This window comes from Klebsiella sp. GG_Kp175, assembly GCF_040062325.1.
Classification (GTDB): Bacteria; Pseudomonadota; Gammaproteobacteria; order Enterobacterales; family Enterobacteriaceae; genus Klebsiella; species Klebsiella quasipneumoniae.
Window position 1 is genome coordinate 1 of record NZ_JBEAFX010000019.1, and the last position, 57,274, is coordinate 57,274.

The window sequence follows — 57,274 nt, forward strand, 5'->3', positions numbered from 1 at the left end:
AACCGCCGACCCCCTCCTTGTAAGGGAGGTGCTCTCCCAGCTGAGCTAATCACCCGATACTACGCTGGATACTGCTAATTGGTGGGTCGTGCAGGATGACTCGGCTTTGCCTCGCCCTATGGGCCGTTGCTGTCGCAACGTTATCCTTCACGTTTTACTATCGCGTTCCACCAGAACGATTGGTGGGTCGTGCAGGATTCGAACCTGCGACCAATTGATTAAAAGTCAACTGCTCTACCAACTGAGCTAACGACCCACTCTGGCGTCGCTTTGGGCTTGTTTGATATCCCTTGGCAACGGCGGCATATATTACTGATTTCAGAATTCAGCGCAACTAAAATTTCGATAAAGATCACTTAACTGCTGGCGATTCAGGCGACAAGACCAGAAATGATGCGATTTCTGGTCATGCCGTAATCAACCAAGGGCATTAAGTCGTTTTTGCGCTTGTTTCGCACCGTCGGTGCCGGGGAATTTGTTGATCACCTGCTGGTAAACCGCTTTCGCTTTCGCGGTATCACCTTTGTCCTGCATGATCACGCCGACCTTAAACATGGCGTCTGGCGCTTTTGGCGATTTCGGGTAGTTCTTCACCACCGAGGCGAAGTAAAACGCCGCATCGTCTTTTTTCCCCTTATTGTAGTTCAACTGTCCGAGCCAATAGTTGGCGTTCGGCTGATAAGTCGAATCCGGGTACTTTTTAACGAAGTTCTGGAACGCCGCCATGGCGTCATCCTGGCGTGAAGCATCCTTCACCAGGGCAATGGCCGCATTGTAATCGGTGTTCGCATCGCCGGTCATCGCCGGAGCGCCTGAAGAGGCCGCTGGCGCTGCGCTGGTAGCAGCCGCGCTCTGATCGCCGGAAGACGACGTCTGGGCGCCAGCCGCTGCTGCGCCACCCCCGCTCGTCAGCCCGTCAATCTGCAGCAGAATCTGCTTTTGACGCTCAACGATCTGATTCAGCTGATACTGGTTCTCCTGGATCTGACCACGGAGAGAATCAATGTCAGTCTGGTTATCAGAGAGTTGTTGCTGGAGTTGGGTTAAAAGCTGGCTGTGAGCATTGGAAATACGCTCAAGTTGAGTGACACGGTCTTCGACCGAGCCTGAGCCGACACTACTGATTGGCGCCTGAGCAAAAGCGGCCCAGGGGGCCGCTATGCCAACCAGTAACGACAGACTCAATAAATGATGTCTGAAGTTACTGCTCATGCAATTCTCTTAGTAAACCAGTACGGCGCGACGGTTTTTGGCATATGCCGCTTCGTCATGACCCAGTACTGCTGGTTTTTCTTTACCGTAAGAAACGATGGAGATCTGATCGGCAGAAACACCTTTGCCCTGCAGATACATCTTAACGGCGTTAGCACGACGCTCACCCAGCGCGATGTTGTATTCCGGCGTACCGCGCTCATCCGCGTGACCTTCTACAGTCACTTTGTAGGACGGGTTGCTGCGCAGGAAGTTAGCGTGCGCGTCCAGCATGGCAGCGAAGTCAGAACGGATATCGTACTTGTCCAGATCGAAGTAAACGATGTTGTTCTGCTGCAGCTGCTGCATCTGCAGACGAGCTTGCTCTTCAGAAGACATGTTGCCGCCGTTACCGTTAGCGTCCATACCAGTGCCGGCACCCAGCATGCCTTCACCGCTCTGGTCGTTGCTGGCGTTCTTGTTAGAAGAACATGCCGCGATTGCCATAACCGGCAGAGCGATCATCAGCCCTTTCAGCACTTTGTTCAGTTGCATTTCTTTGATTCCTTTAATAATCAATTATTTATTATCACAGATACGGCGACCAGGCAGGTGATTTTACCTGTCCATCAGTTGCCGGAAGACGCGCTTTGAAACGCCCATCTGTAGAAACCAGATTCAGCACGGATCCCATCCCCTGAGAAGAGCTGTAGATTACCATAGTGCCGTTAGGTGCCAGACTTGGCGTTTCGTCTAAAAACGTTGATGACAGAACCTGTACACCACCCGCTTCCAGATCTTGTTTGGCAATGTGCTGCTGGCCGCCGGCCGAGCTGACCATTACCATCGTTTTACCATCCGCGCTCACGTCAGCGTCCTGGTTCTGCGAACCTTCCCAGGTGATACGCTGCGGCGTGCCGCCATTAATATTGACTTTATACACCTGCGGACGACCTGCCTGATCAGAGGTGAAGGCCAGGTTCTGGCTGTCCGGGAACCAGCTTGGTTCGGTGTTGTTGCTGCGACCGTTGGTCACCTGACGAATCTGACCCGAGCCCAGATCCATCACGTACAGGTTCAGGCTACCGGTTTTCGACAGCGCGAAAGCCAGTTTAGAGCCATCCGGCGAGAACGCCGGCGCGCCGTTGTGCTGCGGGAAGGAGGCAATCTGACGCACTGCGCCGTTCGCCAGGGTCTGCACCACCAGCGCAGAACGACCGCTTTCGAAGGTTACGTAAGCCAGTTTTGAACCGTCCGGAGACCAGGCCGGGGACATCAGCGGCTGGGAGGAGCGGTGAACCACGAACTGGTTGTAGCCATCATAATCGGAGACACGCAGCTCATACGGGAACTGACCGCCGTTGGTCTGCACCACGTAGGCGATACGGGTACGGAAGGCGCCTTTAATACCAGTCAGCTTTTCAAATACCGCATCGCTGGCAGTGTGCGCTGCATAGCGCAGGTACTGCTTAGTGACTTTGAAAGAGCCTTGCGCCAGCGTTGTGCCCGGCGCACCGCCGGTATCCACCAGCTGATACGCGACCTGATAAGAACCATCCGGGTTTGACGTCACCTGACCGACGACCACGGCGTCAATACCCAGCGCAGACCAGGCTGCAGGCTGCACTTCCTGGGGACTGGTCGGCTGCTGCGGCAGACGCGAGCGATCCAGCGGGTTGAATTTACCGCTGTTGCGCAGGTCAGCTGCCACGATACCGCCAACATCTTCCGGCGCAGCGCCCTGGCCGGCCCACTGGAACGGTACCACGCCGATGGGGCGCGCCGAGTCCACCCCCTGGGTGATCTCGATACGTACTTCTGCGTGCAGCACCGCCGCCCACAGCATTAAAAAACCAAATGCTACTCGTAATGCCTGCTTCATCATATCTCCCTTATCCGGGCGGAAAGCCCACGATAATTTAGCAGAATGTTAACAAACTCAAATACACAAAACTACCAAAACCCATGACCGCCCTATTTTCTTTCCCCCCGCTAACGCGGGGAGAAAAAGCGCTTAAGGTTTGAAGTCCAGTGGCGCATTTTTGAACGTTTCATAAACAGCCTGCGACGGCGGTTTAGGGAATTTGCTCATCCGACTGGTAGCCGCCAGCATTTGCTGGCAGAAAGCCGTATCGCCGCCTTCCGATTTCACACTCAACAACGTTCCATCCTGAGCCAGGTTTACGCGCAACGTACATACTTTACCCTTGTACGTATCCCAGTCATAGAGATGTCCTTTAATCGCGGCCTGCACCTGCGAAATATAGCTGGCAATCTCCGCCTGAGATGCACCGCCCTGCCCCGGTTTACTTCCTTTAGCAGGTGAAGAGCCACCTGTGCTACCGCTGGTGCTACCTTTCGGCGCATTCTTACCAGAGCTCAGATCGCCGAGCAGGTCGTCAACGCCGTCCGCTTCTTTCGCTGCAGCCGCTTTCTTCGCTGCCGCGGCTTTTGCTGCTGCCGCTTTGGCCGCTTTATCAGCCGCCGCCTTCTCAGCAGCTGCCGCTTTGGCTGCCGCTGCTTTTTCAGCTGCGGCGGCTTTCTCGGCGGCGGCCTTCTCCGCGGCCGCTTTTTGCGCGGCCGCTTTCTCAGCTGCTTTTTCGGCGGCTTTTTCTGCAGCCGCTTTTTCAGCCGCTGCCTGTTTAGCCGCTTCCTGCTGGGCCTTCTTCTCCGCTTCCTGTTGCGCTTTCTTCGCCGCTGCCGCTTCTGCTTTCTTCTGCGCCTCTGCCGCGGCTTTCGCCGCTTCGGCTTCCGCCTGTTTCTTCGCCTCGGCAGCGGCTTTCGCTGCAGCGGCTTCGGCCTGCTTCTTCGCGTCAGCAGCCGCCTTGGCCGCCGCCTGTTCTGCCGCTTTCGCCTGGGCATCCGCCTTCGCTTTCGCCTCGGCGGCCGCTTTGGCAGCGGCTTCCTGCGCTTCTTTTGCCTGTGCGTCCGCTTTGGCTTTTGCCGCCGCGGCGGCCTTGGCAGCCGCTTCTTCAGCCTGCTTCTGCTGCTCCTTCGCTTCTTTCGCCGCTTCCTGCGCCTGCAGCCGCTCCTGTTCGAGCTGTTTCAGCCGTTCCTGTTCCGCCGCCTGTTTCTCACGTAACTCTTCCGCCTGCTGCTGCGCCTGTTTTTCACGCTGTTCAGCGGCGCGACGTGCGCTGGCCTGCTGCTGTTGCTGACGGTTATAGTTATTTACCACCGCCCCCGGATCGACCATGACGGCATCAATCGACGATCCCCCGCCGCCGCCGGCAGAGGCATCCAGATGCTCGTCAAACGAACTCCAGATCAGCAGCGCGATCAGTATGATGTGCAGCGCGACTGAAATGATGATCGCTCGTTTAAGCTTGTCGTTTTGTTCGGTTGCCTTTGACACTATCGGTTCCCAAAAACTGTTCGCCTGTACCCGCGATGCGCACCGACGGCGAGCGATACTCGCCGCCGAACGCCGCGCGGACGCACCTACCTGAAGCGATTAAATAGGTTTGGTCATCAAGCCGACCGATTTAACCCCTGCACTATGCAACAGGTTCAGCGCTTTAATAATTTCATCGTAAGGGACGTCTTTCGCACCGCCGATCAGGAATACCGTTTTCTCATTGGCTTCAAGACGACGCTTCGCTTCGGCAATCACCTGCTCCGGCGGCAGCTGGGACAGCGTCTCCTGCCCCACTTTCACGCTGTACTGCCCTACCCCGGAGACTTCCACAATCACCGGCGGATCGTCATTGCTTTTCACCGCTTGCGATTCCGTGGCGTCCGGCAGATCGACTTCCACGCTCTGCGTAATGATCGGCGCCGTTGCCATAAAGATCAGCAACAGCACCAGCAGGACATCCAGCAGCGGAACGATGTTGATCTCGGACTTCAGTTCGCGACGTCCGCGTCCACGTGCTCTGGCCATGGCTTACCCCTTATTGCTTTCGCTGGTGGTAAAAGCCTGACGGTGCAGAATGGCGGTGAACTCTTCCATAAAGTTGTCGTAATTCAGTTCAAGCTTGTTCACGCGCTGGTTCAGGCGGTTATACGCCATGACCGCCGGGATAGCAGCGAACAGACCGATCGCAGTGGCGATCAGCGCTTCGGCGATACCCGGCGCCACCATCTGCAGGGTGGCCTGCTTCACCGCGCCAAGAGCGATAAAGGCGTGCATGATCCCCCAAACGGTACCGAACAGACCGATATACGGGCTGATGGAGCCTACGGTGCCGAGGAACGGAATATGGGTCTCCAGCGTTTCCAGCTCGCGGTTCATCGAAATACGCATCGCGCGCGATGCCCCTTCGACGATCGCCTCCGGCGCATGGCTGTTGGCCCGATGCAAGCGCGCAAACTCTTTGAAGCCGCTGTAGAAGATCTGCTCCGAACCGGTCAGATTATCGCGACGCCCCTGGCTTTCCTGATACAAACGGGACAGTTCAATCCCGGACCAGAATTTGTCCTCGAACGCTTCAGCTTCGCGCGCGGCCGAGTTAAGGATACGCGTTCTCTGAATAATGATAGCCCAGGAAGCGATAGAAAAACCAATCAAAATCAACATGATAAGTTTAACCAGAAGGCTCGCCTTCAGGAACAAATCAAGGATATTCATGTCAGTCACTGCTTAAACTCCGCGACAATAGACTTGGGAAGCGCACGTGGCTTCATTAAGAGTGGATCAACGCACACAATGAGAACCTCAGCTTCGTTTAACACTGTATTCTCGGCGTTGACGATTCGCTGCGTGAAAACCAAAGAGGTGCCGCGCATCGAGGTAATTTCCGTCTGGACTTCGAGCATGTCGTCGAGCCTGGCGGGGGCAAAATACTCCAGCGTCATTTTGCGAACCACGAAGGCAACGCGTTCAGCCAACAGAACCTGTTGACTAAAGTGATGGTGGCGCAGCATCTCTGTGCGTGCTCTTTCATAAAAAGCGACGTAACTGGCGTGGTAAACCACACCACCGGCGTCGGTATCTTCGTAGTAGACCCGAACCGGCCATCGAAACAGCGTTGTATTCACTTTACATCCCGGTAATGCAAAAAAAGGTTAGAGCTTTCAAACTTCGCTACTATACGCGCGGGAAAGGTGGTTTGGAATGGGGGAAAGTAAACGGGGCGTAAATTTTTATGGGCTTATGCAAGCCCATAGCATTAACAGAGATCTCTTATTCAAAAGAAGAAAAAGAAGAGACCTAAAGCGAGCACGATATCAGCGATAAGCGGACAAAAAATCCCCTGCCAGTGAACGGCACGCGGGCGGAAGCCCACGCCGTGAATAACGCCGCTGCAAACTGCCCACATCAGCAAGAAACCATGCCAGATTTCCAGCTCGCTGGTCTTCGCGGCAAAGCGCGACGGATCCCAGAAGATGCAGCCTGCCAGCAGCAGCGCCATCAATAAGGAAAGCGCCCGGAGCGGGCGCTTGTCCATTATCGCGTACAGAGTAGCGATAAATTTCATCAGATTTCTTCTTTCTTCCCGGCTTTGGTGGCTTCCACGTGCTCAAGCGCCAGCGCGGTAATCACCCCAAAGGCACAGGCAAGAAGCGTTCCCAAAATCCATGCGAAGTACCACATATATAGCTCCTTACCTTAGTACAGCGAGTGGGTGTTCTTTTCGATGTCTTCGCGCGTGATGCGGCCAAACATTTTCCAGTAACACCAGCTGGTGTAGCCCAGAATGATCGGCACGAAGACAATCGCCACGTAGGTCATCAGATTCAGCGTCCGCTGGCTGGAGGTCGCGTCCCACATCGTCAGGCTGGCGTTCAGCATGGTGCTGGACGGCATGATGAACGGGAACATCGCGATACCGGCAGTCAGAATGATGCAGGCCAGGGTCAGCGAGGAGAACAGGAATGCCCAGGCGCCTTTATCCGCTTTGGTCGAAACGACGGTCAGCAGCGGCAGCACCACGCCCAGGGCAGGGATCGCCCACAGCGCTGGCATATTGTTAAAGTTCACCATCCACGCACCAGCTTCACGCACCACTTCTTTGGTCAGCGGATTAGACGGGCCGGTATGGTCAATCACCGATTTCACCACATAGCCGTCGATACCGTAGTAGACCCACACGCCCGCCAGCGCGAAGCAGACCAGCGTCACCAGCGCCGCCACCGTGGAGACGGTGCGGGTGCGCAGGTGCAGTTCGCCTACGGTACGCATCTGCAGGTAGGTCGCGCCCTGGGTCAGGATCATCGCCACGCTGACGATACCGGCCAGCAGACCAAACGGGTTCAGCAGCTGGAAGAAATTACCGGTATAGAAGAGACGCAGGTATTCGTCGACATGGAACGGCACGCCCTGCAGCAGGTTGCCGAAGGCCACGCCAATCACCAGCGGCGGCACGAAGCTGCCGATGAAGATGCCCCAGTCCCACATGTTGCGCCAGCGGGTGTCCTCGATCTTGGAACGGTAGTCGAAACCGACCGGACGGAAGAACAACGAGGCCAGCACCAGAATCATCGCCACATAGAAACCGGAGAACGCCGCGGCGTAGACCATCGGCCAGGCAGCGAACAGCGCGCCGCCGGCGGTGATCAGCCACACCTGGTTACCGTCCCAGTGCGGGGCGATGGCGTTGATCATAATCCGACGCTCGGTGTCGTTACGGCCGAGGAAGCGGGTGAGCATGCCCACCCCCATGTCGAACCCGTCGGCGACGGCGAAGCCAATCAGCAGGATGCCAATCAGCAGCCACCAGATAAAACGCAATACTTCATAATCGATCATTTGACGACTCCTGTCTTAGCGTGCCGACTGAATAGCCGCAGAGGACTGTTCAAAGTGATAGCGGCCGGTTTTCAGGCTGCTAGGTCCTTTGCGGGCAAACTTGAACATCAGGAACAGTTCAGCCACCAGGAACAGCGTGTACAGGCCGCAGATCAGCAACATAGAGAAGATCAGATCGCCCGCGGTCAGCGACGAGTTGGCCACCGCCGTCGGCAGGACTTCACCAATCGCCCACGGCTGACGGCCGTATTCGGCAACAAACCAGCCCGACTCCACGGCAATCCATGGCAGCGGCAAGCCATAGAACGCGGCGCGCAGCAGCCATTTTTTCTCGCCGATACGGTTACGGATCACGCTCCAGAAGGAGGCGCCGATAATCAACAGCATCAGGATGCCGCACGCCACCATGATACGGAAGGCGAAGTACAGCGGTGCGACGCTTGGAATAGAGTCTTTGGTCGCTTTGGCGATCTGCTCTTCCGTGGCGTCAGCGACGTTCGAGGTATAGCGTTTCAGCAGCAGACCATAGCCAAGATCTTTCTTCACGTTATTGAACTGGTCGCGAACGGCCTGGTCGGTGGAACCGGCGCGCAGTTGCTCCAGCAGCGCATAGGCCTTCATGCCGTTACGGATACGCTCTTCGTGCTGAACCATCAGATCCTTCAGACCGATAACCGGCTTATCCACCGAGCGGGTGGCAATGATGCCCAGCGCGTAAGGGATCTGGATGGCGAAGTGGTTGGTTTGCGCATTCTGATCGGGAATACCAAACAGGGTAAAGGCCGCCGGCGCAGGCTGGGTTTCCCACTCTGCTTCGATAGCCGCCAGTTTGGTTTTCTGCACGTCGCCCATTTCGTAACCAGATTCGTCACCCAGCACAATAACGGAGAGGATCGCTGCCATACCGAAGCTGGCTGCGATGGCAAAGGAGCGCTTAGCAAAGGCAAAGTCACGGCCTTTCAGCATGTACCAGGAGCTGATAGCCAGGATGAACATCGCACCGGTGACATAGCCAGACGCCACGGTGTGAACGAATTTCACCTGAGCAACCGGGTTGAGCACCAGTTCGGAGAAGCTAACCATCTCCATACGCATGGTTTCAAAGTTGAAGTCCGATGCGATAGGGTTCTGCATCCAGCCGTTTGCGACGAGGATCCACAGCGCGGAGAGGTTGGAGCCCAGTGCGACCAGCCAGGTGACGGCCATGTGCTGAACTTTACCCAGACGATCCCAACCGAAGAAGAACAGACCTACAAAGGTGGATTCGAGGAAGAAGGCCATCAGACCTTCAATGGCCAGCGGCGCACCGAAGATATCCCCCACGTAGTGTGAGTAATACGACCAGTTAGTCCCGAACTGGAACTCCATGGTCAGACCGGTCGCCACACCCAGCGCGAAGTTGATACCAAACAACTTGCCCCAGAATTTGGTCATATCTTTATAAATCTGTTTGCCGGAAAGGACGTAGACCGTTTCCATAATGGCCAGCAGGAACGCCATACCGAGCGTCAGTGGCACAAACAGGAAGTGGTACATCGCGGTCAAGGCAAACTGTAAGCGCGACAGTTCGACTATATCTAACATCATGACTCCTTGCTCATCGCATGAAGACTCCGAAAATGAACCGAGAAGCTCTGGCTCATACGCATGCCCCAATACAAATTTTTATTTGTCGCCCGCCCGGAGCGGGTTTCAATCGAAAGTGAAACCACGCCAGGACAAGGTTACAAATACGTTAACGAAAAACCCAATTGATTCCCCAATATATTACGCCGCAATAACCTTACAATAAATATGTTTTTATTGTTCCAGTTTTACATTTTTCGACGGTGATCAATATATAGCGAAGATGGCCAGTTTAGGCCAATTTGACTTGAGACAATTTAACGTTTTTTGAAGGATTTTTCCAAGCATTAAGTATTGATATAAATCAATTTTTACTCTACGTGTTAATTATGTAGCCCAATAAAGAATATTGGTAAACTTAATGTTAATACTGTGTTTAAAGTATACTTTGATTGGTTACTAAAAAGGGAGAGATGAGAATCATAGGTAATATTATTTAACGCCGCAGGAAAAAAAAGAAAAAAAGAGCCGATCCGATTAATGCTAGACCGCTCACAGTATTTTTTCCTGTTTTCTTATCCCCTCCCCACTCTTTTTTTTAGTGTCTGTTTTGCTTCCCTCCGGTACGGCCAGGGCATATTTTCCTTTCCGACAACCGCACGTCGAGAATATTTATGAAATAATTCTTAAAATCAATATGATAGATAAGGTTTTCGCCAAACGCGGGGTTTGCTGGCTCAGCGGCTTTCGGGAGAAGCGGATAACGGCCAAAAAAAAGGCCACCTGACGGTGGCCAACCATGTCGAAATCGGACAGATTTCTGCTTGCGGACAAGCAGAGAGGGTTTACTTGATGATCGCTTTCAGCGCTTCGCCGATATCGGCCAGGCTGCGAACGGTTTTCACACCGGCTGCTTCCAGGGCTGCGAATTTCTCATCAGCAGTACCTTTACCGCCAGCGATGATGGCGCCCGCATGGCCCATACGCTTGCCTTTCGGCGCGGTCACGCCCGCGATGTAGCCGACAACCGGCTTGGTCACGTGCTCTTTGATGTAGGCAGCCGCTTCTTCTTCCGCGCTGCCGCCGATCTCACCGATCATGACGATAGCTTCGGTCTGCGGGTCTTCCTGGAACAGCTTCAGGATATCGATGAAGTTAGAGCCCGGGATCGGGTCGCCGCCGATACCGACGCAGGTAGACTGGCCGAAGCCGTAGTCGGTGGTCTGCTTAACCGCTTCATAGGTCAGGGTACCGGAACGGGAAACGATGCCCACTTTACCCGGCTTGTGAATGTGACCCGGCATGATGCCGATTTTGCATTCGCCCGGGGTGATAACGCCTGGGCAGTTCGGGCCGATCATGCGCACGCCCGCTTCGTCCAGTTTCACTTTCACGGTCAGCATATCCAGGGTCGGGATACCTTCGGTGATGGTGATGATAAGCTTAATGCCCGCGTCAATCGCTTCCAGAATGGAATCTTTGCAGAACGGCGCCGGAACGTAGATCACGGTCGCGGTAGCGCCGGTCGCTTCAACGGCTTCGCGCACGGTGTTGAACACCGGCAGGCCCAGGTGCGTGGTGCCGCCTTTGCCTGGCGTCACGCCGCCAACCATTTGCGTACCGTAAGCGATCGCTTGTTCAGAGTGGAAGGTCCCCTGGCTACCGGTGAAGCCCTGGCAGATAACCTTGGTATCTTTATTAATTAAAACTGACATTATTTCCCCTCCACTGCGGCAACAACCTGCTGTGCTGCGTCCGTCAGACTTTTCGCTGCAATAATATTCAGGCCGCTGTCAGCCAGTTTTTTCGCGCCCAGTTCGGCGTTGTTACCTTCCAGACGAACCACCACCGGAACGTTAACCCCAACTTCCGCTACCGCACCGATGATACCGTCAGCGATCAGGTCGCAGCGTACGATACCGCCGAAGATGTTCACCAGAACCGCTTTCACGTTGTCATCAGAGAGGATGATTTTGAACGCTTCGGTGACGCGCTCTTTGGTGGCGCCGCCGCCCACGTCGAGGAAGTTAGCCGGTTCGCCGCCGTGCAGTTTAACGATGTCCATGGTACCCATCGCCAGGCCCGCGCCGTTAACCATGCAACCAATGTTGCCGTCCAGCGCGACGTAGTTCAGTTCCCACTGCGCAGCCTGCGCTTCACGCGGATCTTCCTGAGACTGGTCGCGCATTTCGCGCAGATCCGGCTGGCGGAACAGCGCGTTGCCGTCAGCGCCCAGTTTGCCGTCCAGGCAGATCAGATCGCCCTGCTTGGTGATCACCAGCGGGTTAATTTCGATCAGCGCCAGGTCGCGCTCCAGGAAAATGGTCGCCAGACCCATGAAAATCTTAGTGAACTGCTGAACCTGCTTACCTTCCAGGCCCAGTTTGAACGCCAGTTCACGGCCCTGGTAAGGCATCGGGCCCGCCAGCGGATCGATGGCGATCTTGTGGATCAGGTGCGGAGTCTCTTCCGCCACTTTTTCGATTTCCACGCCGCCTTCAGTAGAGGCCATGAACACCACGCGACGGGAACTACGGTCAACGACCGCGCCCAGGTACAGCTCTTTGTCAATATCGGTCGCCGCTTCAACCAGGATCTGGTTAACCGGCTGGCCGTTCGCATCTGTTTGATAGGTCACCAGATGTTTGCCCAGCCAGTGCTCGGCAAATGCGCGGATCTCTTCTTTGCTCTTCACCACTTTCACACCGCCCGCTTTGCCGCGGCCACCAGCGTGAACCTGACATTTCACTACCCACGGACCCGCGCCGATTTTTGAAGCGGCTTCTTCTGCTTCACGCGGAGTAGTACAGGCATAACCCACCGGCGCCGGTAAGCCATAGCGGGCAAAAAGTTGTTTTGCCTGATATTCATGTAAGTTCATGTGTTCAGTCCATCCTTCAGGGTGTAATTATCTTTAAACCTGTAGGCCTGATAACGGCGCTAACGCGTGTTATCCGGCCTACGGTAGGTAATACGCTTGCTGACTACACGTCCAGCAGCAGACGGGTCGGATCTTCCAGCAGCTCTTTAATCGCCACCAGGAAGCCTACCGACTCACGTCCGTCGATCAGACGGTGGTCGTAGGAGAGCGCCAGGTACATCATCGGCAGGATCTCTACCTTGCCATTCACCGCCATCGGGCGGTCTTTAATGGCATGCATACCCAGGATGGCGCTCTGCGGTGGGTTGATGATCGGCGTGGACATCAGGGAGCCGAACACGCCGCCGTTGGTAATGGTGAAGTTACCGCCGGTCAGGTCATCTACGGTCAGCTTGCCGTCGCGGCCTTTCACTGCCAGCTCTTTAATATTCTTTTCGATATCCGCCATGCCCAGCAGGTCGACGTCACGCAGAACCGGGGTGACCAGGCCGCGCGGGGTGGATACGGCCATGCTGACGTCGAAGTAGTTGTGGTACACCACGTCGTCGCCATCGATGGAAGCGTTCACTTCCGGATAGCGTTTCAGCGCTTCCACTACCGCTTTCACGTAGAAGGACATAAAGCCCAGACGGATGCCGTGACGTTTTTCGAACGCCTCACCGTACTGCTTACGCAGATCCATGATTGGCTTCATGTTGACTTCGTTGAACGTGGTCAGCATGGCGGTGGAGTTTTTCGCTTCCAGCAGACGCTCGGCCACGCGTTTACGCAGGCGGGTCATCGGGACGCGTTTTTCAGAACGATTGCCCAGCTGCGGCGCCGGCGCGACTGCCGCGGCGGAGGCTGGCGCTTTGGCTTCTGCCGGCGCCGGGGCTTTCGCCAGATGTTTCTCAACGTCTTCGCGGGTCAGACGGCCGCCGACGCCAGTGCCTTTGATGGCCGCTGCGTCGAGGTTGTGTTCAGCCAGCAGACGACGGATCGCCGGGCTCAGCGCGTCGTTGTTCTGCTCTTCCAGAGAAGCCTGCTGACGCTGCGCCGGCGTGGACGCCTTCGCATCGGCTTTTTCGCTGCTTTCTTTACCTGCGCTGTTACCTTCGCGCAGGCGGCCAAGGATCTGGCGAGACAGGACGGTAGCGCCCTCGTCTTCCAGCACTGCATCCAGAATGCCGTCCGCTGATGCCGGTACTTCCAGTACCACTTTGTCAGTTTCGATTTCGACCAGGACTTCGTCACGGACGACCGCGTCGCCCGGTTTTTTGTGCCAGGTGGCGACGGTTGCGTCAGCTACGGACTCAGGCAGGTCGGGAACCAGAATATCTACGCTACTCATTGTGTATCCTTTAATTAATCGACGTTCAGCGCGTCATTGACCAGATCTTGTTGCTGTTTCTGGTGAACGGACATATACCCTACCGCCGGAGAGGCGGAGGCCGGGCGGCCTGCATAACGCAGAGAGGCCCCAAACGGAATCACTTCACGGAAGTGATGCTGGCTGCAGTACCATGCGCCCTGGTTGAGCGGCTCTTCCTGGCACCAGACAAAATCATGCACGTGCGCATACGCTTTCAGCGCTTCCTGCACCGCCTGATGCGGGAACGGATAGAGCTGCTCGATACGAACGATAGCGACATCTTTTTGCTCGTTTTTGCGGCGCTGTTCCAGCAGGTCGTAGTAAACCTTACCAGAGCACAGCACAACGCGCTTCACAGCCTGCGGATCAAGTTGATCGATTTCACCGATGGCCGGCAGGAAAGTGCCGTTCGCCAGCTCATCCATGCTGGAGACTGCCAGCGGATGACGCAGCAGCGACTTCGGCGACATCACCACCAGCGGACGACGCATACCGCGCAGCGCCTGACGACGCAGCATGTGGTACACCTGCGCCGGTGTGGACGGTACGCAGACCTGCATGTTCTGCTCAGCGCACAGCTGCAGATAACGCTCCAGACGCGCGGAGGAGTGCTCCGGACCCTGGCCTTCATAGCCGTGCGGCAGGAGCATCACCAGGCCGCACATCCGGCCCCACTTCTGCTCACCGGAGGAGATGAACTGGTCGATCACCACCTGAGCGCCGTTGGCGAAGTCGCCAAACTGCGCTTCCCAGATGGTCAGGGTGCGCGGCTCAGCGGTGGCGTAACCATATTCAAACGCCAGTACGGCTTCTTCAGACAGCACCGAGTCCCAAACGCGGAACTGGCCCTGACCGTTATGGACATGCTGCAGCGGGGTGTAAGTTGAACCATTGGTCTGGTTATGGATCACCGCATGACGATGGAAGAAGGTGCCGCGACCGGAGTCTTCCCCGGACAGACGCACCGGAATACCTTCGTCAACCAGCGTGGCGTAGGCCAGGTTTTCGGCGCCGCCCCAGTCGAACAGCTTCTCACCTGCCGCCATCGCCTGGCGGTCGGCGTAAATTTTCGCTACGCGGGACTGCATTTCGATACCTTCCGGCACCGTGCTGATGCGTTTCGCCAGCTCCTGCAGACGCTTCGGCTCCACTTTATCCGGATAGCTCTCGTCCCACTCATGATTGAGGTACGGCGACCAGGTAAAGGAGTGCATGTTCATCGGACGCCATTCCTGCACCACGCATTCGCCGGCATCCAGCGCATCGCGGTAGAGGTTAACCTGCTCGGTCGCGTCTTCCAGAGTCGCCACCTTCTCCTGCTCCAGCTTGTCAGCATAGATTTTGCGCGGGGTCGGGTGCTTTTTGATCTTCTGATACATCAGCGGCTGAGTTGCGCTCGGCTCATCGGCTTCGTTATGGCCGTGACGGCGGTAGCACACCAGATCGATGAAAACATCGCGTTTGAAGGTATTGCGGAAATCCAGCGCCAGACGAGTGACGAACGCGACCGCTTCCGGATCGTCGGCATTGACGTGGAAAATCGGCGCCTGCACCATTTTACCGATGTCGGTGCAGTACGGGGTCGAACGCGCATCCAGCGGGTTAGAGGTCGTGAAGCCCACCTGGTTGTTGATAACGATGCGCACGGTACCGCCCACTTCGTAACCGCGGGCTTTCGACATGTTCAGGGTTTCCTGAACCACGCCCTGACCGGTGACGGCGGCGTCGCCGTGGATAGTGATCGGCAGAACCTTGTTGCTGCTCGGCTCGTCCAGACGATCCAGACGGGCGCGTACGGAACCGATAACCACCGGGCTGACGATCTCGAGGTGCGACGGGTTAAACGCCAGCGCCAGGTGCACCAGACCGCCTTCGGTTTCCATATCGGATGAGAAGCCCATGTGGTACTTCACATCGCCGGTACCGAGATGTTCTTTATGTTTGCCGGCGAACTCGTCGAACAGATCCTGCGGTTTTTTACCCAGCACGTTGACCAGCACGTTGAGACGACCGCGGTGCGCCATGCCCAGCACCACTTCGCGGGTGCCGCTCTTGCCCGCATGGCGGATCATCTCTTTGAGCATCGGGATCAGGGCATCGCCACCCTCCAGCGAGAAGCGCTTCGCCCCCGGGAATTTGGCGCCGAGGTAGCGCTCCAGGCCTTCCGCGGCGGTCAGTTCGCTGAGGAAGCGTTTTTTCTCTTCCGCGGTAAAGCTCGCTTTGCCAGCTACCGATTCAATGCGCTGCTGGATCCAGCGTTTTTCTTCGGTAGAGGTGATATGCATGTATTCCGCGCCGATGGAGCCGCAGTAGGTTTGCTTGAGGGCGGCAATCAACTCGCCCAGCTTCATCGTGTCTTTACCGATGGCAAATGAACCTACGTTATAGCTTTCCTGGAAATCGGCCTCGGTCAGATCGTGGTAGGCCGGATCGAGATCCGCCACTCTCTCTTGCTTCCACAGCCCCAGCGGATCGAGATTCGCATGCTGGTGGCCACGGAAACGGTATGCGTTGATGAGCTGCAGGACTTTAACCTGCTTCACATTGGTGTCTGGGTCGGAAATCGAAGAAGTGTAACGTGAGGCATCCTTCGCCAGTCGACGGAAATAATCACGCGTTTTGGAATGAAATTGATCCGGTTTAACTCCGGTGCCAGGTAACTGCTGGAACATTGAACGCCAGTTGGCGTCAACAGAGTCAGGATCGGTTAAGAAGTCTTCATAGAGCTGTTCTATCCAGCTCTGGTTCGAACCAGAGAGGTAAGAAGAGTCCAGCCAGGCTTTCATTGCGCCGTTCTGCATCGTGATCCCTTAAGCATTCATATGCTTATTTCGCCGTAGAAACTACCACGCACACCGAGTGCACGTGCCGGGGTTCACTTGTTGCGGACGAGTTGTGGTTTCTATCCGCTAAGGAACCTTTAAAAACTGCCATTAATCTTCGGCGTTCAGGCTGCGGTTGCGTTAGCTGCCTTCACTTACCCCGGTCACATAGTTCGCTATGCTCCCGGGGATGCGTTCAGTTGCCGCCTTACCTCGCACTGAACGCCTTGATTACTGGTACATCTTGTGGCGGTTTTTAAAGATTTCCTGCTATCCCTTCATACTTCAAGTTACATGTACGTTGTCCTGTAACTCGAATTATTTAGGGTATTCATTTCCCGGTAGCACAAACGCTACCGGGGTTACTGCTTTTGGTAGCCCGGATAAGCGGTAGCGCCATCCGGGACACACCGGGTTTCTTACGCGCTGCGCTGCAGCAGCATCGACTTAATATGGCCGATGGCGCGCGTCGGGTTCAGCCCCTTCGGACACACACTGACGCAGTTCATAATGCTGTGACAGCGGAATACGCTGAAAGCATCGCTCAGGCCGTCCAGACGCTCGCTGGTTTCGGTATCGCGACTGTCGATCAGGAAGCGATACGCGGCCAACAGGCCAGCCGGGCCGATGAACTTATCCGGGTTCCACCAGAACGACGGGCACGAGGTCGAACAACATGCGCAGAGAATACACTCGTACAGCCCATCGAGTTTCTCACGCTGCTCAGGCATCTGCAGATGCTCGCGAGCCGGAGGATTTTGCCCATTATTCAACAAGTAAGGCTTAATCTTCTCATATTGTGCATAGAATTGCCCCATGTCCACCACCAAATCACGGATAACCGGTAATCCTGGCAGCGGACGGATAACAATCTTCTTGCCCGGCTGATTCAGCGCGGAGATCGGCGTGATGCACGCCAGACCGTTTTTCCCGTTCATATTCAGGCCATCGGAACCACAAACCCCTTCACGGCAGGAGCGGCGGAACGACAGCGACGGATCTTTTTCTTTCAGCTGGATCAGCGCATCCAGCAGCATCATGTCACGACCTTCTTCCGCTTCGAGGGTGTAATCCTGCATGTGCGGAGCGTCATCAACATCCGGGTTATAGCGATAAATTGAAAACTCGAGTTTCATTTTCCTGTCTCCGCATTAGTAAGTACGAATCTTCGGCGGGAATGCCGGACGCAGTTTCGGTTCCATGTTGACGCTACGACGCGTCATGGATTCCGACTCTGGCAGATACAGGGAATGGCACAGCCAGTTTTCATCATCACGATCCGGGAAGTCGAAGCGGCTGTGGGCGCCACGGCTCTCGGTACGGAAGTTAGCGGATACGGCGGTCGCGTACGCGGTTTCCATCAGGTTATCCAGCTCCAGGCACTCAACGCGCTGGGTGTTGAACTCGCTGGAGGTATCGTCGAGACGGGCGTTTTTCAGGCGCTCGCGGATCACTTTCAGCTGTTCCAGACCTTTGTGCATCGCATCGCCTTCGCGGAACACCGAGAAGTTATGCTGCATACATTCCTGCAGCGCTTTGCGGATCGCCACCGGATCTTCACCGGAACGGGTGTTGTTCCAGCGGTTGAGGCGGTCCAGCGAGCCTTCGATATCGGATTCGCTGGCGTCGCGCAGCGTGCCCTGCTCGGCGATGGATTCCTGCAGATGCAGGCCCGCCGCGCGGCCGAAGACCACCAGGTCGAGCAGCGAGTTGCCGCCAAGACGGTTAGCGCCGTGGACCGATACGCAGGCGATTTCGCCTACCGCGAACAGGCCCGGGATCACCACGTCTTCGCCCTTCTCATTGACGGTCAGCGCCTGGCCGGTCACTTTGGTCGGAATACCGCCCATCATGTAGTGGCAGGTTGGGATAACCGGGATCGGCTCTTTCACCGGATCGACGTGAGCAAAGGTACGGGACAGCTCGAGGATACCCGGCAGACGAGATTCCAGAACCTCTTTACCCAGGTGGTCCAGCTTCAATTTCGCGTGCGGGCCCCACGGGCCATCGCAGCCGCGACCTTCGCGGATTTCGATCATGATGGAACGCGCCACCACGTCACGACCCGCCAGGTCTTTGGCGTTCGGGGCATAACGCTCCATAAAGCGTTCGCCGTGTTTATTGAGCAGATAACCGCCTTCGCCGCGGCAACCTTCGGTGACCAGAACCCCTGCCCCGGCGATGCCGGTCGGGTGGAACTGCCACATTTCCATATCCTGCACCGGCACGCCGGCACGAATGGCCATCCCGACGCCGTCACCGGTGTTGATGTGGGCGTTGGTGGTGGACTGATAGATACGGCCTGCGCCGCCGGTCGCCAGCACGGTGGCGCGGGCTTTAAAGTAGACCACTTCGCCGGTCTCGATGCACAGGGCAGTACAACCCACCACCGCGCCGTCCTGGTTTTTCACCAGATCGAGGGCATACCATTCGGAGAAAATAGTGGTGTGGTTTTTGAGGTTCTGCTGGTACAGGGTGTGCAGCAGGGCGTGGCCGGTACGGTCAGCCGCCGCCGCGGTGCGCGCCGCCTGCTCGCCGCCGAAGTTCTTCGACTGGCCGCCGAACGGGCGCTGATAAATACGGCCGTCGTCAAGACGGGAGAACGGCAGGCCCATGTGCTCCAGCTCGAGAATCGCTTCCGGGCCGGTCTTACACATATATTCGATGGCGTCCTGGTCACCGATATAGTCCGACCCTTTTACGGTGTCGTACATATGCCATTCCCAGTTATCTTCATGGGAGTTACCGAGCGCGACGGTGATACCCCCCTGCGCTGACACGGTATGGGAACGGGTCGGGAAGACTTTAGAGAGCAGCGCACAGGTCTGTCCGCTCTGGGAAATTTGCAGCGCCGCGCGCATACCTGCGCCGCCGGCACCGATGACAACAGCATCAAACTCTCTGACTGGCAATTTCATTACACACCCCACACCACAACAAATCCATAAAGAACGTAAGCCACCAGCGCCACAACGATAGCCAGCTGCAGAACCAGGCGCAGAGCCAGTGGTTTAACGTAGTCCGTTAACACCTGCCACATCCCGATCCAGGCATGGATAAGAATGGAAACGAGAGCCAGCAGAGTGAAGACTTTAGTGAAGCCGGAGGCAAAGAATCCGGTCCACACTTCCCATGAGATCTCACCGGTGGTAGCGAAGAAGCCAACCATGTAGATGATGTAGAGGGTCAGAACGATGGCGGTAGCACGGACCAGAATAAAGTCATGTACGCCGTTGCGTCCCAGTGCTGAGGCGTTGCTTACCATACGAGGACTCCTGCGAGAAGTGAAAGCACGACAGTAATAACAAAAGAAATCTTGGCGGAACGTTTCCCTGCTTCGAGGGTTTCGTCCAGGTAACCAAAGTCCATCATCAGATGGCGGATACCGACAACGACGTGATAGGCCAGCGCGGTGAGAATGCCCCACATGATGAACTTCACAAAGAAGCTATCCATGATCGAGGCCGCCGTCAGAAAACCTTCAGGGGAGGAGAGGCTGGTGCCCAGCAGCCAAAGCAGAATTCCGACCGCCACGAAGGTGATGACACCGGAAACGCGATGGAGAATGGACGCTATCGCCGTGATTGGGAACCGTATCGTTTGTAGATCCAGATTGACAGGTCTTTGTTTTTTCACATTTCTTACCATGAATAACGCCCACATGCTGTTCTTATTGTTTCCTTCCTCCGGTCTGCTTGCGGGTCAGACAGCGTCCTTTCTATAACCAGAAGTCATGTTAAAACGTCTTTTCAGGCATTAAAACATCACTAAACAACGCTGGGTGGCTCGGGATTGCAGGGTGTTCCGGAGACCTGGCCGCAGTATAGGCCGTTCACAAAATCATTACAATTAACCTACATATAGTTTGTTGGGTTTTCTCCGGAACAGTGATCAAGGTCACGATAACAACATTTTTTTAATTTTTAATCACCTGATTTGACAAATATTAAACATTCTTGTTACAACCATTACCAGTTAAATGCAATAATGCTCAAAAGTTATGGGGTCACTCTTTCACCTGAGAATAAGTTATGTAACAGTGTGTCAGTATTGACCGATGTAATCAGGACAGTTATTAGTGGTATACAGGTTTTAATATTCGGACTGCTAAAACGCTGATTTGCTGTTGTTTCACCGCAGCCCTGAAGAACGTGCCATCAAGCGCCGTTGCTCTGTACCCTGCCCTTTTCGCTGACGCAGAGCTGTGTGCAACATAACAAACTGGTAACGTATACGGGCGCGGGCCGAAAGCAAATCCACCACCCGGCAGTCTTAAGCAATAAAGGCGCTAAGGAGACCATAAATGTCTGATGCTAAAGCAAAAATCACCCTGGGTGGTGACACTGCTATTGAACTGGATGTGCTAAAAGGCACGCTCGGTCAGGATGTTATTGATATTCGTAGTCTTGGTTCAAAAGGCGTATTTACCTTTGACCCAGGTTTCACATCTACCGCTTCCTGTGAATCTAAAATTACGTTTATCGATGGTGACGAGGGGATCCTGCTGCACCGCGGCTTCCCGATCGACCAGTTAGCGACCGAATCAAACTATCTTGAAGTTTGTTACATTCTGCTGAACGGTGAAAAACCAACCCAGGCCGAATATGACGAATTCAAAACCACCGTGACCCGTCACACCATGATCCATGAGCAGATCACCCGTCTGTTCCATGCGTTCCGTCGCGATTCTCACCCGATGGCCGTTATGTGCGGGATCACCGGCGCCCTGGCGGCGTTCTATCACGACTCCCTCGACGTGAATAACCCGCGTCACCGTGAAATCGCCGCCTATCGCCTGCTGTCCAAAATGCCGACCATGGCAGCTATGTGTTACAAGTATTCTATCGGCCAGCCGTTTGTTTATCCGCGCAACGACCTCTCCTACGCCGGCAACTTCCTGCGCATGATGTTCGCCACGCCGTGCGAAGAGTACGAAGTCAATCCGGTGCTCGAGCGCGCCATGGACCGTATTCTGATCCTGCACGCCGATCACGAGCAGAACGCCTCGACCTCGACGGTACGTACCGCGGGCTCTTCCGGCGCTAACCCGTTCGCCTGTATCGCAGCCGGCATCGCCTCTCTGTGGGGACCGGCGCACGGCGGCGCCAACGAAGCGGCGCTGAAAATGCTGGAAGAGATCAGCTCCGTTGAACACATTCCGGAATTTGTTCGTCGTGCGAAAGACAAGAATGACTCTTTCCGCCTGATGGGCTTCGGCCATCGTGTTTACAAAAACTACGACCCGCGCGCCACCGTGATGCGTGAAACCTGCCATGAAGTGCTGAAAGAGCTGGGCACCAAAGACGACCTGCTGCAGGTGGCCATGGAGCTGGAGCATATCGCGCTGAACGACCCGTACTTCATCGAGAAGAAGCTCTACCCGAACGTCGACTTCTACTCCGGTATCATCCTGAAAGCGATGGGTATTCCGTCCTCCATGTTTACCGTTATCTTCGCCATGGCGCGTACCGTGGGCTGGATTGCGCACTGGAACGAAATGCACAGCGACGGCATGAAGATCGCCCGTCCGCGTCAGCTGTACACCGGCTACGCCAAACGCGACTTCCAGTCCGACATCAAGCGTTAATCTCGCTGTCCGGATGATAAAAACGCGCCTGCTGGCGCGTTTTTTATGCCTGACGATGAAGCCTGGCGCTGACACTGCCTGCTGCCGGCTTAATGCTGGCAGTGCGGGCACCAGTAAAACGGCCGCGATGAGAGCATGGTCTTCTCAATCACGCCCCCGCAGCGCTCGCACTTTTCCCCATCGCGATGGAAGACCTTAAAGCGGAACAGCGCACCGTGGTGCTTGTTGTTATCGGGCTGGCCGCGAGTGCGATAAGAAAGCCGCGGGATATCGAGTAGCGCGTGCGCCAGCGCATCCAGCTGTGTTTCATTAAGCTCCGAGGCCTTATGCCCCCCGGTCAGCCCCACCTGCCAGAGGATTTCCACCCGCAGATAGTTACCCAGACCGGCAAGAAAAGCCTGATCCAGCAGCAGGCCGGAAAACTGACGATTGCGGAATTTGGCCGACAGCAGTCGCGCTTTCACCTGCTCCGCGGTTAACGTCATATCCAGCACGTCCGGACCGACGCGCAGCAAGAACGGATGGTTGGCCTCCTGCTCCGCCGTGAGCATCTCAATGTCCGACGCGCTGTAGAGCAAAATCGCCTTGCTGGCCGTCTGTAGCCTGACGCGCAGCACCCGGTTAGAGGCAGGCTGTTCGCCGGTCTCAACCACGCGCCAGACGCCGTACAGCTGATTATGGCTGTACAGGGTCAGGCCGCCGGAGAAGCGGGTCAGCAGGGCTTTGCCCCGGGTATCGATATGGGTAACCCGCTGACCAATCAGTTCGGTTTGATAGGGTTGCAACCGGGGAAAAGCGAACCAGACGTCGGTTAAGGGTTCGTCTTTGATTGCTGCCTCCAGTGTATCCGCCGCGCGGCGGATCTCCGGACCTTCCGGCATACTGTCATCCTTCTGTTAGTGGGTGGCGCCGCCGCCCAGTTTACTATCCACCGGCTGGTGCAGGGCTACGGCTATGGCCGTCTCCAGCGCTTCCCGCACGGTGGCGGTCGCCATACTCGGCTCGCCGGGATGGGCCGCCGCCTGCGCCGGTAGCCATGGAATATGGATAAACCCGCCCCTTACCTCATTCTGTCCCTGCAGCTTGTGCAGCAGACCGTACATGACGTGATTGCAGACGAAGGTGCCGGCGGTTTGCGACACCGAGGCCGGGATCCCGCGATCGCGCAGCGCGCTGACGATCGCTTTGATCGGCAAGGTGCTGAACCACGCGGCCGGCCCGCCGTCGACGATCGGCGTGTCGATGGGTTGCTGGCCTTTGTTATCGGGGATACGCGCATCATCGACGTTAATCGCCACACGTTCGACGCTGATATCGACCCGGCCGCCGGCCTGTCCCACCGCGATAACCAGCTTCGGCTGCAGGTCTTCAATCGCCGCGTCCAGCGCCGACAGCGCCTCGCCAAACACGCAGGGAAGCTGCCTGGCGATCACCGGCTGACCAGCAATCATTGTACCGTCAAGCTGCTGCACCACTTCCCAGGAAGGGTTCACCGTCTCGCCGTCAAAGGGTTCAAAACCGGTGAGTAATACGCCCGCCATCGTCTTCTCCTTCGCGGTCCTTCAGATTGTCATATCTCAGCCTCTGGCTGAGCGCTGACCATAATATGGCGCCCGGCGAACGCCGCCCGCAAACGGCGGGCAAATTCGAGGGCATGCGGACCATCGCCATGCAGACATACCGTCTGCGCCACCACGTTCGCCCATTCGCCGCTGACGCTACGCACCCGGTGGTGTTGCACCATTTCGAGGGTTTGCGCCAGGGCCTGCTCTTCGCTGTCAATCAGCGCGCCAGGCTCGGTGCGCGGCACCAGGCTGCCGTCGGCCAGATAACCGCGATCGGCAAACACCTCCTGACGCGTCGTCAAGCCATAGCGTTGCCCAGCGCGGATCAGTTCGCTGCCCGCCAGACCCACCAGCACCAGCTGCGGGTTAACATCGCGGACCGCGCGGGCGATCGCGTCGGCCAGCGGCGGCGATTTGGCCGCCTGGTTGTAGAGCATGCCGTGCGGCTTTACGTGCTGCAACTCGCCGCCCTGAGCCTGAACGATCGCCGCCAGAGCGCCAATCTGATACAGCGTCTGGGCATAGACCGTTTCCGGCGGCAGATCCATCGCCGTGCGGCCAAAATTTTCCCGGTCGGGATATCCCGGATGGGCGCCCACCGCCACGCCGTACTTCAGCGCCTCGCGCACGCTCTGCACCATCAGCCCGGCGTCGCCGGCGTGAAAACCACAGGCGATATTCGCCGACGACACCAGCTGGAGCAGCGCGCTATCGTTCGCCCCGCCTTCCCCGAGATCGGCATTGAGATCAATCATCATCGTGGAGTCTCCACGCCAGTTGTTCAAGATAACGCTGACGATCGGCCCGCGCCTTCAGCGCCTCCTCCAGCGAGCAGGCCACGAAATGGATCGGCTGCCCCAGTGGGATCTGCGCCAGCTGGTACATATCGGCATCGATGATGCAGGCGATCCGCGGATAGCCGCCGGTGGTTTGCGCGTCGTTCATCAGCACAATGGGCTGGCCGTTGTGCGGCACCTGCACCACGCCCGGCAGCAGGCCGTGCGACAGCATTTCGCGATCGGTGGTGCGTTTCAGCGGCTGCCCCTGCAGGCGGTACCCCATGCGGTTACTCTGCGGACTGAGCTTCCAGGGGGCGCGCCAGAATGACGCCTGCGAGGCCGCGTCAAATTCGTGGTACTCCGGCCCGGGCAGCGCACGAATTCGGTTGCCCAGCGGCAACTGCTTGACGCCGCGCGGGGTGGTGAAGCGGCGGGCGGCTTTCCCGAGCTTCAGCTTGTCGCCGTCCTGCAGGCGGCGTCCTTCCAGACCGCCAATCCCCGCCTTGAGATCCGTGCAGCGCGAGCCAAGGACCTCGGGAACCGCAATCCCGCCCGCCACCGCCAGATAGCTGCGAATGCCATGCTGCGGCGTTTTCAGCACCAGGCGCTGCCCGGGCCGGTAGGCGGTGCGCCAGCCCACCCAGACCGCTTTACCGTCCAGCGTCGCTTCGCAGGCGGCGCCGGTCAGCGCAAACCAGCCGCTGCGGGCAAATTCGATCTCCACCTGGCCGAGGGTAATCTCCAGCCCGGCGGCATTCGCCTCGTTGCCAACCAGCAGATTGGCAATCACCAGCGAGGGATAATCCAGAGCGCCGCAGCGGCTGATGCCAGACTGGCGCAGGCCTTCTCGTCCACCGTCCTGTACCGAGGTGTACAGGCCGGCGCGGATCAGAGTCAACATACCCCCTCCTTTTGCGGCACAAAGCGAATTTTATCGCCCACGCGCAGCAGCGCAGGCTCCTTCCGCGACGGGTCGAACAGCGTTAGCGAGGTCCGCCCCAGCAGCTGCCAGCCGCCGGGCGTCGCCAGCGGATAGATCCCGGTTTGCGCGCCGCCGATACCCACCGACCCGGCCGGGACGTGCACGCGCGGTTCGGCGCGACGCGGCGTCGCCAGCGCCGCTGGCAACCCGCCCAGGTAGGGAAATCCCGGCTGAAAACCAATAAACCAGACCAGATACTCCACCGAGGCGTGCAGCTCCACGACCTGCTTTTCACTGAGGCCGCTGTGCTGCGCCACCACCCCGAGATCCGGTCCGGCCTCGCCGCCGTAGACGACCGGAATGGTCAGCGAGCGCGACTCCGGCTCGATCGCGAGGCTCTCCTCCCACCAGCGCTGCAGACGGTCTATCGCCTCCCACGCCACCTCCTGCGGGCGGCGGAGCACCACAGTGATATTGTTCATGCCGGGAATGGCGTCAATCACTTCCTCATGGTTCGCCAGACGCTGGGCTAAGCCCCAGATCCGCTGCTGGCTCTCAAGGGTGACCGGCGGCTCCAGCTCCAGCACGACGGCCGTTTCTCCTAACAGATAACAACGCGCTCGCTGCACTTTTCTCTCTCCCGTCAGGCAGGGTTGGGAATATCAATAAAGGTGACGTCCAGGTCAGTGGTTTCCGTCAGCCATTCGCTGAGGGCGCGAATACCGCCCCGCTCGGTGGCGTGGTGGCCGGCGGCATAAAAATGCAGGCCCTGCTCGCGGGCGGAATGGATGGTTTGTTCCGACACCTCGCCGGTGATAAACGCGTCCACGCCAAAGCGCGCCGCGGCGTCGATAAAGCTCTGGCCGCCGCCGGTACACCAGGCGACGCGGCTGACGGTGTCCGGCCCGGTATCGCCGCACCACAGCGGCTTACGCCCCAGCCGCGCTTCAATCCATGAGGCCAGTTCAAGGCCGGAAACCGGCATCGACAGTTCGCCCCAGGGCACCAGCGGTTCGATTTCCCCCAGCACGTTAATCCCCAGCAGATGCGCCAGTTGCGCGTTATTGCCCAGCTCGGGATGGGCATCCAGCGGCAGGTGCCAGCCGTAGAGATTGATATCATTGGCCAGCAGGGTTTTCAGGCGCCGGCGCTTCATACCGCGGATCACTGGCGATTCGTTTTTCCAGAAATAGCCGTGATGGACAATCACCGCATCCGCCTGAAGACGAACGGCCTCATCCAGCAGCGCCTGGCTGGCCGTCACTCCGGTGACGATCTTGTGCACCGTGTCGCGCCCTTCCACCTGCAGACCGTTAGGGGCGAAGTCACTGATGGCTGCACTATTGAGCTTGTCGTTTATCAGTTGTTCCAGTTCGCTATTTTTCATCGCCACTCCAGCAGATAATCAGGGTATACAAAGGCATAACATAACCAGATCCATTCGGGTCGTCGATAGTCCGCCTCCGACACTGACGATGACTTTTTACCGAATAGCGCAATTTGTCTATTCACCCCGCCGCGCATTCGTGTATATTTATGCACTAATAAAGCATATTAAATAATCAGAAAGCCCCTCAAGCCATGAATATGACTAATTAAACGCTATTCATGCAGAACGATCGACTTTCGCTTTAGGCCAGGAAACACACTTCTCATGAAGACAACATCATCGCAACCGCGGGCGATTTACTACGTCGTGGCGCTGCAAATCTGGGAATATTTTAGCTTCTACGGCATGCGCGCCCTGCTGATCCTCTATCTCACCAATCAGCTCAAATATGACGATAACCACGCTTACGCCCTGTTCAGCGCCTACTGTTCGCTGGTCTATGTAACGCCGATCCTCGGCGGCTATCTGGCCGATAAGCTGTTAGGCAACCGGATGGCAGTCATGCTCGGCGCGCTGCTGATGGCCATTGGCCATCTGGTGCTCGGGGCCAGCGAAACCGCCCCGGCCTTCCTCTACCTGTCGCTGGCGATCATCGTCTGCGGCTACGGGTTGTTTAAATCCAACGTCAGCTGTCTGCTGGGCGAACTGTACGAACCCGCCGATCCGCGTCGCGATGGCGGCTTCTCGCTGATGTATGCCGCGGGCAATATCGGCTCGATCATCGCGCCCATCGCCTGCGGCTACGTTCAGGAGGAGTATAGCTGGGCGATGGGCTTTGCCCTGGCGGCCATCGGCATGGTGGCGGGACTGGTGATCTTCCTCTGCGGCAACCGTCATTTCCAGCATACCGCCGGCGTGAACCGCCAGGCGCTGTGCGCCCGCCGCTTCCTGCTGCCGAACTGGGGCTGGCTGCTGGTGCTGCTGGTCATCGCGCCGCTGCTGATTGCCGTGCTGTTCTGGCAGGAGTGGTCGGTGTATGCCCTGATCGTGGCCACGGCCATTGGCCTCGCGGTGCTGGCGCGGATCTACCTGCGTGCCGAGACCGATAAACAGCGCAAGGATCTGCGCCTGATCGTCGTCCTGACCGCCTTCAGCCTGCTGTTCTGGGCCTTCGCCCAACAGGGCGGCAGCTCCATCAGCCTGTATATTGACCGCTTCGTTAACCGCCATATCATGAGCTACGAAGTCCCTACCGCTATGTTCCAGTCGATCAACGCCTTTGCGGTGATGCTCTGCGGCATGGTGCTGGCGTGGCTGGTGAAAGAGAGCGTCGGCGGTAACCGCACCGTGCGCATCTGGGGGAAATTTGCCCTCGGTCTGGGCCTGATGAGCGCCGGGTTCTGCATTTTGACCCTCAGCGCCCGCTGGTCGGCGGCCTATGGCCAGTCGTCCATGCCGCTGATGGTGCTGGGGCTGGCGGTGATGGGTTTTGCCGAACTGTTTATCGACCCGGTCGCGATGTCGCAAATCACCCGCATTGAGATCCCGGGAGTGACCGGGGTGCTGACCGGCATCTATATGCTGCTCTCCGGGGCCATCGCCAACTATCTGGCCGGCGTTATCGCCGACCAGACCTCGCAGGCGTCATTCGACGTCGCCGGGGCGGTGAACTATTCCATTGACGCCTACATCAACGTCTTCAGCCAGATCACCTGGGGCGCGCTGGCCTGCGTCGGCGTAGTGCTGGTTATCTGGCTGTATCACTCGCTGAAGGTCAGGATCCGCCGTCTGGCGGTGGAATAATCCCCTTTCTGGCGGCCTCCCAGGCCGCCAGCGTCTCCTGTCGCGCCTGCTTGTGATCGACTATCGGGCGCGGATAATCCAGCGTCACCCCCTGTTTATCCGCCCACACCCACGGCTGATGCAGCGCCTTCTCCGGCACCTTTGCCAGCTCCGGCAGCCAGCGACGCATAAACACCCCCTGCTTATCAAACTTCTCGCCTTGGGTGGTGGGATTAAATATGCGGAAATAGGGCGCGGCGTCGGTGCCCGTCGAAGCCGCCCATTGCCAGCCGCCGTTGTTCGCCGCCAGGTCGCCGTCAATCAGCTGGCTCATGAAATAGCGCTCCCCTGCCCGCCAGTCGAGGCGCAGATCTTTGGTCAGGAAGCTGGCGACAATCATGCGCAACCGGTTATGCATCCAGCCGGTGGCGTTAAGCTGGCGCATGGCGGCATCGACAATCGGAAAGCCGGTCTCCCCGCGCTGCCAGGCCTGCAGGGCGCCATCCTCTTCGCGCCAGGCGACCTTATCGGTCCAGGCGACAAACGGCCGACCTTTACAGAGTTTCGGATAGTAGACCATCAGATGGCGGTAAAACTCGCGCCAGATCAGCTCATTAAGCCAGGTGGCGCCTGCCCCGCCATCCAGTGCGGCGGGGTGTTCCGTCAGCAGCCGATGCAGGCACTGGCGCGGCGACAGCACCCCGATGGCCAGGCAGGGCGACAGGCGACTGGTCCCTTCCACGGCCGGGAAGTCGCGCTGCCCCTCATAATCCGCCGCCGGTTGCTGACAAAACGCGCGCAGCCGCGCCAGCGCCGTTTTTTCATCCGCGGCAAACAGCAGCCCATCGAACGGCGTTTGCGGATAGTTAAGCTCCGGCACCGGCGGCGCCAGGCGAGCGGGCGCCTGGCGCGGCTTTGGCGCGGCCACGCACGCCGGCAATCCTTCCCGCAGCCGGCGAATAAACGCGTTCTTAAACGGGGTGAAGACTTTATACATTTCGCCGCCGCCGGTCAGTACGCTGCCGGGCGGCAACAGGACGCTGTCGTCAAATCCCTGGCAAATCACTTCGCTCAAGGAGCTCTCAACGGCGGCATCGCGCTGGCGTTCATTGAATTCGTACTGATAGTTGTAGAACAGGTGACTGACCTGGTGCTGCTGGCAGAAATGGGCCAGCCGCTCGACGCTGGCGCTAAAATCGTCCGCCTCTTCTACCCACAGCGGTATGCCCCGCTCCGCCAGCGCGGCGTGCAGACTGCGCAAATGGCTGGCGATAAAAGCGGCCTGCCGCGGGGCCAGGTGATGTTCGCGCCACTGCCCCGGGGTGGCAATATACAGCGCCAGCACCTGCGCCTGCGGATCGCGGCAGGCGGCGGCCAGCGCCAGGTTATCGTGAATGCGTAAATCCGTGCGTAACCAGACCAGATGGGTGGCCATATCACTCCTCACACTCCGTCAGCAAAACTCATCTTATGATCTAAGCCGGCAAAAATAGCGCGCCCCGGCAAAATAAGCACCTGCCAATTCCGCTGCGGCGCCTGAAAACGAGTGTAGACAAGCGGCGAAAAAAAACCGCCGGGGGCAACCGGCGGTTAGTGGTTTTCCTCGCAGCAGGGCGAATTAGTAGAAGTCGTGCGCGGCTTTTTCCGCCTGCGCCATCCACACCGGCTGCTCGCTGGTTTTCGACCATACACGGTGCAGCCAGCTGTAATAGCGGGCGCGATCCTTCCAGAACAGCATCACCGGCAGCGCCGCGACGCCAGCCACGACGGCGAAAGCACGACGCAGCAAAATAATATGAGCAGGATAAGCTTTGTACAACGCCATCATTTCTCTCCCCTTTGTCAGGCCGGCAAGCAGCGCCGGAAAATTAATCATGTTTGTCTGAGCAAAATAATACCGCTCTGGTTGTAATTTTACTACTCATCCGACCACTAAAAAGCACGTATTTATACTTAATTTACATTCGCCACGTAAATTAGTTACAAAAAAGTTAAATTAATACTAACCATTAGTTAATTTGTGCCTTTGTCATTTTTATACTTTTTTTACACCGCGCCCGCGGATTTTTGCGAAATCTTTGCGCCGTAATTTCTATTCTCCTGGTAAATCAAAAACACACCCGGAGGTGGATTGTGACTGCAGGCGTACTCACTGGCGTTGGGCTGGTGTTCCTGTTACTGGCTTATCTGGTTTATGCCTTGATACATGCGGAGGCATTCTGATGGCTGCCCAGGGATTTTTATTATTAGCCAGCTATCTGCTGGTTTTGCTGGTGCTGGCGCGCCCGCTGGGGATGTGTCTGGCAAGAATGGTGAATGACATCCCGCTTCCCGGCCTGGCCGGGGTCGAGCGCGTCCTGTGGCGCGTGGCCGGGATCCGCGCCGAAGAGATGGGCTGGCTGCAGTATTTGCTGGCGCTCCTGCTGTTCAACGCCCTCGGCGGCCTGGCGCTGTTTGCCCTGCTGATGCTGCAGGGCGTGCTGCCGTTTAACCCGCAGCACCTGCCGGGGCTGACGTGGGATCTGGCGCTCAACACCGCGGTCAGCTTTGTCAGCAATACGAACTGGCAGGCCTACGCCGGCGAAAGCACCATGAGCTATCTCAGCCAGATGGTGGGGCTGACGGTGCAGAATTTCCTCTCCGCCGCTACCGGCATCGCCGTGGTCTTCGCCCTGACCCGCGCCTTCGCCCGGCAGAAAATGTCCACCCTCGGCAATGCCTGGGTCGACCTGACGCGCATTACCCTGTGGCTGCTGCTGCCGCTCTCTCTGCTGGTGGCCCTGTTCTTTATTCAGCAGGGCGTGCCGCAGAACCTGCAGGCCTACCAGCCCTTTACCACCCTCGAAGGGGCGCACCAGCTGCTGCCGATGGGGCCCGTCGCCTCACAGGAAGCGATTAAGCTGCTGGGCACCAACGGCGGCGGTTTCTTTAACGCCAACTCCGCCCATCCGTTTGAAAACCCGACGGCGCTGACCAATCTCGTGCAGATGCTGGCCATCTTCCTGATCCCGGCGGCGCTGTGCTTCGCCTTCGGCGAGGTGGTGAGCGATCGCCGCCAGGGGCGCGCCATCCTGTGGGCGATGACGCTGATCTTTATCCTCTGCGTCGCCGTGGTGATGTGGGCGGAAACCCGCGGCAACCCGCACCTGATGACGCTGGGCGCCGACAGCAGCCTGAATATGGAAGGTAAAGAGAGCCGCTTCGGTATTCTCGCCAGCAGTCTGTTCGCGGTGATCACCACCGCCGCCTCCTGCGGCGCGGTCAACGCCATGCATGACTCCTTCACCGCGCTGGGCGGGATGGTGCCGATGTGGCTGATGCAGATTGGCGAAGTGGTGTTCGGCGGCGTCGGCTCGGGTCTCTATGGCATGCTGCTGTTCGTTATGCTGGCGGTGTTTATCGCCGGCCTGATGGTCGGCCGCACCCCGGAGTACCTCGGAAAGAAAATCGATGTCCGGGAAATGAAAATGATCGCCCTGGCCATTCTGGTCACCCCGACGCTGGTGCTGCTCGGCACGGCGCTGGCGATGATGACCGAGGCCGGCCGCGCCGGGATGTTCAACCCCGGACCGCACGGCTTTAGCGAAGTGCTGTACGCCGTCACTTCGGCGGCCAATAACAACGGCAGCGCCTTCGCCGGCCTGGGCGCGGCGACGCCATTCTGGAACCTGCTGCTGGCGTTCTGCATGCTGGCTGGACGCTTCGCCGTCATCATTCCGGTGATGGCTATCGCCGGCTCGCTGGTGGCGAAGAAAATTCAACCGGCCAGCCCCGGCACCCTGGCCACCCACGACGCCCTGTTTATCGGTCTGCTGATCGGCACCGTGCTGCTGGTTGGCGCCCTGACCTTTATTCCTGCGCTGGCGCTTGGCCCGCTGGCCGAACACTTTTCCTTACTTTGAGCGATGCGGAGCACCCTGTTATGAGTCGCAAACAATTAGCCCTGCTGGAGCCGACGCTGGTGCGCCAGGCGCTGCTGGATGCCGTTAAAAAACTCAGCCCGATGGTGCAGTGGCGCAATCCGGTGATGTTTATCGTCTGGGTGGGCAGCCTGTTAACCACCCTGCTGGCCATCGCCATGGCTGGCGGCGCCCTGACCGGCAGCGCCACTTTTACCGCCGCCATCAGTATCTGGCTATGGTTTACCGTGCTGTTCGCCAACTTTGCCGAAGCGATGGCGGAAGGCCGCAGCAAAGCCCAGGCCAATAGCCTGAAAGGGGTGAAAAAAACGGCCTTCGCCCGTAAACTGCGCGCCCCGCAGCATGACGCGACGGTCGACCACGTGCCGGCGGAAGACCTGCGCAAAGGCGACGTAGTGCTGGTGGAAGCCGGGGATATTATCCCCTGCGATGGTGAAGTCATCGAAGGCGGCGCCTCGGTGGATGAAAGCGCCATTACCGGCGAGTCTGCTCCGGTGATCCGCGAATCCGGCGGTGATTTCGCCTCGGTGACCGGCGGGACGCGCATCCTCTCCGACTGGCTGGTGATCCGTTGCAGCGTTAACCCGGGAGAAACCTTCCTCGACCGGATGATCGCCATGGTGGAAGGCGCCCAGCGCCGTAAAACGCCGAACGAAATCGCCCTGACGATCCTGCTGATCGCCCTGACGCTGGTGTTCCTGCTGGCCACCGCCACCATCTGGCCATTCTCGGCGTGGAGCGGCAATGCGGTCAGCGTCACCGTACTGGTGGCGTTGCTGGTGTGCCTGATCCCGACCACCATCGGCGGTCTGCTGTCGGCCATCGGCGTCGCCGGGATGAGCCGTATGCTGGGCGCCAACGTGATCGCCACCAGCGGCCGCGCGGTGGAAGCGGCAGGCGACGTTGATGTGCTGTTGCTGGATAAAACCGGGACCATTACGCTCGGCAACCGCCAGGCCTCCGCTTTCCTGCCGGCGCGCGGTGTGGAAGAGCGAACCCTCGCCGATGCCGCCCAGCTCTCCTCGCTGGCGGACGAAACCCCTGAGGGACGCAGCATCGTGGTGCTGGCGAAACAGCGCTTTAACCTGCGCGAACGCGATCTGCAGTCGCTGCACGCCACCTTTGTCCCCTTTACCGCGCAAACGCGGATGAGCGGCATCAATATCGATCAGCGCATGATCCGCAAAGGGTCGGTGGACGCCATTCGCCGCCACGTAGAGGCCAACGGTGGCCACTTCCCTGCCGATGTCGAGAAGCAGGTGGAAGAGGTCGCCCGCCAGGGGGCCACGCCGCTGGTGGTCGCCGAAGGGGAAAAGGTGCTGGGGATTATTTCACTCAAAGATATCGTCAAAGGCGGCATCAAAGAACGTTTCGCCCAGCTGCGCAAAATGGGCATTAAAACGGTGATGATCACCGGCGATAACCGCCTGACCGCCGCGGCGATCGCCGCCGAGGCCGGCGTCGACGATTTCCTCGCCGAAGCGACGCCGGAAGCCAAGCTGGCGCTGATCCGCCAGTATCAGTCGGAAGGTCGGCTGGTGGCGATGACCGGCGACGGCACCAACGACGCGCCCGCGCTGGCGCAGGCCGACGTGGCGGTAGCCATGAACTCAGGCACCCAGGCGGCGAAAGAGGCGGGCAACATGGTCGACCTGGATTCCAACCCCACCAAGCTGATTGAGGTGGTCCATATCGGCAAACAGATGCTGATGACGCGCGGCTCGCTGACCACCTTCAGTATTGCCAACGACGTGGCGAAATATTTCGCCATTATTCCGGCGGCGTTTGCCGCGGTCTATCCCCAGCTGGCCATGCTGAACGTGATGGGCCTGCATTCGCCATCGTCGGCGATCCTCAGCGCCGTTATCTTCAACGCGCTGATCATCGTCTTCCTGATCCCGCTGGCCCTGAAAGGGGTGAGCTATCGCCCGCTCTCCGCCTCGGCGATGCTGCGCCGCAATCTGTGGATCTACGGCCTCGGCGGTCTGCTGGTGCCTTTTATCGGTATTAAAGCCATCGACCTGCTGCTGACCCTGAGCGGTCTGGTGTGAGGAACAAACTATGTCATTGATTCGTCCAGCACTTGTGCTATTTATTCTGTTAACCCTGCTCACCGGCGGCGTTTATCCTCTGCTGACCACCAGCCTGGGGCAGTGGTGGTTTAACTCACAGGCCAACGGCTCGCTGATCCGCATGAACGGCGAGGTGCGCGGCTCGGCGCTGATTGGCCAGAACTTTACCGCCGCAGGCTATTTCCAGGGTCGCCCGTCAGCCACCGCGGAGACAGCGGATAACCCGATGGCCTCTGGCGGCAGCAACCTCGCCGCCAGCAACCCGGCGCTGGATAAGGCGGTGAGCGAGCGGGTGCAGGCCCTGCGCGCCGCAAACCCGGATGCCGACCCGCGTGTGCCGGTCGAACTGGTCACCACCTCGGCGAGCGGTCTCGATAACAACCTGACCCCGGCCGCCGCGCTGTGGCAGGCGCCGCGGGTGGCCAAAGCGCGCCAGCTGAGCGTCGACCAGGTGACCGCGCTGGTTAACCAGGCCACACAAAAGCCGCTGCTGAGCTTCCTTGGCCAGCCGGTGGTCAATATACTGCAACTCAATATGGCGCTGGATGCCCTGAAGGATAAGTAAATGAGTGACGAGCCGCTGCGTCCGGACCCTGACCGCCTGCTGCAGCACACCGCCGCCCCGCATCGCGGCAAACTAAAAGTGTTCTTCGGCGCCTGCGCCGGGGTGGGGAAAACCTGGGCGATGCTGGCGGAAGCGCAGCGGCTCCGGGCGCAGGGGTTGGATATTCTGATTGGCGTGGCGGAGACCCACGGCCGGAAAGAGACCGCCGCGATGCTGCAGGGCCTGAGCACCCTGCCGCCGCGGCGGCTCGCCCACCGCGGGCGCTACGTGTATGAGTTCGATCTCGACGCCGCCCTCGCCCGCCGTCCGGCGCTGATTCTGGTGGATGAGCTGGCGCACAGTAATGCCCCCGGCTCCCGCCATCCAAAGCGCTGGCAGGATGTGGACGAACTGCTGGAGGCAGGGATTGACGTCTTCACCACCGTTAACGTCCAGCATCTGGAAAGTCTGAATGACGTCGTCAGCGGGATCACCGGCGTGCAGGTGCGAGAGACCGTCCCCGATCCCTTCTTTGACGCCGCGGACGACGTGGTGCTGGTGGATCTGCCCCCTGACGATCTGCGCCAGCGGCTCAATGAGGGCAAAGTCTATATCGGTGGCCAGGCCGAGCGCGCTATCGAGAACTTTTTCCGCAAAGGGAACCTGATTGCGCTGCGTGAACTGGCCCTGCGCCGCACCGCCGATCGCGTCGATGAGCAGATGCGCGCCTGGCGCGACCGCCAGGGCCAGGAGAAAGTCTGGCACACCCGCGACGCGATCCTGCTCTGTATCGGGCACAACACCGGCAGCGAAAAGCTGGTGCGTACCGCCGCACGGCTCGCCGCCCGTCTGGGCAGCGTCTGGCATGCGGTGTATGTCGAGACCCCTTCCCTGCACCGCCTGCCGGAAGCCCGGCGACGGGCCATCCTCGCCGCGCTGCGTCTGGCCCAGGAGCTGGGCGCCGAAACCGCCACCCTCTCCGACCCGTCAGAAGAGAAAGCGGTTCTCCATTACGCCCGCGAACACAACCTTGGGAAAATTGTCATCGGCCGCCAGAGCAAGCGCCGCTGGTGGGATCGTAGCGGTTTTGCCGACCGTCTGGCTCGCCACGCGCCGGACCTCGATCTGGTGGTCATCGCCCTGGATGAAAAACCCTTCCCCTTTCCGGTGCGCGCCAGCGACAGTCGTCCGGCGCTGGAGAAATGGCGCCTGCAGCTGCAGGGCTGCGCGGTGGCGGTGGCGCTGTGCGCCATCATTACCCTGGTGGCCATGCAGTGGCTGATGGCCTTCGAAGCCGCTAACCTGGTGATGCTCTATCTGCTGGGGGTGGTGATCATCGCTCTGCTCTACGGCCGCTGGCCGTCGGTCCTGGCGACGGTGATTAACGTTATCAGCTTCGATCTCTTTTTTGTCGCCCCGCGCGGCACGCTGGCGGTGTCCGATGTCCAGTATCTGCTCACCTTCGGCGTGATGCTCACCGTGGGCCTGCTTATCGGTAACCTCACCGCCGGCGTGCGCTACCAGGCGCGGGTGGCGCGCTACCGCGAGCGGCGTACCCGCCATCTGTATGAGATGTCCAAAGCGCTGGCGGTGGGTCGTAGCCAGCAGGATATCGCCACCACCAGCGAGCGGTTTATCGCCTCCACCTTTCAGGCCCGCAGCCAGCTGCTGCTCCCGGACGCCCAGGGGAAACTGCTGCCCTTAACCCACCAGCCCGGGTTGACGCCGTGGGATGATGCCATCGCCCGCTGGAGCTTTGATAAGGGTCAACCCGCCGGCGCCGGCACCGATACCCTGCCCGGCGTGCCGTATCAGATCCTGCCCCTGAAGAGCGCCGCCCGCACCTGGGGCCTGCTGGTGGTGGAGCCGGCGAATCTGCGCCAGCTGATGATCCCGGAGCAGCAGCGGCTGCTGGAGACCTTCACCCTGTTGGTGGCCAGCGCCCTGGAGCGTCTCACCTTGACCGCCAGCGAAGAGCAGGCCCGACTAACCAGCGAGCGCGAAAGCCTGCGTAACTCGCTGCTCGCCGCCCTCTCGCACGATCTGCGTACCCCGCTGACCGTGCTGTTTGGCCAGGCGGAAATCCTGACCCTCGATCTGGCCAGCGAGGGCTCGAAGCATGCCCCGCAGGCCAACGAAATCCGCCAGCATGTGCTCAACACCACCCGGCTGGTGAACAACCTGCTGGATATGGCGCGGATCCAGTCCGGCGGTTTTAATCTGCACAAGGAGTGGCTGACGCTGGAGGAGGTGGTCGGCAGCGCGCTGCGCATGCTCGAACCGAGCCTCGGCGGCCAGCACGTTCAACTGGATTTACCCGATCCGCTGCAGCTGGTGCATGTTGACGGGCCGCTGTTCGAGCGGGTGCTGATTAATCTGCTGGAGAATGCCCATAAGTATGCCGGCGCCCGGGCGGACATCGGTATTCGCGCCGAAGCGGACGCCCGGCAGCTGTCGCTGGAAGTATGGGATAATGGTCCAGGGATCCCGGCGGGCCAGGAACAGGCTATCTTTGATAAATTCGCCCGCGGCAACAAAGAATCGGCGATCCCCGGCGTCGGGCTGGGCCTTGCCATCTGTCAGGCCATCGTCGACGTCCACGGCGGGACCATCTCCGCCAGCAACCGGCCAGAGGGCGGCGCCTCATTCCGTGTTACACTGCCGGGAGAAACGCCCCCTGAACTGGAAGAGCTATCTGAGGAATTGTGATTAACGTTCTGATTATCGAAGACGAACACGCTATCCGTCGCTTTCTGCGCACCGCGCTGGAAGCCGACGGCATGCGCGTATTTGAAGCGGAAACCCTGCAGCGCGGGCTGATCGAAGCCGCCACCCGTAAGCCCGACCTCGCGATCCTCGATCTCGGCCTGCCGGATGGTGACGGCATTGATTTTATTCGCGACCTGCGCCAGTGGAGTCAGATGCCGATTATCGTCCTGTCAGCGCGTAGCGAAGAGCATGACAAAATTGCCGCCCTGGATGCCGGCGCCGATGACTACTTAAGTAAACCCTTTGGCATCGGCGAGCTGCAGGCCCGCCTGCGCGTCGCGCTGCGTCGCCACGGCGCGGCGCAGGCCGACGAGCCGGTGGTGCGCTTCGCCGACCTGGAGGTCAATATCCCCGCCCGCCGCATCCTGCGCGGCAGCGAAGAGATCCACCTGACGCCCATCGAGTTTCGCCTGCTGGCGGCGCTATTGAATAATCCCGGCAAAGTGCTTACCCAGCGCCAGCTGCTGAATCAAGTGTGGGGCCCTAACGCCGTGGAGCACAGCCATTATCTGCGGATCTATATGGGTCACCTGCGGCAAAAGCTGGAGGCCGATCCGGCGCGCCCTCAGCATCTGCTGACCGAAACCGGGATTGGCTATCGCTTTATGCCCTGAGCCCCGCCTCTGCAGTACCAGAGGCTGGTGATTTTCAGCCCTTCAGAGAGCAGCAGGAAGCCTGCCAGGATCGCTAAATGCCTGACGCCGGCGGCCTGAATCAGCCACAGACCCAAAGAAAGCGAAGGCTGCATAAACACCAGCCTGAGCGGCGCCTGCCCCCAGGCCAGCCACAGCCCATAGCGGCTCTGACGGAAAAAGAGGATCATCGACAACGGGATGCTGATAATCAGCAGCACATTTAGCGGATAGAGCCAGACCGCCGCAGAGCCCCAGGTGTGCAGCAGCTGGAGATAAGCCAGCAGGTCGTCGTAAAAAGGGAGTCGGCGGTGGGCAATATTCCACCATAAGAATTGCAGGACGAAAAAGAGATCCATCCACGCCCAGAACAAAAACAGGGACTTCCGTTGTATTTTCATCGCTATCCTTGCGAAAAAAATCAGGCCCGCAAGGGGCCTGATGATCGTGCGCCGTTAAGCGTTCTTCAGCACTTCACTGACAATCTCTACCGCTTCTTTTTCAATCAGCTTGCGATGTTCTTCGCCGAGGAAGCTTTCGCAGTAGATCTTGTAGGCGTCTTCGGTGCCTGACGGGCGTGCCGCAAACCAGCCGTTGTCGGTCATCACTTTCAGGCCGCCAATCGCCGCCCCGTTGCCCGGCGCCGCGGTCAGACGAGCGGTGATCGGATCCCCTGCCAGGGTGTCAGCGCTGACCATTTCCGGTGACAGCTTAGACAGCGCCGCTTTCTGCGCGGAGGTCGCGGAAGCCTGCAGACGGTTGTAGCTCGGCGCGCCGAAGCGTTCCGCCAGCTCGTTATAGTGCTCCTGCGGGTTTTTCCCGGTCACTGCGGTGATTTCCGCCGCCAGCAGGCACATGATGATGCCGTCTTTATCGGTGGACCACGGCGTGCCGTCGAAGCGCAGGAAGGAGGCCCCGGCGCTCTCTTCGCCGCCGAAGCCGAAGCTGCCGTCGAACAGGCCGTCAACGAACCACTTAAAGCCCACCGGCACTTCCACCAGCTTGCGGCCCAGATCGTTCACCACGCGGTCAATCATCGCCGAGGAGACCAGGGTTTTACCGACCGCCACCTCTTTACCCCACTGCGGACGATGCTGGAACAGGTAGTTAATCGCCACCGCCAGGTAGTGGTTCGGATTCATCAGCCCGGCAGGGGTGACAATCCCGTGACGGTCGTAATCCGGGTCATTGGCAAATGCCAGATCGAACTTATCGCGCAGCGCCAGCAGGCCCGCCATCGCACATTCCGAGGAGCAGTCCATGCGGATGGCGCCGTCTTTATCGAGGTGCATAAAGCGGAAGGTCTGGTCCACCTGGTCGTTCACAATGGTCAGATTGAGCTTGTAGTGCTCGCCAATGCGCTTCCAGTATTCGATACCGGAACCGCCCAGCGGATCGACGCCCAGCGTCAGGCCCGCTTTCTGGATCGCCGCCATGTCGACGATGTCCGCCAGGCCTTCAATGAACGGCTGCACCAGATCCTGCTCTTTGACGTGGCCGGAAGCCAGCGCCGCGTCCAGAGAAATGCGTTTCACACCCTGCAGGCCAGCGGCCAGCAGTTCGTTGGCACGGTTTTCCACCACTTTGGTGACGTTGGTATCAGCCGGACCGCCGTTTGGCGGGTTGTACTTGATACCGCCATCTTCCGGCGGGTTGTGTGACGGGGTGATCACAATGCCGTCCGCCAGCGGACCGCCTTTTTTGTTATGCACCAGAATCGCGTTGGAGACCGCCGGCGTCGGGGTGAAGCCGTTGTTTTCCTGAACGATAACGTCAACGCCGTTGGCGGTTAACACTTCCAGCACCGAAATAAACGCCGGCTCGGACAGGGCGTGGGTATCTTTACCGACATAGCACGGACCGGTGATCCCGTTCTTCGCACGATCTTCCGCAATAGCCTGGGCGATGGCCAGGATATGCGGTTCGTTGAAGTTGTGACGCGCCGCGCTGCCGCGATGGCCGGAGGTGCCGAATTTGACCGCATGCTCCGCATTACCGACTTCAGGCTTCAGCACGTAGTACTGAGCAGTCAGTTGGGCGACGTTAATCAAATCACTCTGTTGCGCAGGCTGCCCCGCACGTTTATCGATTGCCATTGCCTGATCCTTCTGGTGCAAATGTTAAAAAGCTAGATCGTGCCGCAAACCTTTTCAATCAGCTCCGCAGGGAACTGCATCGACTGCATGATGTGCTCAATCATGCTGCATTTACGGCCGGTATTGGTATTGGTGATCACCCACCACGGTGTACCAGGAACCTGTTTCGGTTTGGTCTGATTACCGCTTTTCAGCAGCGTACGCGCATCTTCCGCGAAGTAAACGCGCGTGCGGCCGTGCAGAGACTCAGTGGCCTCGGCAAATGCTTTACTGTCCAGGGAATAGAGGGTGGTCAACACCAGCATAAAACGGTTCACCGCGCGCTTCTGCTCGGCGTATTCATCAGATAACAGCATCTCGCGCATGGCGCGGACTTTATCTTTCACCGGGTTAGCGGTTTTCACCTCAGCGGCAGGCGTGGGCGCCAGCGTCGGCGCGGCTTTGCTGACCGGTGTAGCCGGTTGGGAAACGGCGGAAAATTTCAGCATACGCCGTAAAATGTCGGATGCGCTCTCGCCGATATGCAGAGTGTGGCTGGCAATATAGCGGTAGAGTTCATCATCAACTTCAATTGTTTTCATCTTAATCCAGTGCGATATCTTTTCTGAATACAAATCGTTGGGATTATAAGTACAAATCCCAACCGCGGATAGCGTCAAACCAGGATGGCGGTAAAACTCAGAAAACTTCTGGGTCTTGCAGCCGGATGGCAGAATGTCCAACATAATACCCTAACCCGACGGAGCGAAAAAAAGAACTTTGCCATGAAATTAAATAGCCGAGCGCAATCTGCACAGAATCCGCACAACCACTCCCCGATCGTGCTGGTCCATGGTCTGTTTGGCAGCCAGGACAACCTGGGCATCCTCGCCCGCGACCTGATCGCCGACCACGATATTCTGCAGGTCGATATGCGCAACCACGGTTTGTCGCCGCGGTCGCCAGAGATGACCTACCCCGCGATGGCGCAGGATCTGCTCGACACGCTCGATGCACATCAGATTGAACGGGCCACCTTTATCGGCCATTCGATGGGCGGCAAAGCGGTGATGGCGTTGACCGCCCTGGCCCCGGAGCGCATCAGCGGTCTGGTGGCTATTGATATCGCGCCGGTGGATTATCACGTTCGCCGCCATGATGAGATCTTCGCCGCTATCCGCGCCGTCAGCGAATCCGCCGCCAGCACTCGCCAGCAGGCGGCGCAGGTGATGCGCGAGCATCTGCAGGAAGAGGGCGTGATTCAGTTCCTGTTGAAATCTTTCGTCGACGGCGACTGGCGCTTCAACGTCCCGGTGCTGTGGGACCAGTACCCGCATATCGTCGGCTGGGAAACCATCCCGGCCTGGCCGCACCCAACGCAGTTTATTCCCGGCGGCAACTCCCCCTATGTGACCGACGCCTACCGCGACGCGCTGCTGGCCCAGTTCCCGCAGGCTCGGGCCCACGTCATTGCCGGCGCCGGACATTGGGTCCATGCCGAGAAACCCGAGGCGGTGTTGCGCGCGATCCGCCGCTATCTGACGAGCATAGCCGCCTGATTGGCTAAAATATGCCCGACCGCGCCGCAGAATGCCCGCGGTCGTTGGCGCAGCCGTTCGCCTGATGTATGATGGCGCGCTATCTGCGCCGGCTAGAGCCCGGCAGCTTGTTTCCCCGAAGTCACTCAGAATCATGGCAAAAGAACAAACGGACCGTACGACATTAGATTTGTTCGCAAACGAGCGTCGCCCGGGAAGACCGAAAACCAATCCGCTGTCGCGCGATGAACAACTGCGCATCAACAAACGTAATCAGCTGAAACGCGATAAAGTGCGCGGGCTGAAGCGCGTGGAGCTAAAGCTCAACGCCGACGCGGTCGATGCGCTTAACGAACTGGCGGAAGCGCGTAATATGAGCCGCAGCGATCTCATTGAAGAGATGCTGATGACGCAATTAACCGCCCTGCGCAGCCAGGGAAAACTCTAACTTTCCGCGAAAAATCCGCATTCATGTAGCAGAGTGTGCAGTCGGGCGTGATTGCTGTTTCCGCGCCCTTGCCTGTTCTGCTATGATTGCCGTTATCTGTGGGCATCGCGTCCCTACCACATCATTTAAGTTTCAAGAGGTTATTTTACTCATGGCAATCATCGGCATCTTTTTTGGCAGCGACACCGGCAACACCGAAAATATTGCAAAAATGATTCAAAAGCAGCTTGGTAAAGATGTTGCTGATGTTCACGACATTGCCAAAAGCAGCAAAGAAGATCTGGAAGCCCACGACATCCTGCTGCTCGGCATCCCGACCTGGTACTACGGTGAAGCGCAGTGTGACTGGGACGACTTCTTCCCGACGCTGGAAGAGATCGACTTTAACGGCAAACTGGTGGCGCTGTTCGGCTGCGGCGACCAGGAAGACTACGCAGAGTACTTCTGCGATGCGCTGGGCACCATCCGCGACATCATTGAGCCGCGCGGCGCGACCATCGTTGGCCACTGGCCGACTGCCGGCTATCACTTCGAGGCCTCTAAAGGCCTGGCGGATGACGACCACTTCGTCGGCCTCGCCATTGATGAAGACCGCCAGCCGGAGCTGACCAACGAGCGCGTTGAGAAGTGGGTGAAGCAGGTGGCCGAAGAGCTGCACCTCGAAGAAATCAAAAACGCCTGATGATTAAGCGGCGCAATCATTGAGTTGCGTCGCATTAATAGACAAAAGCAATCAAACTAATAGCTACAAGTTTTTAACTTTTAATCACATATCTGTACAATGTCCTCTGATTCTACGAGGCACGTGACGCAGTTTGTAGCTGGTGCCTCGTTTTTGACAGCAAACCAGGCCCGATACTTGCAGTTTTCATTTACCAGTGGCAGTTCTATAATGAGACGCATTACGTCGGGTTAATTTCTGTATGACTTCCGTTGAAGGAAGTAGATCGTTTAGCAACAGGACAGATTCCGCATGACTGACAACAATACCGCATTAAAGAAGGCTGGCCTGAAAGTCACACTTCCTCGACTGAAAATCCTTGAAGTGCTGCAGGAACCGGATAACCATCATGTCAGTGCGGAAGACTTATATAAACGCCTGATCGACATGGGCGAAGAGATTGGTCTGGCGACCGTTTACCGCGTCCTCAACCAGTTTGATGACGCCGGTATCGTGACTCGTCATAATTTTGAAGGCGGTAAATCCGTTTTCGAACTGACTCAGCAGCATCACCACGATCACCTGATCTGCCTCGACTGCGGCAAAGTGATCGAATTCAGTGATGACTCTATCGAAGCACGCCAGCGTGAAATCGCGTCCCGTCACGGCATCCGCCTGACCAACCACAGTCTGTATCTGTACGGTCACTGTGCGGAAGGTGATTGCCGCGAGGACGAACACGCCCACGACGCGGTGGAAAAGTAATTCCCCGCTTCGCCTGCTCTGAAAAGCCAACCTGCCGGTTGGCTTTTTTATGGGCGCTTCTGCCGCGCTTCCCGCTCACGTCCCGGTGGCGCCCCTCGCGAGTCCCCGCTTTGTCCGGAGAGTTGATATGGAACTTCGCCAGCTACGCTATTTTACGCGCATTGTTGAAACCGGCAGCATGGGCCGCGCCGCGCTCGATCTGAATATCGGCGTCTCGGCGCTCAGCCAGCAGATCGCGCGTCTGGAAAATGAGCTGGCCATTCGCCTCCTGCAGCGGACCTCCCGCGGCGTGACGCCCACCAGCGCGGGCCTCGCTTTCTACTCACAGGCGCAGCTGGCGCTGCGTCATGCCGATGATGCCATCCTCGCCGCCCGCGAGGCGCGGCTGTCGGGCCACGTCAGCGTCGGCATGGCCCCCAGTACCGCCTCCGTTCTTGGCGTTCCGTTCATCAACGCGATGCGCGAGAGCTACCCCGACGTCCGCCTGCACCTGGTGGAAAGCCTCTCCGGGAATCTGGAGCGGATGATCAACACCCGCCAGCTGGATTTAGCCATCGTCTTCCAGCAGGAGAAGATCCTGCGCTGGAGCGCCAGACCGGTGCTCGAAGAGCGCCTGTTCCTGATTGGCACCCATGCGCTGTTGGCCTCGCTGCCGGATGACCCTGTTTCCCCTGACCAGCTCACCACCCTGCCGCTGATTATGCCAAGCCAGGGCCACGGCCTGCGCGGCAGGCTGGAGGCGGTTTGCCAGCAGCACAACCTCAGCGTTGAGGTGGTGGCGGACATTGACGGTCTGGCCCTGCTGATGCAGGCCGTGCGCAGCGGGCTGGGCGCCACCCTGCAGCCCGGGGCCGCCATTTCCCATCTCGACCATCAGGCGCTGAGGGTGATCGGCATCGCTAATCCGGTCCTCAGCCGCCCCAACTTTCTGGTCAGCCTGTCGGATGATGAGCTCACCCCGGCAGGCCTTGCGGCAAGGGTAATACTGAGCAAAGTCATGCGCCAGCTGGTGGAGTCCGATCGCTGGCCAGGTGCTACCCTTTACGTTAACTAAACCCCTCTTTAGCGCTACGCCATAGCGCCCTGCCGCCGTTACCGCCTACATTCCCATTACAAATTTAACAATTAATTAAATTACAAGGGAACCGATAATGGTGGATGTACTGGTCATTGGCGGCGGCAATGCCGCGCTATGCGCCGCCTTAACCGCCCGGGAAGCCGGCGCCTCGGTGCTGCTGCTGGAGGCGGCGCCGCGGGAGTGGCGAGGCGGCAACTCGCAGCACACGCGTAACCTGCGCTGTATGCACGATGCGCCACAGGATGTGCTGGTCGACAGCTACCCGGAAGAGGAGTACTGGCAGGATCTGCTGCGCGTCACCGAAGGGAACACCAACGAAGCGCTGGCCCGGCTGGTGATCCGCACCTCATCCCAGTGCCGGGACTGGATGCGCCAGCACGGGGTTAACTTTCAGCCGCCGCTCTCCGGCGCCCTGCACGTGGCCCGCACCAACGCCTTTTTTATGGGCGGCGGCAAAGCGCTGGTCAATGCCTATTACCGCAGCGCAGAGCAAATGGGGGTGCAGATCCGCTACAACACGCCGGTACAGGCCCTGGAACTGCGCAACGGTGAATTTGTCGCCGCGCTGGCGGGCGAGGAACGGATTGTCGCGAAAAGCTGCGTTCTCGCCGCCGGCGGATTTGAATCCAACCGCGAGTGGCTGCGCGAGGCCTGGGGGCAAAATGACCGCGGCGAATGGCCCGCCGATAACTTTCTCATACGCGGCACGCGCTTCAACCAGGGGGTGCTGCTCAAGTTTATGATCGACGCCGGGGCCGATATCATCGGCGATCCTTCTCAGTCCCACTGCGTCGCCATTGACGCCCGGGCGCCGCTCTATGACGGCGGGATCTGCACCCGCGTCGACTGCGTTTCGCTGGGGGTGGTGGTCAACCGCGATGCCGTGCGCTTTTATGATGAAGGGGAAGATTTCTGGCCTAAACGCTACGCCATCTGGGGCCGACTGGTCGCCCACCAGCCCGGCCAGATCGGCTACTCGATCATCGACAGCAAAGCCATCGGCCACTTTATGCCCCCGGTCTTTCCCGGCGCTCAGGCCAATACCATCGCGGAACTGGCCCGCCAGCTGGGGCTTGACGGCGAACGCTTAGCGCAAACCATCGCCGACTATAATGCCGCCTGCGCGCCGGGCCAGTTCGATCACACCCGCCTGGATAACTGCGCGACCTCTGGCCTCACCCCGGCGAAAACTCACTGGGCGCGCCCCATCGATACGCCGCCTTACTACGGCTACGCCCTGCGTCCGGGGATCACCTTCACCTACCTCGGGCTCTACGTCGACGACACCGCCGCCGTCCATTTCGCCGGTCAACCCAGCCGTAATCTGTTCGTCGCCGGGGAAATGATGGCTGGCAACGTGCTGGGCAAGGGCTACACCGCCGGCGTTGGGATGTCGATCGGCACCACCTTCGGCCGTATCGCCGGCCAGCAAGCCGCCCGGGCGGCGCAGCAGGAGAAACACCATGAAGTCGCTTGAAAAGCTGATCATTGACGCGCAGATCATCACCGAACCGGAAGCGGAAGTCGAACGGGTGATGCAGGTGTGTAACGCCTGCCGCTACTGCGAAGGGTTTTGCGCCGTGTTCCCGGCGATGACCCAGCGCCTGGCCTTTGGCAAGGCGGATATCAACTATCTGGCTAACCTGTGCCATAACTGCGGCGCTTGCCTGCACGCCTGCCAGTACGCGCCACCGCACGAGTTCGCCATTAACGTGCCGAAGGCGATGGCCGAAGTCCGGCTCGAGACCTATCAACACTACGCCCAGCCCGCCGCCTTTGGCAGCCTGTACCGCCGGGCCGGCATGACCACCGTGCTGGCGCTGGTCGGCGGCCTGATTATCTTTCTGCTGCTGGCGATGGGGCTCAAAGGCTCGCTGCTTCATCCGCCGCTGGCGGGCGACTTCTACCAGATATTCCCCCATAACCTGCTGGCGTGGATGTTTGGCTCGGTCTTTGTGCTGGCGATTGGCTTACTGATGACCGGGGTGATCCGCTTCTGGCGCGAGATCTCCCCTGGCCAGCCGCAACCGATTGATATCGCGAAGGCATCCCATGATGCGCTGACGCTGAAATATCTCGACGGCGGGCACGGGAAAGGCTGCAACGAAGCCGATGACGCCTTCACCCTGCTGCGCCGCCGATTCCACCACTGCACCTTCTACGGTTTTATGCTCTGCTTCGCCGCCACCGTGGTGGCCACGGGCTATCACTATATCGCCGGCCGGGAAGCCCCCTACCCGTTCTTCAGCCTGCCGGTGCTGCTCGGCACCCTCGGCGGCATCGGCCTGCTGGTCGGCCCGGCGGGCCTGCTGTGGCTGAACCTGCGCCGCTCGCCGCTGCACGGCGACGCGCGGCAGAAGCCGATGGATCGCGGATTTATTCTGCTGCTGCTGCTGACCAGCTTCACTGGCCTGGCGCTGTTGGCGGGGCGGGATACCTCGTGGATGGGCATCCTGCTCGCCATCCACCTCGGGGTGGTGATGGCCCTGTTCTTAACCCTGCCGTATGGAAAATTCGCCCACGGATTTTATCGCTGTGCGGCGTTACTCAAGTGGGCGATTGAGAAACGCCGCGGAAAACAGGTGGGCGTCGCCGGCGACTGACCTACCCCCTCTGCACCCGATAACAACAAGATAAAGACAATGGAGAGCACCCGCTATGACCCAACAACCCACCCGCGCCGGCACCGTCGGCGCTATCCTCCGCGTGACCAGCGGTAATTTTCTCGAACAGTTCGACTTCTTCCTGTTTGGCTTTTACGCCACCTATATCGCCCGCACCTTCTTTCCGGCGGAGAGCGAGTTCGCAGCTCTGATGCTCACCTTTGCGGTATTTGGTTCGGGCTTCCTGATGCGTCCCATCGGCGCGGTGGTGCTCGGCGCCTATATCGACAGAATCGGTCGCCGCAAAGGGCTGATGGTTACCCTGGCGATCATGGGCTGTGGGACGCTACTTATCGCCCTGGTCCCTGGCTATCAGACTATCGGTGTGCTGGCGCCGATCCTCGTATTAGTGGGCCGTCTGCTGCAGGGGTTCTCGGCGGGCGTCGAGCTTGGCGGAGTGTCGGTCTATCTCTCTGAAATCGCCACACCGGGCAATAAAGGCTTCTATACCAGCTGGCAGTCCGCCAGCCAGCAGGTGGCTATCATCATGGCGGCGCTGATCGGCTATGCGCTGAACGCCACGCTGGAACATGAGGAGATCGCCGCCTGGGGCTGGCGCATCCCCTTCTTTATTGGCTGCCTGATCATTCCGCTGATTTTCGTGCTGCGCCGCTCGCTGCAGGAAACCGAGGAATTCCTGCAGCGTAAACATCGCCCGGATACCAAAGAGATCCTGACCACCATCGCCAGGAACTGGCGCATTATTACCGCGGGGACCCTGCTGGTGGCGATGACCACCACCACGTTTTACTTTATTACCGTCTATACGCCAACCTACGGCAGAGCGGTGCTGCACCTCAGCGCCCGCGACAGTTTGCTGGTAACCATGCTGGTGGGCATCTCCAACTTCATCTGGTTACCGATTGGCGGAGCCATCTCTGACCGGATCGGTCGTCGCCCGGTGCTGATGGGAATTACCGTGCTGGCGCTGCTCACCACCTGGCCGGTGATGCACTGGCTTACCGCCGCGCCGGATTTCACCCGTATGACGCTGGTCCTGCTGTGGTTTTCGTTCTTCTTTGGCATGTATAACGGCGCGATGGTGGCGGCCCTCACCGAAGTGATGCCGGTTTATGTCCGCACCGTGGGCTTTTCGTTGGCCTTCAGCCTCGCCACCGCCATTTTCGGCGGCCTGACGCCGGCTATCTCCACTGCCCTGGTCGAGCTTACCGGCGATAAAAGCGCGCCGGGATGGTGGCTAATGTGCGCTGCACTGTGCGGCTTCATTGCCACCGCGCTGCTGTTTGTGCGCCTGAGTCGCGGCTATCAGCCGGCGGAGAGTCAGCGCTAAAAAAGCAAACGGGCGGAGATATGCTCCGCCCGTTTGCCGCTGCCGTCTGGCTTAATGGGTCGAATTATTGCTGCGGATCTCTTTCCAGATCTGGTCGCAGCGCGCTTTTACCGCCTGATCGTTGCCGGTGCGGGTAGCCTGGATACACTGCTGATAATCCAGCACCCGGACGCTCTCCTGGTTAGCAAACTGCTGGTGCTGTTTATCCTCTTTCAGGACATTCAGTACGCTCTGGCAGGCTTCAATCTTGTCCGGATTGCCTTCCGCCGTATTAATACAAGCGCTATAGGCATCTTTCAGTTTGGTGTCTTCTTTCGGAGCCGGGGACGTGGTGCAGGCCACCAGAGCCGATGCCATCATGGCAATAAGCAGCATTTTTTTCATTGTCATTCTCCCAGAGGTGCGGCAGGCTCATGCCCGCCGCGCAGGCATTAGAAAATGGTGAACGGGGCGATAACCATGAACTTCACGTCGCGCTCATCCTGGAAGATGTTGCCGTAGCCGCCGCTCCAGCTCGGAATATCGGAATGGTTGTCGTACTGGGTAAAGTGCAGTTTAAACAGCGTGCCCTTCGCCCGGCCTTCCTGCACGGTATACATGGCATCGAGGCTATAGGCCGACTCTTTCAGGCGATAGTCAGGGTCATAGTACGCATCCGGAGAAGCCATTCTGCCAGGCTTCGCATCCCAGGCGTACACATAAGACGCGCCAAACGCCCAGCCCGGCATATCCCAGTTTTTCATGTCATACATCGCGCCGAAGAAGACCGCTTTTTCACCGTTGGCGTTGAAGTCGGAGCGGTTATCCCACCAGATATCGAGACGACCGTTGGAGGAGGCGTAGGTCGGGGTCATACGCTGCAGGAAGTAGCCCTGCTGGCCATCGGCCTTCACCCAGGTCCCTTCCAGACGCAGATCCAGCACATCCGCTACTTTATAGCCAAAGGTTAACGCCTGCAGCCATGCGGTGCCGTCATAGATGTCGTTGACCCCGCCGTTGCTGACCTTATCGCGAGTGCCGTAGAACTGGTAGCTGGTGCTCAACGGCGCGCCGGCGACGTCAAATTTGTAGCTGGCTTTAGCAAAGTACTGATCGATATAGCCCTGAGCCTGACCAAATGCCGCCTCCAGCACCAGGTCGTTTTTGAAATCATATTTGGCGCCGATGGAGTGGAGATAATCAACTTTGGTCTTCTTATCGTTCTGGTAGAAATCATCCATTTCGATATGCCATGGCGCTTTATACTCGTTCGTCCACATGTAGGAAAAACTTAACGCGCCCGCGGTGCCATAGTCGAAGTTGGCCCCGGCTTCCGCCCCCTGATAGGTCCCCGGCATGAAGCTCCAGTGCGGCGCCAGCAGGGTCTGACCGGTTGGCTGGATGTAGCCCGCGCGCGCCCACGCCGGACCGTATTTGAATTTCGCGGCGGCTTTATACAGGCTGATGCCGCTCTTATCGCCGGAGTAGTCTTCGTCATAGGCTTTGTTGCGCGACGAGAAGGCGATTTCGTTCGGGTGGCCGCTGTCGCCGTTCTCCGCCATTTCAATCGCGGTAAACGCCGCAATATCAAGGCCAAACATATCGGCGGCATAGCCGGACTGGAAGTCCAGGTTGGCGTTCCAGGTGGAGTGGGAAAGGTTGGTTTTGTATTTATCGCCGTCGGTCACATCTTTACGGTCACGCTCACGCTGCCAGTAATAGATACCGCCGGTTAAAGTAGAATCATCGATAAAGCCTGCTGCGCTGGCCTGCGGAATCACAACCCAGCCCGACATCGCGGTGACGGCGGCAATAGCCAGCGCCAGCGTACTACGTTTGCCACTAAACGTACGCATGTGCATATCCTCTTTGACGTTTTAAAAGGCGAAGACCAGAGGTCATTCGCTAAAAAATAAATAAAACTGCAAAATGTGGGGCGGCGAAAAAGGCCGCGAAACCACTGTAGATAGACTATTTTTCGTGACGCGAATTATCAATGTTTTTCGTGAGGCAAAGCTTAAGATTATGACAAAGCGCACATAATTTATGTCGTTTTGTTACAGTCTTATCTCTGATGATTTTGTCATGGAAGTCATTGCTAAATCAGGGAAAAATGCGAAGGCTGAAAGCGATTACATTGGTTTTTTATATGAGACAGGAAATATCAGAAGCGTTATTTATTTCCGGAGCGAAACAGAATTAATTCGCTTCGCGAAAATAAAAAGAGTAATTGGCTGATTCTGAAACAAAAAAAGCGCCGCAGAGTGCGGCGCTTTGACGGTAGGGAAAATGTTATTCGCCCGCTTTCGCCCAGGTATCGCGCAGACCGACGGTGCGGTTAAACACCAGACTGGTTGCGGTTGCATAGCGGCTGTCGAGGCAGAAGTAACCTTCACGCTCAAACTGGTAAGCTTTACCGGCTTCCGCCTGCGCCAGGCTCGGCTCCGCGTAACCCTGTTTGATCACCAGCGATTCCGGATTGATTACCGCGAGGAAATCCTCCGCTGCACCCGGGTTTGGTACGCTGAACAGGCGATCGTAGAGACGGATCTCTACCGGCAGCGCATGCGCCGCGCTCACCCAGTGGATCACGCCTTTGACCTTGCGGCCGTCAGCCGGATCTTTGCTTAGGGTGTCGGCATCGTAGGTGCAGAAGATAGTAGTGATATTGCCTTCGGCATCTTTCTCCACGCGTTCCGCTTTGATGACGTAGGCGTTGCGCAGACGTACTTCTTTGCCCAGCACCAGACGCTTGTACTGCTTGTTGGCTTCTTCACGGAAGTCCGCGCGGTCGATCCAGATTTCCGCGCTGAACGGCACTTCGCGGCTGCCCATCTCCGGCTTGTTCGGATGGTTCGGCATCGCCACCATTTCGCTTTCGCCCTGCGGGTAGTTCTCGATAACCAGTTTCACCGGATCGATCACCGCCATCGCGCGCGGCGCGTTTTCGTTGAGATCTTCGCGAATGCAGGACTCCAGCGACGCCATCTCAATGGTGTTGTCCTGCTTGGTCACGCCGATACGCTTGCAGAATTCGCGGATGGATTCGGCGGTGTAGCCGCGACGACGCAGACCGGAGATGGTCGGCATCCGCGGATCGTCCCAGCCCTCCACGTGCTTCTCAGTCACCAGCTGGTTCAGCTTACGCTTGGACATCACGGTGTATTCGAGATTCAGGCGCGAGAATTCGTACTGGCGCGGGTGAACCGGGATGCTGATGTTGTCCAGCACCCAGTCGTACAGACGACGGTTGTCCTGGAACTCCAGGGTACACAGCGAGTGGGTAATGCCTTCCAGCGCATCGCTGATGCAGTGGGTGAAGTCGTACATCGGGTAGATGCACCACTTGTTGCCGGTCTGATGATGCTCAGCGAACTTAATGCGGTACAGCACCGGATCGCGCATCACGATGAACGGCGACGCCATATCGATCTTCGCGCGCAGGCAGGCCTTGCCCTCTTCGAAGCCGCCGCTGCGCATTTTTTCGAACAGCGCCAGGTTTTCTTCCACGCTGCGGTCGCGATACGGGCTGTTTTTACCCGGCGCTTTCAGGGTGCCGCGGTATTCGCGGATCTCATCAGGAGAGAGTTCATCAACGTAGGCCAGGCCTTTGTTGATCAGCTCAACCGCATACTGATGCAGCTGATCAAAGTAATCAGACGAGTAGCAAACGTCCCCGGACCAGTGGAAACCTAACCACTGCACGTCGTTTTTAATCGACTCCACGTATTCGATATCTTCTTTCACCGGGTTGGTGTCATCGAAACGCAGGTTGCATTGGCCCTGATAATCCTGGGCGATGCCGAAGTTCAGGCAGATGGATTTCGCATGGCCAATGTGCAGATAACCGTTCGGCTCCGGCGGGAAGCGGGTGTGAACGGTGGTGTGCTTACCGGTAGCCAGATCTTCATCAATGATCTGACGGATAAAGTTAGTCGGGCGGGCTTCTGCCTCACTCATCACGGGTTCCTCAAAGCGTAAACAACGTATAACGGCACATGATCTTACAAGCAGGGCGTAGTGACAACTATTAGTTACGTAAAATAGGTATCAGAAGAGGATTATGGGGCCGATTGCTGGAAAAAAAAGCGGCGAAGGTTTCCCTTCGCCGCTGAGGCATAAACTCGACTCAGGAGCCTTACTTGCCTTTAATCTCATACAGCGGCGTCTGGCCGGCTACGACCTTACCGCTCGCCAGTATCACCAGCGCGCTGTAGTCATCGCTATTGCTGCAGACTACCGGGCTAATCATCGAGCGCGCGTTGGCGTTGAGGAAGTCCAGATCCATTTCCAGAATCGGCTCGCCCGCCTTCACGTCCGTGCCCTCTTCAACCAGACGTTTGAAGCCCTTGCCTTCCAGCGCCACGGTGTCGATACCCATGTGGACGACGATTTCCGCACCGTTGTTGGTTTCGAGGCAAAACGCGTGGTTAGTGTTGAAAATTTTCACCACAGTACCCGCCGCTGGCGCGACAACGATGTTGCTGGTCGGTTTCACCGCGATACCGTCGCCGACGGCTTTGCTGGCGAAGGCTTCGTCCGGCACCTGTTCGAGCGCCACCACGTCACCGGTAATCGGCGAAACCAGCGACTCAACGGTCTTCGCGTTCGCTACCGCCTGCGGTTTAGCCGCTGGCGCTGCGGTGGCGACGTTGCCAGCCGGTGCGGTTGCCGCTGCCGCTACCGGGCCGCGGGTAACCACTTTTTTCATCTCATCGCCGATAGACTCTGCCTTCGCGCCGACGATAACCTGGATGGTTTGCTTATTCAGTTTCACCACCCCGGATGCGCCGAGACGTTTACAGGCGGCGTCGTTCACTTTCGCCGAATCGCCCACGGTCAGACGCAGACGGGTGATACAGGCGTCAATCGCTTTCAGGTTGTCCGTTCCGCCCACCGCGGCGATATAGCTGGTCGCCAGCTGGGTCAGGCCTTCTTCAGTGTTGCTGTTAGCTTCTTCCGTTACCACGTCAGCGGCTTTGTCTTCACGACCCGGTGTTTTCAGGTTGAACATGCGGATCACCGCGCTGAACAGCAGGAAGTAGACGAAGAAGAAGACCACGCCCATCACCAGCAGCATCCAGACGTTTTTGCTGGCGGCCGGCAGGCTGTACATCAGCACGTAGTCAATGGCGCCGGCGGAGAAGGAGAAGCCCGCATGAATGCCCAGCGCCGTTGCGATGAACAGACTGATACCGGTCAGTACCGCGTGCAGGAGGTACAGCAGCGGAGCCAGGAACATGAACAGGAATTCCAGCGGCTCGGTTACCCCGGTCAGGAACGCGGTGATGGCAACAGACAGCAGCATACCGCCCACCATTGGACGACGCGCTTTCGGAGCGGCCAGATACATCGCCAGCGCCGCGCCCGGCAGACCAAACATCATGATTGGGAAGAAGCCGGACATGAACATCCCCGCGGTGCCGTCGCCGGCGTAGAAGCGGTTGATGTCGCCGTGGAACACGGCGCCTGCGGCGTTAGTAAACTCACCAATCTGGAACCAGGCGATGGTGTTCAGCACCTGATGCAGGCCGGTCGGGATCAGCAGACGGTTGATAAAACCGAAGATACCGGAACCCAATGCCCCTGCGGAAACGATCCACTCGCCGCCCGCATGGATAGCGTGCTGCACCGGCGGCCAGACGTAGCCGAAGATCGCCGCGAGAATCAGACAGAAGAAGCCGGTGGCGATCGGCACGAAGCGTTTGCCGCCAAAGAAGCTCAGGAAGTCCGGCAGCTTGATGCCGGCCCAGCGGTTGTACACCGCCCCTGCTACCAGACCGGTAATGATACCGGCCAGTACGCCCATGTTAATTTCCGGATTGATGGTGACCATCGCTTTGGTCATCACGAAATAACCTACTGCCCCGGCCAGCGCCGCAGAACCGGCGTTATCCTTGGACCAGCTTGACGCCACACCGATAGCAAAGATCAGCGCCAGGTTGTCGAAGATAGCCCCACCCGCTTGCGCGATGAAGGGTACATTCAACAGGTCTGGTTGCCCGAAACGCAGCAGCAATGCTGCGACCGGCAGCACTGCGATAGGGAGCTGTAACGCCCTACCCAGCCGCTGAAAGAAACCTAAAATATTCATCTTATTCCCCCTATGAGACCCCGATGAGGCTCATTTTCAAAGCCACTTTTTTATTGTGTAACAAGGTCGGTTTTATCACTTACCGGCAAAGTGTGTGAAAAATTAATTCGTATCGCAAATTAAACGGGTATTTTTTGTGATAATTATCACCAAATATCGTATTCCCCCCTCCCTTACACTGGCTAACATCGAAAACTTATTTTATCATTCAAAAAATCAACACGGATTGACCCCGGTCGGCGCAGTTGCTGCAATACTCTCCTCAGAGTGCTGGCGCCAATCCGCCAGAATCTACTTTAACTATAGAGGTGAAGAATGAGACTGATCCCCCTGGTAACCGCTGAGCAGGTCGGTAAATGGGCTGCCCGCCATATCGTTAACCGCATTAATGCATTTAAACCAACCGCGGACCGTCCGTTCGTCCTGGGACTGCCGACCGGCGGCACCCCACTCACCGCCTACAAGGCGCTGGTTGAAATGCATAAAGCAGGCCAGGTTAGCTTCAAACACGTCGTCACCTTCAACATGGATGAATACGTTGGCCTGCCGAAAGAGCATCCGGAAAGCTATCATAGCTTCATGCACCGTAATTTCTTTGACCACGTTGATATTCCGGCAGAAAATATCAACTTGCTGAATGGTAACGCGCCGGACATCGATGCGGAATGCCGTCGCTATGAAGAAAAAATTCGTTCCTACGGTAAAATCCACTTGTTCATGGGCGGCGTGGGCAACGATGGTCACATCGCGTTTAACGAACCGGCCTCCTCTCTGGCGTCTCGTACCCGTATTAAGACCCTGACCCATGAAACCCGCGTGGCGAACTCCCGCTTCTTCGACGGCGACGTGGATCTGGTGCCGAAATATGCGCTAACCGTCGGCGTGGGCACCCTGCTGGATGCAGAAGAGGTAATGATTCTGGTGCTGGGCCATCAGAAAGCGCTGGCGCTGCAGGCGGCGGTAGAAGGTAACGTCAACCACATGTGGACCATTACCTGTCTGCAGCTGCATCCGAAGGCGGTGATCGTCTGTGACGAACCGTCTACCATGGAGCTGAAAGTGAAGACACTGAAATATTTCAACGAATTAGAAGCTGAAAATATTAAAGGTCTGTAATGTAGTCGTGTCCCGCGATTTGCGCGGGACCATCTTTTTCTTTGTATGCATCATCATGCCGGCGGCAAACGAACGTACCCGGGCCTGATGAGGCGTATATACCGGGGGTCGTAATGTATGCATTAACCCAGGGCCGGGTTTATACCGGTCATGAAATTCTTGATGACCATGCGGTTGTTATCGCTAATGGCCTTATCGAACGTCTTTGTCCGCTGGCAGATTTGCCGTCTGACATCGAGCAGCGCTCAGTCAACGGCGCCATCCTCGCCCCCGGTTTTATCGACGTCCAGCTCAACGGCTGCGGCGGCGTGCAGTTTAACGACAGCCCTGACGCGGTCACTGTCGACACGCTGGAGATCATGCAGAAGGCCAACGAACGCTCAGGCTGCACCAGCTTCCTGCCGACGCTGATTACCTCCAGCGACGATCTGATGAAGCAAGGCGTGCGCGTGATGCGCGAATACCTGCAAAAGCACCCGAACCAGGCGCTGGGTCTGCATCTTGAAGGACCGTGGCTGAATATCGTCAAGAAAGGCACCCACAACCCGGACTATGTGCGTAAACCGGACGCGGCGCTGGTCGATTTCCTGTGCGACAACGCCGATGTGATCACCAAAGTGACCCTCGCCCCTGAGCGCGTTGAGCCGGAAGTGATCCGCAAACTGGTCGCCGCCGGGATCGTCGTCTCCGCGGGCCACTCCAACGCCACGCTGAAAGAGGCGAAAGTGGGCTTCCGCGCAGGCATTACCTTCGCCACCCACCTGTATAATGCAATGCCGTACATTACTGGCCGCGAACCGGGTCTGGCCGGGGCGATTTTTGACGAGCCGGATGTCTACTGCGGTATTATTGTCGACGGGATGCACGTCGATTACGCCAACGTGCGCAACGCCAAGCGCCTGAAAGGCGACAAACTGTGCCTGGTCACCGACGCCACCGCGCCGGCGGGGGCGAATATTGACCAGTTCATTTTTGCCGGGAAAACAATATACTACCGCAACGGGCTGTGCGTAGATGAAAACGGCACCCTCAGCGGATCTTCCCTGACCATGATTGAAGGGGTGCGTAATCTGGTTGAGCATTGCGGTGTGGCGCTGGACGAAGTATTGCGCATGGCGACGCTCTATCCCGCGCGCGCCATTGGTGTGGACAAGCAGCTCGG

52 protein-coding genes, 1 tRNA gene and 1 pseudogene (1 of these 54 cut by a window edge) are annotated in these 57,274 nt (G+C 58.2%); 19 read left to right on the plus strand and 35 right to left on the minus strand.

Features of this window, described 5'->3' with window-relative positions; translation table 11 throughout:
• Positions 1 to 180: 180 nt before the first annotated feature.
• From ABLU73_RS21335 to sdhC, 20 genes are all read right to left on the minus strand, one after another.
• A tRNA-Lys gene (locus ABLU73_RS21335) sits at positions 181 to 256 on the minus strand.
• A gap of 161 nt (positions 257 to 417) precedes the next feature.
• On the minus strand, positions 418 to 1,212 hold the full coding sequence (cpoB, locus tag ABLU73_RS21340) for a cell division protein CpoB (protein WP_004886003.1): 795 nt from the start codon (positions 1,210 to 1,212) through the stop codon (positions 418 to 420).
• A 9-nt stretch (positions 1,213 to 1,221) separates the two neighbouring features.
• Complete coding sequence (gene pal / locus ABLU73_RS21345; protein WP_002895068.1) at positions 1,222 to 1,746, minus strand: peptidoglycan-associated lipoprotein Pal; 525 nt, start codon at positions 1,744 to 1,746, stop codon at positions 1,222 to 1,224.
• Positions 1,747 to 1,780: 34 nt separating this feature from the next.
• On the minus strand, positions 1,781 to 3,073 hold the full coding sequence (tolB, locus tag ABLU73_RS21350; RefSeq protein WP_004885999.1) for a Tol-Pal system beta propeller repeat protein TolB: 1,293 nt from the start codon (positions 3,071 to 3,073) through the stop codon (positions 1,781 to 1,783).
• Between the two features lie 132 nt (positions 3,074 to 3,205).
• On the minus strand, positions 3,206 to 4,546 hold the full coding sequence (gene tolA, locus ABLU73_RS21355; protein WP_264923469.1) for a cell envelope integrity protein TolA: 1,341 nt from the start codon (positions 4,544 to 4,546) through the stop codon (positions 3,206 to 3,208).
• 99 nt (positions 4,547 to 4,645) lie between these two features.
• Complete coding sequence (tolR, locus tag ABLU73_RS21360; RefSeq protein WP_002895061.1) at positions 4,646 to 5,074, minus strand: colicin uptake protein TolR; 429 nt, start codon at positions 5,072 to 5,074, stop codon at positions 4,646 to 4,648.
• A gap of 3 nt (positions 5,075 to 5,077) precedes the next feature.
• Positions 5,078 to 5,770: a Tol-Pal system protein TolQ gene (gene tolQ, locus ABLU73_RS21365; RefSeq protein WP_004152221.1), complete on the minus strand. Its 693-nt coding sequence runs from the start codon at positions 5,768 to 5,770 to the stop codon at positions 5,078 to 5,080.
• Positions 5,767 to 6,171, minus strand: coding sequence for a tol-pal system-associated acyl-CoA thioesterase (gene ybgC, locus ABLU73_RS21370; RefSeq protein ID WP_002895056.1), 405 nt, complete (start codon positions 6,169 to 6,171; stop codon positions 5,767 to 5,769). Before ybgC ends, tolQ begins: the two co-directional genes overlap by 4 nt.
• A gap of 149 nt (positions 6,172 to 6,320) precedes the next feature.
• Positions 6,321 to 6,611, minus strand: coding sequence for a cyd operon protein YbgE (gene ybgE / locus ABLU73_RS21375; protein WP_002895053.1), 291 nt, complete (start codon positions 6,609 to 6,611; stop codon positions 6,321 to 6,323).
• On the minus strand, positions 6,611 to 6,727 hold the full coding sequence (cydX, locus tag ABLU73_RS21380; protein ID WP_002895051.1) for a cytochrome bd-I oxidase subunit CydX: 117 nt from the start codon (positions 6,725 to 6,727) through the stop codon (positions 6,611 to 6,613). Before cydX ends, ybgE begins: the two co-directional genes overlap by 1 nt.
• A 15-nt stretch (positions 6,728 to 6,742) precedes the next feature.
• Complete coding sequence (cydB, locus tag ABLU73_RS21385) at positions 6,743 to 7,882, minus strand: cytochrome d ubiquinol oxidase subunit II (protein WP_004885993.1); 1,140 nt, start codon at positions 7,880 to 7,882, stop codon at positions 6,743 to 6,745.
• Between the two features lie 15 nt (positions 7,883 to 7,897).
• Positions 7,898 to 9,466, minus strand: a complete 1,569-nt coding sequence (gene cydA / locus ABLU73_RS21390) for a cytochrome ubiquinol oxidase subunit I (protein WP_264923485.1) — start codon at positions 9,464 to 9,466, stop codon at positions 7,898 to 7,900.
• An 827-nt stretch (positions 9,467 to 10,293) separates the two neighbouring features.
• Positions 10,294 to 11,163 (minus strand): succinate--CoA ligase subunit alpha, encoded by an 870-nt coding sequence (sucD, locus tag ABLU73_RS21395; protein WP_004885990.1) that lies wholly within the window; start codon positions 11,161 to 11,163, stop codon positions 10,294 to 10,296.
• On the minus strand, positions 11,163 to 12,329 hold the full coding sequence (gene sucC / locus ABLU73_RS21400) for an ADP-forming succinate--CoA ligase subunit beta (protein ID WP_348850433.1): 1,167 nt from the start codon (positions 12,327 to 12,329) through the stop codon (positions 11,163 to 11,165). The genes sucD and sucC overlap by 1 nt, the downstream gene beginning before the upstream one ends.
• Positions 12,330 to 12,432: 103 nt before the next feature.
• A complete protein-coding gene (gene odhB / locus ABLU73_RS21405; protein ID WP_004885986.1) occupies positions 12,433 to 13,659 on the minus strand; it encodes a 2-oxoglutarate dehydrogenase complex dihydrolipoyllysine-residue succinyltransferase in 1,227 nt (408 codons plus the stop codon).
• A gap of 14 nt (positions 13,660 to 13,673) precedes the next feature.
• Positions 13,674 to 16,481: a 2-oxoglutarate dehydrogenase E1 component gene (gene sucA / locus ABLU73_RS21410; protein ID WP_004147623.1), complete on the minus strand. Its 2,808-nt coding sequence runs from the start codon at positions 16,479 to 16,481 to the stop codon at positions 13,674 to 13,676.
• A 440-nt stretch (positions 16,482 to 16,921) separates the two neighbouring features.
• The gene (sdhB, locus tag ABLU73_RS21415; protein ID WP_002894954.1) at positions 16,922 to 17,638 is read right to left on the minus strand and encodes a succinate dehydrogenase iron-sulfur subunit SdhB; all 717 of its coding nucleotides are present in this window, start codon (positions 17,636 to 17,638) and stop codon (positions 16,922 to 16,924) included.
• A gap of 15 nt (positions 17,639 to 17,653) precedes the next feature.
• Positions 17,654 to 19,420 (minus strand): succinate dehydrogenase flavoprotein subunit, encoded by a 1,767-nt coding sequence (gene sdhA, locus ABLU73_RS21420; protein ID WP_004179067.1) that lies wholly within the window; start codon positions 19,418 to 19,420, stop codon positions 17,654 to 17,656.
• Positions 19,420 to 19,767 carry a succinate dehydrogenase membrane anchor subunit gene (gene sdhD / locus ABLU73_RS21425; RefSeq protein WP_002894949.1) on the minus strand — a complete coding sequence of 116 codons (348 nt, stop codon included), beginning with the start codon at positions 19,765 to 19,767 and terminating at the stop codon, positions 19,420 to 19,422. The genes sdhA and sdhD overlap by 1 nt, the downstream gene beginning before the upstream one ends.
• On the minus strand, positions 19,761 to 20,165 hold the full coding sequence (gene sdhC / locus ABLU73_RS21430) for a succinate dehydrogenase cytochrome b556 subunit (RefSeq protein ID WP_004142216.1): 405 nt from the start codon (positions 20,163 to 20,165) through the stop codon (positions 19,761 to 19,763). The genes sdhD and sdhC overlap by 7 nt, the downstream gene beginning before the upstream one ends.
• A gap of 640 nt (positions 20,166 to 20,805) precedes the next feature.
• Between sdhC and gltA the strand changes: the two genes are divergently transcribed.
• Positions 20,806 to 22,089 (plus strand): citrate synthase, encoded by a 1,284-nt coding sequence (gene gltA / locus ABLU73_RS21435; protein ID WP_004885983.1) that lies wholly within the window; start codon positions 20,806 to 20,808, stop codon positions 22,087 to 22,089.
• An 89-nt stretch (positions 22,090 to 22,178) separates the two neighbouring features.
• Here gltA and nei read toward each other — a convergent pair whose 3' ends face one another.
• Genes nei through ABLU73_RS21465 form a run of 6 tightly spaced genes read right to left on the minus strand, consistent with a single transcriptional unit; the run spans position 22,179 to position 26,742 of the window.
• On the minus strand, positions 22,179 to 22,970 hold the full coding sequence (gene nei / locus ABLU73_RS21440) for an endonuclease VIII (RefSeq protein ID WP_264923470.1): 792 nt from the start codon (positions 22,968 to 22,970) through the stop codon (positions 22,179 to 22,181).
• A 15-nt stretch (positions 22,971 to 22,985) separates the two neighbouring features.
• Complete coding sequence (pcp, locus tag ABLU73_RS21445) at positions 22,986 to 23,630, minus strand: pyroglutamyl-peptidase I (protein WP_004885979.1); 645 nt, start codon at positions 23,628 to 23,630, stop codon at positions 22,986 to 22,988.
• A gap of 29 nt (positions 23,631 to 23,659) precedes the next feature.
• A complete protein-coding gene (gene pxpA, locus ABLU73_RS21450) occupies positions 23,660 to 24,412 on the minus strand; it encodes a 5-oxoprolinase subunit PxpA (protein WP_032455730.1) in 753 nt (250 codons plus the stop codon).
• Positions 24,402 to 25,334, minus strand: a complete 933-nt coding sequence (pxpC, locus tag ABLU73_RS21455) for a 5-oxoprolinase subunit PxpC (RefSeq protein ID WP_004885976.1) — start codon at positions 25,332 to 25,334, stop codon at positions 24,402 to 24,404. The genes pxpA and pxpC overlap by 11 nt, the downstream gene beginning before the upstream one ends.
• Positions 25,328 to 25,984: a 5-oxoprolinase subunit PxpB gene (gene pxpB, locus ABLU73_RS21460; RefSeq protein ID WP_017901415.1), complete on the minus strand. Its 657-nt coding sequence runs from the start codon at positions 25,982 to 25,984 to the stop codon at positions 25,328 to 25,330. Before pxpB ends, pxpC begins: the two co-directional genes overlap by 7 nt.
• A 14-nt stretch (positions 25,985 to 25,998) precedes the next feature.
• Positions 25,999 to 26,742, minus strand: coding sequence for a type 2 GTP cyclohydrolase I (locus ABLU73_RS21465; protein WP_004885970.1), 744 nt, complete (start codon positions 26,740 to 26,742; stop codon positions 25,999 to 26,001).
• A 267-nt stretch (positions 26,743 to 27,009) separates the two neighbouring features.
• On the opposite strand from ABLU73_RS21465, the gene dtpD reads away from it, so the two are divergent.
• Entirely contained in the window at positions 27,010 to 28,488 is a 1,479-nt protein-coding gene (gene dtpD / locus ABLU73_RS21470; protein WP_264923471.1) for a dipeptide permease DtpD, read from the plus strand.
• Here dtpD and phrB read toward each other — a convergent pair.
• Together phrB and ABLU73_RS21480 are read right to left on the minus strand one after the other, a co-directional pair.
• The gene (gene phrB, locus ABLU73_RS21475) at positions 28,460 to 29,902 is read right to left on the minus strand and encodes a deoxyribodipyrimidine photo-lyase (protein ID WP_094309561.1); all 1,443 of its coding nucleotides are present in this window, start codon (positions 29,900 to 29,902) and stop codon (positions 28,460 to 28,462) included. The genes dtpD and phrB overlap by 29 nt on opposite strands.
• A gap of 183 nt (positions 29,903 to 30,085) precedes the next feature.
• A complete protein-coding gene (locus tag ABLU73_RS21480; protein ID WP_004142243.1) occupies positions 30,086 to 30,295 on the minus strand; it encodes a DUF2517 family protein in 210 nt (69 codons plus the stop codon).
• Between the two features lie 305 nt (positions 30,296 to 30,600).
• On the opposite strand from ABLU73_RS21480, the gene kdpF reads away from it, so the two are divergent.
• Genes kdpF through kdpE form a run of 6 tightly spaced genes read left to right on the plus strand, consistent with a single transcriptional unit; the run spans position 30,601 to position 38,386 of the window.
• Positions 30,601 to 30,690 (plus strand): K(+)-transporting ATPase subunit F, encoded by a 90-nt coding sequence (gene kdpF, locus ABLU73_RS21485; protein ID WP_020323459.1) that lies wholly within the window; start codon positions 30,601 to 30,603, stop codon positions 30,688 to 30,690.
• Positions 30,690 to 32,369, plus strand: a complete 1,680-nt coding sequence (gene kdpA / locus ABLU73_RS21490; RefSeq protein ID WP_017901418.1) for a potassium-transporting ATPase subunit KdpA — start codon at positions 30,690 to 30,692, stop codon at positions 32,367 to 32,369. The genes kdpF and kdpA overlap by 1 nt, the downstream gene beginning before the upstream one ends.
• A 20-nt stretch (positions 32,370 to 32,389) precedes the next feature.
• Positions 32,390 to 34,438 (plus strand): potassium-transporting ATPase subunit KdpB, encoded by a 2,049-nt coding sequence (kdpB, locus tag ABLU73_RS21495; RefSeq protein WP_004885966.1) that lies wholly within the window; start codon positions 32,390 to 32,392, stop codon positions 34,436 to 34,438.
• 10 nt (positions 34,439 to 34,448) lie between these two features.
• A complete protein-coding gene (gene kdpC, locus ABLU73_RS21500) occupies positions 34,449 to 35,024 on the plus strand; it encodes a potassium-transporting ATPase subunit KdpC (protein WP_004885963.1) in 576 nt (191 codons plus the stop codon).
• Positions 35,025 to 37,712 carry a two-component system sensor histidine kinase KdpD gene (kdpD, locus tag ABLU73_RS21505; RefSeq protein WP_048294388.1) on the plus strand — a complete coding sequence of 896 codons (2,688 nt, stop codon included), beginning with the start codon at positions 35,025 to 35,027 and terminating at the stop codon, positions 37,710 to 37,712. It abuts the gene before it with no gap.
• Positions 37,709 to 38,386 (plus strand): two-component system response regulator KdpE, encoded by a 678-nt coding sequence (gene kdpE, locus ABLU73_RS21510; protein WP_002894776.1) that lies wholly within the window; start codon positions 37,709 to 37,711, stop codon positions 38,384 to 38,386. The genes kdpD and kdpE overlap by 4 nt, the downstream gene beginning before the upstream one ends.
• Here kdpE and ABLU73_RS21515 read toward each other — a convergent pair.
• Genes ABLU73_RS21515 through seqA form a run of 3 tightly spaced genes read right to left on the minus strand, consistent with a single transcriptional unit; the run spans position 38,368 to position 41,081 of the window.
• Complete coding sequence (locus tag ABLU73_RS21515; protein ID WP_004885958.1) at positions 38,368 to 38,805, minus strand: hypothetical protein; 438 nt, start codon at positions 38,803 to 38,805, stop codon at positions 38,368 to 38,370. The genes kdpE and ABLU73_RS21515 overlap by 19 nt on opposite strands.
• A gap of 54 nt (positions 38,806 to 38,859) precedes the next feature.
• Positions 38,860 to 40,500, minus strand: a complete 1,641-nt coding sequence (pgm, locus tag ABLU73_RS21520) for a phosphoglucomutase (alpha-D-glucose-1,6-bisphosphate-dependent) (protein WP_002894773.1) — start codon at positions 40,498 to 40,500, stop codon at positions 38,860 to 38,862.
• 32 nt (positions 40,501 to 40,532) lie between these two features.
• The gene (gene seqA / locus ABLU73_RS21525) at positions 40,533 to 41,081 is read right to left on the minus strand and encodes a replication initiation negative regulator SeqA (RefSeq protein ID WP_004885956.1); all 549 of its coding nucleotides are present in this window, start codon (positions 41,079 to 41,081) and stop codon (positions 40,533 to 40,535) included.
• Between the two features lie 183 nt (positions 41,082 to 41,264).
• Here seqA and ybfF point away from each other — a divergent pair, with 183 nt between their 5' ends.
• The 8 genes from ybfF to ABLU73_RS21565 all read left to right on the plus strand — a co-directional run bounded on the left by ybfF (position 41,265) and on the right by ABLU73_RS21565 (position 48,923).
• Positions 41,265 to 42,038, plus strand: coding sequence for an esterase (gene ybfF / locus ABLU73_RS21530; RefSeq protein WP_048294387.1), 774 nt, complete (start codon positions 41,265 to 41,267; stop codon positions 42,036 to 42,038).
• Between the two features lie 133 nt (positions 42,039 to 42,171).
• The gene (gene ybfE / locus ABLU73_RS21535) at positions 42,172 to 42,465 is read left to right on the plus strand and encodes a LexA regulated protein (RefSeq protein WP_004885954.1); all 294 of its coding nucleotides are present in this window, start codon (positions 42,172 to 42,174) and stop codon (positions 42,463 to 42,465) included.
• A 151-nt stretch (positions 42,466 to 42,616) separates the two neighbouring features.
• A complete protein-coding gene (fldA, locus tag ABLU73_RS21540) occupies positions 42,617 to 43,147 on the plus strand; it encodes a flavodoxin FldA (RefSeq protein ID WP_002894765.1) in 531 nt (176 codons plus the stop codon).
• Positions 43,148 to 43,438: 291 nt separating this feature from the next.
• Complete coding sequence (gene fur / locus ABLU73_RS21545) at positions 43,439 to 43,891, plus strand: ferric iron uptake transcriptional regulator (protein WP_004885952.1); 453 nt, start codon at positions 43,439 to 43,441, stop codon at positions 43,889 to 43,891.
• 127 nt (positions 43,892 to 44,018) lie between these two features.
• Positions 44,019 to 44,945, plus strand: a complete 927-nt coding sequence (gene tcuR / locus ABLU73_RS21550; RefSeq protein WP_004885949.1) for a tricarballylate utilization LysR family transcriptional regulator TcuR — start codon at positions 44,019 to 44,021, stop codon at positions 44,943 to 44,945.
• A 97-nt stretch (positions 44,946 to 45,042) separates the two neighbouring features.
• Positions 45,043 to 46,446 carry an FAD-dependent tricarballylate dehydrogenase TcuA gene (tcuA, locus tag ABLU73_RS21555; protein WP_017901423.1) on the plus strand — a complete coding sequence of 468 codons (1,404 nt, stop codon included), beginning with the start codon at positions 45,043 to 45,045 and terminating at the stop codon, positions 46,444 to 46,446.
• On the plus strand, positions 46,433 to 47,572 hold the full coding sequence (gene tcuB, locus ABLU73_RS21560; protein WP_004885947.1) for a tricarballylate utilization 4Fe-4S protein TcuB: 1,140 nt from the start codon (positions 46,433 to 46,435) through the stop codon (positions 47,570 to 47,572). Before tcuA ends, tcuB begins: the two co-directional genes overlap by 14 nt.
• 55 nt (positions 47,573 to 47,627) lie before the next feature.
• The gene (locus tag ABLU73_RS21565; RefSeq protein WP_004885943.1) at positions 47,628 to 48,923 is read left to right on the plus strand and encodes an MFS transporter; all 1,296 of its coding nucleotides are present in this window, start codon (positions 47,628 to 47,630) and stop codon (positions 48,921 to 48,923) included.
• A gap of 51 nt (positions 48,924 to 48,974) precedes the next feature.
• Here ABLU73_RS21565 and chiQ read toward each other — a convergent pair whose 3' ends face one another.
• Both chiQ and chiP read right to left on the minus strand, forming a co-directional pair.
• Positions 48,975 to 49,307 (minus strand): ChiQ/YbfN family lipoprotein, encoded by a 333-nt coding sequence (chiQ, locus tag ABLU73_RS21570; RefSeq protein WP_023319976.1) that lies wholly within the window; start codon positions 49,305 to 49,307, stop codon positions 48,975 to 48,977.
• Positions 49,308 to 49,354: 47 nt separating this feature from the next.
• Positions 49,355 to 50,758: a chitoporin gene (gene chiP, locus ABLU73_RS21575; protein ID WP_017901425.1), complete on the minus strand. Its 1,404-nt coding sequence runs from the start codon at positions 50,756 to 50,758 to the stop codon at positions 49,355 to 49,357.
• 73 nt (positions 50,759 to 50,831) lie between these two features.
• Between chiP and ABLU73_RS21580 the strand changes: the two are divergent.
• Positions 50,832 to 51,140, plus strand: a pseudogene (locus ABLU73_RS21580) (methionine synthase).
• Positions 51,141 to 51,194: 54 nt separating this feature from the next.
• Here the strand turns inward: ABLU73_RS21580 and glnS are convergent.
• Together glnS and nagE are read right to left on the minus strand one after the other, a co-directional pair.
• Positions 51,195 to 52,862, minus strand: coding sequence for a glutamine--tRNA ligase (glnS, locus tag ABLU73_RS21585; protein WP_004885933.1), 1,668 nt, complete (start codon positions 52,860 to 52,862; stop codon positions 51,195 to 51,197).
• 178 nt (positions 52,863 to 53,040) lie between these two features.
• Positions 53,041 to 54,996, minus strand: coding sequence for a PTS N-acetyl glucosamine transporter subunit IIABC (gene nagE / locus ABLU73_RS21590; protein WP_017901426.1), 1,956 nt, complete (start codon positions 54,994 to 54,996; stop codon positions 53,041 to 53,043).
• A gap of 315 nt (positions 54,997 to 55,311) precedes the next feature.
• On the opposite strand from nagE, the gene nagB reads away from it, so the two are divergent.
• Positions 55,312 to 56,112 (plus strand): glucosamine-6-phosphate deaminase, encoded by an 801-nt coding sequence (gene nagB / locus ABLU73_RS21595; RefSeq protein ID WP_002894749.1) that lies wholly within the window; start codon positions 55,312 to 55,314, stop codon positions 56,110 to 56,112.
• Positions 56,113 to 56,225: 113 nt separating this feature from the next.
• Positions 56,226 to 57,274, plus strand: the 5' portion of a protein-coding gene (nagA, locus tag ABLU73_RS21600) for an N-acetylglucosamine-6-phosphate deacetylase (protein ID WP_004885928.1). It continues 100 nt past the right edge of the window; the window shows 1,049 of its 1,149 coding nt (coding positions 1-1,049); it begins with the start codon at positions 56,226 to 56,228; its stop codon lies off the right edge, out of view.

Excerpts from the sequence above, each read along its gene's own strand:
- phrB (WP_094309561.1), bottom strand. The coding sequence starts at position 29,902 with ATGGCCACCCATCTGGTCTGGTTACGCACGGATTTACGCATTCACGAT.
- pxpC (WP_004885976.1), bottom strand. The coding sequence starts at position 25,334 with ATGTTGACTCTGATCCGCGCCGGCCTGTACACCTCGGTACAGGACGGT.
- kdpC (WP_004885963.1), top strand. The coding sequence starts at position 34,449 with ATGTCATTGATTCGTCCAGCACTTGTGCTATTTATTCTGTTAACCCTG.
- tcuR (WP_004885949.1), top strand. The coding sequence starts at position 44,019 with ATGGAACTTCGCCAGCTACGCTATTTTACGCGCATTGTTGAAACCGGC.
- ybfE (WP_004885954.1), top strand. The coding sequence starts at position 42,172 with ATGGCAAAAGAACAAACGGACCGTACGACATTAGATTTGTTCGCAAAC.
- ybgE (WP_002895053.1), bottom strand. The coding sequence starts at position 6,611 with ATGAAATTTATCGCTACTCTGTACGCGATAATGGACAAGCGCCCGCTC.
- cydB (WP_004885993.1), bottom strand. The coding sequence starts at position 7,882 with ATGATCGATTATGAAGTATTGCGTTTTATCTGGTGGCTGCTGATTGGC.
- sdhA (WP_004179067.1), bottom strand. The coding sequence starts at position 19,420 with ATGAAATTGCCAGTCAGAGAGTTTGATGCTGTTGTCATCGGTGCCGGC.
- pal (WP_002895068.1), bottom strand. The coding sequence starts at position 1,746 with ATGCAACTGAACAAAGTGCTGAAAGGGCTGATGATCGCTCTGCCGGTT.
- glnS (WP_004885933.1), bottom strand. The coding sequence starts at position 52,862 with ATGAGTGAGGCAGAAGCCCGCCCGACTAACTTTATCCGTCAGATCATT.
- kdpB (WP_004885966.1), top strand. The coding sequence starts at position 32,390 with ATGAGTCGCAAACAATTAGCCCTGCTGGAGCCGACGCTGGTGCGCCAG.
- cydX (WP_002895051.1), bottom strand. The coding sequence starts at position 6,727 with ATGTGGTACTTCGCATGGATTTTGGGAACGCTTCTTGCCTGTGCCTTT.
- pxpA (WP_032455730.1), bottom strand. The coding sequence starts at position 24,412 with ATGATGATTGATCTCAATGCCGATCTCGGGGAAGGCGGGGCGAACGAT.
- chiQ (WP_023319976.1), bottom strand. The coding sequence starts at position 49,307 with ATGAAAAAAATGCTGCTTATTGCCATGATGGCATCGGCTCTGGTGGCC.
- kdpA (WP_017901418.1), top strand. The coding sequence starts at position 30,690 with ATGGCTGCCCAGGGATTTTTATTATTAGCCAGCTATCTGCTGGTTTTG.
- tolB (WP_004885999.1), bottom strand. The coding sequence starts at position 3,073 with ATGAAGCAGGCATTACGAGTAGCATTTGGTTTTTTAATGCTGTGGGCG.
- tolR (WP_002895061.1), bottom strand. The coding sequence starts at position 5,074 with ATGGCCAGAGCACGTGGACGCGGACGTCGCGAACTGAAGTCCGAGATC.
- ybfF (WP_048294387.1), top strand. The coding sequence starts at position 41,265 with ATGAAATTAAATAGCCGAGCGCAATCTGCACAGAATCCGCACAACCAC.
- ABLU73_RS21565 (WP_004885943.1), top strand. The coding sequence starts at position 47,628 with ATGACCCAACAACCCACCCGCGCCGGCACCGTCGGCGCTATCCTCCGC.
- chiP (WP_017901425.1), bottom strand. The coding sequence starts at position 50,758 with ATGCGTACGTTTAGTGGCAAACGTAGTACGCTGGCGCTGGCTATTGCC.
- nagE (WP_017901426.1), bottom strand. The coding sequence starts at position 54,996 with ATGAATATTTTAGGTTTCTTTCAGCGGCTGGGTAGGGCGTTACAGCTC.
- sucC (WP_348850433.1), bottom strand. The coding sequence starts at position 12,329 with ATGAACTTACATGAATATCAGGCAAAACAACTTTTTGCCCGCTATGGC.
- pcp (WP_004885979.1), bottom strand. The coding sequence starts at position 23,630 with ATGGCGGGCGTATTACTCACCGGTTTTGAACCCTTTGACGGCGAGACG.
- sdhC (WP_004142216.1), bottom strand. The coding sequence starts at position 20,165 with ATGTGGGCGTTATTCATGGTAAGAAATGTGAAAAAACAAAGACCTGTC.
- fldA (WP_002894765.1), top strand. The coding sequence starts at position 42,617 with ATGGCAATCATCGGCATCTTTTTTGGCAGCGACACCGGCAACACCGAA.
- ABLU73_RS21465 (WP_004885970.1), bottom strand. The coding sequence starts at position 26,742 with ATGAAAAATAGCGAACTGGAACAACTGATAAACGACAAGCTCAATAGT.
- ABLU73_RS21480 (WP_004142243.1), bottom strand. The coding sequence starts at position 30,295 with ATGATGGCGTTGTACAAAGCTTATCCTGCTCATATTATTTTGCTGCGT.
- sucA (WP_004147623.1), bottom strand. The coding sequence starts at position 16,481 with ATGCAGAACGGCGCAATGAAAGCCTGGCTGGACTCTTCTTACCTCTCT.
- sdhB (WP_002894954.1), bottom strand. The coding sequence starts at position 17,638 with ATGAAACTCGAGTTTTCAATTTATCGCTATAACCCGGATGTTGATGAC.
- cydA (WP_264923485.1), bottom strand. The coding sequence starts at position 9,466 with ATGTTAGATATAGTCGAACTGTCGCGCTTACAGTTTGCCTTGACCGCG.
- dtpD (WP_264923471.1), top strand. The coding sequence starts at position 27,010 with ATGAAGACAACATCATCGCAACCGCGGGCGATTTACTACGTCGTGGCG.
- fur (WP_004885952.1), top strand. The coding sequence starts at position 43,439 with ATGACTGACAACAATACCGCATTAAAGAAGGCTGGCCTGAAAGTCACA.
- tcuA (WP_017901423.1), top strand. The coding sequence starts at position 45,043 with ATGGTGGATGTACTGGTCATTGGCGGCGGCAATGCCGCGCTATGCGCC.
- pgm (WP_002894773.1), bottom strand. The coding sequence starts at position 40,500 with ATGGCAATCGATAAACGTGCGGGGCAGCCTGCGCAACAGAGTGATTTG.
- gltA (WP_004885983.1), top strand. The coding sequence starts at position 20,806 with ATGTCTGATGCTAAAGCAAAAATCACCCTGGGTGGTGACACTGCTATT.
- cpoB (WP_004886003.1), bottom strand. The coding sequence starts at position 1,212 with ATGAGCAGTAACTTCAGACATCATTTATTGAGTCTGTCGTTACTGGTT.
- odhB (WP_004885986.1), bottom strand. The coding sequence starts at position 13,659 with ATGAGTAGCGTAGATATTCTGGTTCCCGACCTGCCTGAGTCCGTAGCT.
- kdpD (WP_048294388.1), top strand. The coding sequence starts at position 35,025 with ATGAGTGACGAGCCGCTGCGTCCGGACCCTGACCGCCTGCTGCAGCAC.
- seqA (WP_004885956.1), bottom strand. The coding sequence starts at position 41,081 with ATGAAAACAATTGAAGTTGATGATGAACTCTACCGCTATATTGCCAGC.
- nagB (WP_002894749.1), top strand. The coding sequence starts at position 55,312 with ATGAGACTGATCCCCCTGGTAACCGCTGAGCAGGTCGGTAAATGGGCT.
- sucD (WP_004885990.1), bottom strand. The coding sequence starts at position 11,163 with ATGTCAGTTTTAATTAATAAAGATACCAAGGTTATCTGCCAGGGCTTC.
- ABLU73_RS21515 (WP_004885958.1), bottom strand. The coding sequence starts at position 38,805 with ATGAAAATACAACGGAAGTCCCTGTTTTTGTTCTGGGCGTGGATGGAT.
- nei (WP_264923470.1), bottom strand. The coding sequence starts at position 22,970 with ATGCCGGAAGGTCCGGAGATCCGCCGCGCGGCGGATACACTGGAGGCA.
- tcuB (WP_004885947.1), top strand. The coding sequence starts at position 46,433 with ATGAAGTCGCTTGAAAAGCTGATCATTGACGCGCAGATCATCACCGAA.
- sdhD (WP_002894949.1), bottom strand. The coding sequence starts at position 19,767 with ATGGTAAGCAACGCCTCAGCACTGGGACGCAACGGCGTACATGACTTT.